General features: G+C 62.2%; 52 protein-coding genes, 1 tRNA gene and 1 pseudogene (2 of these 54 cut by a window edge). 28 read left to right on the forward strand and 26 right to left on the reverse strand.

The features are described 5' to 3' along the window. Positions 1–451: the 3' portion of a hypothetical protein gene (locus tag ACWTU8_RS17290; RefSeq protein ID WP_455849128.1), read on the forward strand. Its footprint begins 569 nt before the window's first position; only the last 451 of its 1020 coding nucleotides appear in the window; its start codon lies off the left edge, out of view; it ends in the stop codon at positions 449–451. A gap of 47 nt (positions 452–498) precedes the next feature. Here the strand turns inward: ACWTU8_RS17290 and ACWTU8_RS17295 are convergent, their stop codons facing one another. The 3 genes from ACWTU8_RS17295 to ACWTU8_RS17305 all read right to left on the reverse strand — a co-directional run bounded on the left by ACWTU8_RS17295 (position 499) and on the right by ACWTU8_RS17305 (position 3414). Further along, positions 499–846 (reverse strand): DUF1491 family protein, encoded by a 348-nt coding sequence (locus ACWTU8_RS17295; RefSeq protein ID WP_095519690.1) that lies wholly within the window; start codon positions 844–846, stop codon positions 499–501. Positions 847–935: 89 nt separating this feature from the next. Next, positions 936–1703, reverse strand: coding sequence for a peptidoglycan-binding domain-containing protein (locus ACWTU8_RS17300; RefSeq protein WP_455849129.1), 768 nt, complete (start codon positions 1701–1703; stop codon positions 936–938). Beyond that, a complete protein-coding gene (locus tag ACWTU8_RS17305; RefSeq protein ID WP_455849130.1) occupies positions 1678–3414 on the reverse strand; it encodes an ATP-binding protein in 1737 nt (578 codons plus the stop codon). Before ACWTU8_RS17305 ends, ACWTU8_RS17300 begins: the two co-directional genes overlap by 26 nt. 532 nt (positions 3415–3946) lie before the next feature. Here ACWTU8_RS17305 and ACWTU8_RS17310 point away from each other — a divergent pair. Both ACWTU8_RS17310 and ACWTU8_RS17315 read left to right on the forward strand, forming a co-directional pair. Then, on the forward strand, positions 3947–4315 hold the full coding sequence (locus tag ACWTU8_RS17310; RefSeq protein ID WP_065010478.1) for a DUF5330 domain-containing protein: 369 nt from the start codon (positions 3947–3949) through the stop codon (positions 4313–4315). Between the two features lie 113 nt (positions 4316–4428). Beyond that, positions 4429–4857, forward strand: a complete 429-nt coding sequence (locus ACWTU8_RS17315; RefSeq protein ID WP_065010477.1) for a SufE family protein — start codon at positions 4429–4431, stop codon at positions 4855–4857. Between the two features lie 145 nt (positions 4858–5002). On the opposite strand, the gene ACWTU8_RS17320 is transcribed toward ACWTU8_RS17315, so the two are convergent. Together ACWTU8_RS17320 and ACWTU8_RS17325 are read right to left on the reverse strand one after the other, a co-directional pair. Then, positions 5003–5428 carry a MucR family transcriptional regulator gene (locus tag ACWTU8_RS17320; RefSeq protein WP_029354623.1) on the reverse strand — a complete coding sequence of 142 codons (426 nt, stop codon included), beginning with the start codon at positions 5426–5428 and terminating at the stop codon, positions 5003–5005. Positions 5429–5856: 428 nt separating this feature from the next. Then, positions 5857–6225 carry an SH3 domain-containing protein gene (locus tag ACWTU8_RS17325; protein WP_455849131.1) on the reverse strand — a complete coding sequence of 123 codons (369 nt, stop codon included), beginning with the start codon at positions 6223–6225 and terminating at the stop codon, positions 5857–5859. Between the two features lie 119 nt (positions 6226–6344). On the opposite strand from ACWTU8_RS17325, the gene ACWTU8_RS17330 reads away from it, so the two are divergent. Then, positions 6345–8489 carry a S9 family peptidase gene (locus ACWTU8_RS17330; RefSeq protein WP_455849132.1) on the forward strand — a complete coding sequence of 715 codons (2145 nt, stop codon included), beginning with the start codon at positions 6345–6347 and terminating at the stop codon, positions 8487–8489. A 161-nt stretch (positions 8490–8650) separates the two neighbouring features. Further along, on the forward strand, positions 8651–9034 hold the full coding sequence (locus ACWTU8_RS17335) for an SET domain-containing protein (RefSeq protein WP_029354629.1): 384 nt from the start codon (positions 8651–8653) through the stop codon (positions 9032–9034). Positions 9035–9062: 28 nt separating this feature from the next. On the opposite strand, the gene ACWTU8_RS17340 is transcribed toward ACWTU8_RS17335, so the two are convergent. The 4 genes from ACWTU8_RS17340 to ACWTU8_RS17355 form a co-directional block, all read right to left on the reverse strand. Continuing rightward, complete coding sequence (locus ACWTU8_RS17340) at positions 9063–10013, reverse strand: c-type cytochrome (RefSeq protein WP_455849133.1); 951 nt, start codon at positions 10011–10013, stop codon at positions 9063–9065. A gap of 9 nt (positions 10014–10022) precedes the next feature. After that, positions 10023–10466 carry a c-type cytochrome gene (locus tag ACWTU8_RS17345; protein ID WP_065010411.1) on the reverse strand — a complete coding sequence of 148 codons (444 nt, stop codon included), beginning with the start codon at positions 10464–10466 and terminating at the stop codon, positions 10023–10025. A 203-nt stretch (positions 10467–10669) separates the two neighbouring features. Then, the gene (locus ACWTU8_RS17350) at positions 10670–11266 is read right to left on the reverse strand and encodes a superoxide dismutase (RefSeq protein ID WP_029354634.1); all 597 of its coding nucleotides are present in this window, start codon (positions 11264–11266) and stop codon (positions 10670–10672) included. 105 nt (positions 11267–11371) lie between these two features. Continuing rightward, on the reverse strand, positions 11372–12250 hold the full coding sequence (locus ACWTU8_RS17355) for a branched-chain amino acid aminotransferase (protein ID WP_127211997.1): 879 nt from the start codon (positions 12248–12250) through the stop codon (positions 11372–11374). Positions 12251–12404: 154 nt separating this feature from the next. On the opposite strand from ACWTU8_RS17355, the gene ACWTU8_RS17360 reads away from it, so the two are divergent. Both ACWTU8_RS17360 and ACWTU8_RS17365 read left to right on the forward strand, forming a co-directional pair. Then, positions 12405–13067: a haloacid dehalogenase type II gene (locus ACWTU8_RS17360; RefSeq protein WP_455849605.1), complete on the forward strand. Its 663-nt coding sequence runs from the start codon at positions 12405–12407 to the stop codon at positions 13065–13067. A gap of 535 nt (positions 13068–13602) precedes the next feature. Continuing rightward, positions 13603–14427, forward strand: coding sequence for a L,D-transpeptidase (locus ACWTU8_RS17365; RefSeq protein ID WP_287338023.1), 825 nt, complete (start codon positions 13603–13605; stop codon positions 14425–14427). A 93-nt stretch (positions 14428–14520) separates the two neighbouring features. On the opposite strand, the gene ACWTU8_RS17370 is transcribed toward ACWTU8_RS17365, so the two are convergent. Further along, positions 14521–16065, reverse strand: a complete 1545-nt coding sequence (locus ACWTU8_RS17370) for a helicase HerA-like C-terminal domain-containing protein (protein WP_455849134.1) — start codon at positions 16063–16065, stop codon at positions 14521–14523. 258 nt (positions 16066–16323) lie between these two features. Here ACWTU8_RS17370 and ACWTU8_RS17375 point away from each other — a divergent pair, with 258 nt between their 5' ends. The 3 genes and pseudogenes from ACWTU8_RS17375 to ACWTU8_RS17385 all read left to right on the forward strand — a co-directional run. Beyond that, positions 16324–17766: a methylmalonyl-CoA mutase subunit beta gene (locus ACWTU8_RS17375; RefSeq protein ID WP_455849135.1), complete on the forward strand. Its 1443-nt coding sequence runs from the start codon at positions 16324–16326 to the stop codon at positions 17764–17766. After that, positions 17763–19886, forward strand: coding sequence for a methylmalonyl-CoA mutase (scpA, locus tag ACWTU8_RS17380; protein WP_455849136.1), 2124 nt, complete (start codon positions 17763–17765; stop codon positions 19884–19886). The genes ACWTU8_RS17375 and scpA overlap by 4 nt, the downstream gene beginning before the upstream one ends. Before the next feature lie 11 nt (positions 19887–19897). Beyond that, positions 19898–20152: pseudogene (locus ACWTU8_RS17385) on the forward strand (type II toxin-antitoxin system death-on-curing family toxin); the annotation flags it as partial. Here ACWTU8_RS17385 and greA read toward each other — a convergent pair. After that, positions 20149–20622: a transcription elongation factor GreA gene (gene greA / locus ACWTU8_RS17390; RefSeq protein ID WP_455849137.1), complete on the reverse strand. Its 474-nt coding sequence runs from the start codon at positions 20620–20622 to the stop codon at positions 20149–20151. The pseudogene ACWTU8_RS17385 and the gene greA overlap by 4 nt on opposite strands. 118 nt (positions 20623–20740) lie before the next feature. Here greA and ACWTU8_RS17395 point away from each other — a divergent pair, with 118 nt between their 5' ends. Next, positions 20741–22117: a TIGR03808 family TAT-translocated repetitive protein gene (locus ACWTU8_RS17395; protein WP_455849138.1), complete on the forward strand. Its 1377-nt coding sequence runs from the start codon at positions 20741–20743 to the stop codon at positions 22115–22117. Here ACWTU8_RS17395 and ACWTU8_RS17400 read toward each other — a convergent pair. Then, on the reverse strand, positions 22114–23130 hold the full coding sequence (locus ACWTU8_RS17400; protein ID WP_455849139.1) for an asparaginase: 1017 nt from the start codon (positions 23128–23130) through the stop codon (positions 22114–22116). The genes ACWTU8_RS17395 and ACWTU8_RS17400 overlap by 4 nt on opposite strands. Before the next feature lie 223 nt (positions 23131–23353). Continuing rightward, on the reverse strand, positions 23354–24520 hold the full coding sequence (locus tag ACWTU8_RS17405; protein WP_455849140.1) for an acetyl-CoA acetyltransferase: 1167 nt from the start codon (positions 24518–24520) through the stop codon (positions 23354–23356). Positions 24521–24743: 223 nt separating this feature from the next. Here ACWTU8_RS17405 and betI point away from each other — a divergent pair, with 223 nt between their 5' ends. The 5 genes from betI to betB all read left to right on the forward strand — a co-directional run bounded on the left by betI (position 24744) and on the right by betB (position 31030). Next, complete coding sequence (betI, locus tag ACWTU8_RS17410; RefSeq protein ID WP_455849141.1) at positions 24744–25334, forward strand: choline-binding transcriptional repressor BetI; 591 nt, start codon at positions 24744–24746, stop codon at positions 25332–25334. Next, the gene (gene betC, locus ACWTU8_RS17415) at positions 25331–26860 is read left to right on the forward strand and encodes a choline-sulfatase (RefSeq protein ID WP_455849142.1); all 1530 of its coding nucleotides are present in this window, start codon (positions 25331–25333) and stop codon (positions 26858–26860) included. The genes betI and betC overlap by 4 nt, the downstream gene beginning before the upstream one ends. Further along, positions 26857–27858 carry a threonine/serine dehydratase gene (locus tag ACWTU8_RS17420; RefSeq protein ID WP_287330621.1) on the forward strand — a complete coding sequence of 334 codons (1002 nt, stop codon included), beginning with the start codon at positions 26857–26859 and terminating at the stop codon, positions 27856–27858. The genes betC and ACWTU8_RS17420 overlap by 4 nt, the downstream gene beginning before the upstream one ends. Next, the gene (gene betA / locus ACWTU8_RS17425) at positions 27851–29503 is read left to right on the forward strand and encodes a choline dehydrogenase (RefSeq protein WP_455849143.1); all 1653 of its coding nucleotides are present in this window, start codon (positions 27851–27853) and stop codon (positions 29501–29503) included. The genes ACWTU8_RS17420 and betA overlap by 8 nt, the downstream gene beginning before the upstream one ends. Positions 29504–29566: 63 nt before the next feature. Then, positions 29567–31030, forward strand: coding sequence for a betaine-aldehyde dehydrogenase (betB, locus tag ACWTU8_RS17430; RefSeq protein WP_455849144.1), 1464 nt, complete (start codon positions 29567–29569; stop codon positions 31028–31030). Positions 31031–31039: 9 nt separating this feature from the next. Here betB and ACWTU8_RS17435 read toward each other — a convergent pair whose 3' ends face one another. Next, the gene (locus ACWTU8_RS17435) at positions 31040–31951 is read right to left on the reverse strand and encodes a LysR family transcriptional regulator (protein ID WP_065010398.1); all 912 of its coding nucleotides are present in this window, start codon (positions 31949–31951) and stop codon (positions 31040–31042) included. A gap of 99 nt (positions 31952–32050) precedes the next feature. On the opposite strand from ACWTU8_RS17435, the gene ACWTU8_RS17440 reads away from it, so the two are divergent. After that, on the forward strand, positions 32051–32938 hold the full coding sequence (locus tag ACWTU8_RS17440) for an NmrA/HSCARG family protein (protein ID WP_455849145.1): 888 nt from the start codon (positions 32051–32053) through the stop codon (positions 32936–32938). 117 nt (positions 32939–33055) lie between these two features. Here ACWTU8_RS17440 and ACWTU8_RS17445 read toward each other — a convergent pair whose 3' ends face one another. Further along, positions 33056–34576: a phosphomannomutase/phosphoglucomutase gene (locus tag ACWTU8_RS17445; RefSeq protein WP_455849146.1), complete on the reverse strand. Its 1521-nt coding sequence runs from the start codon at positions 34574–34576 to the stop codon at positions 33056–33058. A gap of 203 nt (positions 34577–34779) precedes the next feature. Here ACWTU8_RS17445 and ACWTU8_RS17450 point away from each other — a divergent pair. Next, a tRNA-Pro gene (locus ACWTU8_RS17450) sits at positions 34780–34856 on the forward strand. A gap of 111 nt (positions 34857–34967) precedes the next feature. On the opposite strand, the gene ACWTU8_RS17455 is transcribed toward ACWTU8_RS17450, so the two are convergent. After that, positions 34968–35804: a universal stress protein gene (locus tag ACWTU8_RS17455; protein ID WP_455849147.1), complete on the reverse strand. Its 837-nt coding sequence runs from the start codon at positions 35802–35804 to the stop codon at positions 34968–34970. Between the two features lie 382 nt (positions 35805–36186). On the opposite strand from ACWTU8_RS17455, the gene ACWTU8_RS17460 reads away from it, so the two are divergent. The 3 genes from ACWTU8_RS17460 (at position 36187) to ACWTU8_RS17470 (ending at position 38841) form a co-directional block, all read left to right on the forward strand. Further along, on the forward strand, positions 36187–37749 hold the full coding sequence (locus ACWTU8_RS17460) for a bifunctional aminoglycoside phosphotransferase/ATP-binding protein (protein WP_455849148.1): 1563 nt from the start codon (positions 36187–36189) through the stop codon (positions 37747–37749). Between the two features lie 31 nt (positions 37750–37780). After that, positions 37781–38230 carry a thioredoxin TrxC gene (gene trxC, locus ACWTU8_RS17465; protein ID WP_455849149.1) on the forward strand — a complete coding sequence of 150 codons (450 nt, stop codon included), beginning with the start codon at positions 37781–37783 and terminating at the stop codon, positions 38228–38230. A gap of 122 nt (positions 38231–38352) precedes the next feature. Continuing rightward, positions 38353–38841: a nucleoside deaminase gene (locus tag ACWTU8_RS17470; protein WP_455849606.1), complete on the forward strand. Its 489-nt coding sequence runs from the start codon at positions 38353–38355 to the stop codon at positions 38839–38841. A 32-nt stretch (positions 38842–38873) separates the two neighbouring features. On the opposite strand, the gene ACWTU8_RS17475 is transcribed toward ACWTU8_RS17470, so the two are convergent. The 7 genes from ACWTU8_RS17475 to ACWTU8_RS17505 form a co-directional block, all read right to left on the reverse strand. Beyond that, positions 38874–39839, reverse strand: coding sequence for an ABC transporter ATP-binding protein (locus ACWTU8_RS17475; protein ID WP_455849150.1), 966 nt, complete (start codon positions 39837–39839; stop codon positions 38874–38876). A 2-nt stretch (positions 39840–39841) separates the two neighbouring features. Beyond that, on the reverse strand, positions 39842–40849 hold the full coding sequence (locus ACWTU8_RS17480; protein WP_455849151.1) for an ABC transporter ATP-binding protein: 1008 nt from the start codon (positions 40847–40849) through the stop codon (positions 39842–39844). Between the two features lie 2 nt (positions 40850–40851). Then, complete coding sequence (locus tag ACWTU8_RS17485) at positions 40852–41769, reverse strand: dihydrodipicolinate synthase family protein (protein WP_455849152.1); 918 nt, start codon at positions 41767–41769, stop codon at positions 40852–40854. 17 nt (positions 41770–41786) lie between these two features. Further along, positions 41787–42689 (reverse strand): ABC transporter permease, encoded by a 903-nt coding sequence (locus ACWTU8_RS17490; protein WP_455849153.1) that lies wholly within the window; start codon positions 42687–42689, stop codon positions 41787–41789. Further along, entirely contained in the window at positions 42689–43648 is a 960-nt protein-coding gene (locus tag ACWTU8_RS17495) for an ABC transporter permease (protein ID WP_455849154.1), read from the reverse strand. Before ACWTU8_RS17495 ends, ACWTU8_RS17490 begins: the two co-directional genes overlap by 1 nt. 79 nt (positions 43649–43727) lie before the next feature. Further along, the gene (locus tag ACWTU8_RS17500; protein ID WP_455849155.1) at positions 43728–45308 is read right to left on the reverse strand and encodes an ABC transporter substrate-binding protein; all 1581 of its coding nucleotides are present in this window, start codon (positions 45306–45308) and stop codon (positions 43728–43730) included. 40 nt (positions 45309–45348) lie between these two features. Next, positions 45349–46062 (reverse strand): FadR/GntR family transcriptional regulator, encoded by a 714-nt coding sequence (locus ACWTU8_RS17505; RefSeq protein ID WP_127209099.1) that lies wholly within the window; start codon positions 46060–46062, stop codon positions 45349–45351. 146 nt (positions 46063–46208) lie between these two features. On the opposite strand from ACWTU8_RS17505, the gene ACWTU8_RS17510 reads away from it, so the two are divergent. The 4 genes from ACWTU8_RS17510 to ACWTU8_RS17525 all read left to right on the forward strand — a co-directional run bounded on the left by ACWTU8_RS17510 (position 46209) and on the right by ACWTU8_RS17525 (position 49987). Next, complete coding sequence (locus ACWTU8_RS17510) at positions 46209–47180, forward strand: Gfo/Idh/MocA family protein (protein ID WP_455849156.1); 972 nt, start codon at positions 46209–46211, stop codon at positions 47178–47180. 5 nt (positions 47181–47185) lie between these two features. Continuing rightward, positions 47186–48172, forward strand: a complete 987-nt coding sequence (locus tag ACWTU8_RS17515) for a Gfo/Idh/MocA family protein (protein ID WP_455849157.1) — start codon at positions 47186–47188, stop codon at positions 48170–48172. Then, entirely contained in the window at positions 48162–49115 is a 954-nt protein-coding gene (locus ACWTU8_RS17520; RefSeq protein ID WP_455849158.1) for a dihydrodipicolinate synthase family protein, read from the forward strand. The genes ACWTU8_RS17515 and ACWTU8_RS17520 overlap by 11 nt, the downstream gene beginning before the upstream one ends. A gap of 101 nt (positions 49116–49216) precedes the next feature. Further along, the gene (locus tag ACWTU8_RS17525; RefSeq protein ID WP_455849159.1) at positions 49217–49987 is read left to right on the forward strand and encodes a TIGR01458 family HAD-type hydrolase; all 771 of its coding nucleotides are present in this window, start codon (positions 49217–49219) and stop codon (positions 49985–49987) included. 37 nt (positions 49988–50024) lie between these two features. On the opposite strand, the gene ACWTU8_RS17530 is transcribed toward ACWTU8_RS17525, so the two are convergent. Continuing rightward, on the reverse strand, positions 50025–51557 hold the full coding sequence (locus tag ACWTU8_RS17530) for an FAD-dependent oxidoreductase (protein ID WP_455849160.1): 1533 nt from the start codon (positions 51555–51557) through the stop codon (positions 50025–50027). Between the two features lie 278 nt (positions 51558–51835). On the opposite strand from ACWTU8_RS17530, the gene ACWTU8_RS17535 reads away from it, so the two are divergent. Both ACWTU8_RS17535 and ACWTU8_RS17540 read left to right on the forward strand, forming a co-directional pair. Further along, positions 51836–52804: an SDR family oxidoreductase gene (locus ACWTU8_RS17535; protein ID WP_455849161.1), complete on the forward strand. Its 969-nt coding sequence runs from the start codon at positions 51836–51838 to the stop codon at positions 52802–52804. 88 nt (positions 52805–52892) lie between these two features. Next, a complete protein-coding gene (locus ACWTU8_RS17540; protein WP_455849162.1) occupies positions 52893–54605 on the forward strand; it encodes an HAD-IIB family hydrolase in 1713 nt (570 codons plus the stop codon). Positions 54606–54866: 261 nt separating this feature from the next. Here ACWTU8_RS17540 and ACWTU8_RS17545 read toward each other — a convergent pair whose 3' ends face one another. Together ACWTU8_RS17545 and ACWTU8_RS17550 are read right to left on the reverse strand one after the other, a co-directional pair. Beyond that, positions 54867–55253: a TIGR02588 family protein gene (locus ACWTU8_RS17545; protein ID WP_455849607.1), complete on the reverse strand. Its 387-nt coding sequence runs from the start codon at positions 55251–55253 to the stop codon at positions 54867–54869. Positions 55254–55309: 56 nt separating this feature from the next. Further along, the gene (locus tag ACWTU8_RS17550; protein ID WP_455849608.1) at positions 55310–56098 is read right to left on the reverse strand and encodes a TIGR02587 family membrane protein; all 789 of its coding nucleotides are present in this window, start codon (positions 56096–56098) and stop codon (positions 55310–55312) included. Positions 56099–56352: 254 nt separating this feature from the next. On the opposite strand from ACWTU8_RS17550, the gene ACWTU8_RS17555 reads away from it, so the two are divergent. Further along, on the forward strand, positions 56353–56790 hold the 5' portion of the coding sequence (locus ACWTU8_RS17555) for a PPC domain-containing DNA-binding protein (protein WP_455849163.1). It continues 6 nt past the right edge of the window; 438 of the gene's 444 nt are visible here — the first part of the coding sequence; it begins with the start codon at positions 56353–56355; its stop codon lies off the right edge, out of view.

Raw genomic sequence — 56790 nt, forward strand, 5'->3', positions numbered from 1 at the left:
GAGCGGCGGCGCGACCGTCAATCCGTTCGCCGGCGCTGAAACCTATGTCAAACTGCGCGAGACGGCGCTGACCGGAAACGCCGCATTCTTCCAGACAGCACTGGCCGACGCGCTCGAAGTCGATTTTTCAACGGCGCGGGCGCTCACCGCAAACCAGAACTACACGTCGCTGCTGGCCGCCCTGCGCGCGCTTGATTTCGGCGAAGAGAGGGCGTTCCTGATCACCGCCGCCGTCTATCCCACAGAGTTTCCGCATCCGCAGGCCATCCGCATCTTTCTCGACCGCTACCGACTGCTGCATCGCGACGCTGCGCTGGACAGGCTACGCGGCTGGAAGGCGGAGATACTGTCGAAGGCCATTCGCAATGCCGGACCCATCTCGGCAAACGCCGACATCCGTAAAGCGGACAGCGATAATGCTGCCGCCAGGCCTAAGGCGCGTCACGTCTGAAAGAGATTCAAGCGAACGCTTTAAGCCTTTGTTTTCATCCCTAATCGTTAGAGCGACTTGACGGAAATAAACTCCTCGACGGGAGCAGCGCCGGCCTCGATCTCGACCACCCAGATGTCGGGATCGAATTTCTTCTCCCTTTCCAGTCGCGCGTCAAAGACGGCGGCATCGTCGCCGGCGCCGAGCAGACTGAAGAAACGGTCGTCGGGTTTCGCTGAATCGTAGCTCGTCTGCGGCGCCGGTCCAAACAAAGCAACCTCGCCCAGGCGGCCACGCGCCAGCACGAAGACGGCGCCGGCCTCAGTTGCGCCGCGCTTGACCACGGCGGCGAATCCGCCGGCGCCGAAAACCCGGCGCAATAGGGCCGACACCCACAGATCGGTGGTTACGCGCATTACAAAACTCCGGACGAGATCCGGATGCTGTTTAGCGAGGTTATCGCCGATCCGCGAGCGATCGCTTCGACTATTACTAGGCCAAAGCCTCAGTTGGTCAGGCCGATCTCGCGCATCTTGACGTAGACGACCTCGTCGGGCTCGCCGGTCTCCGGCAGCCCGAACAGCGACTGGAACTCCTTGATCGCTGCCTTGGTGCGGGCCCCGACCACGCCATCGAGCTGCATGTCGTCATTGCCGAATGCCTTCAGCCCGGCCTGGATTTTGATGATGCGGGCATCGGGTGCCTGCGCCGGCGCATCTGCCGGCGCCGAAGCGGAGACGGGAATTGCGGCCATGTCGTCCGGACGAGGTGCCGGATGCGGCACGACCGTCGAGGCGGTTGGCGTGGCGCCCAGTTGATCGAGCAGAACGCTGTCGATCTCGCCGGAAGCGTTGAGCCCGACTTTCTGCTGATAGGCTTGTATGGCCTTACGCGTGTTGAGGCCGGAAATGCCGTCGACGGTACCGGAATAAAAGTCCAGATCCTTCAATATGCCCTGGATCTGCTCGACGACCGGATCGCTCTTGATCGGAGCCGAGCCCGGCCGCACGATGTTGATGGTGGTTTCGGGTTCCTCGGCGCCGGCTCGAGGAAAGCCCTCGATGCTCCTGGTCGCGAAAAACGCGCCGGCATGAGGAAAAGGCTGATACCACAGGGCATTCGCCGAGACGTAGAACAGCGTCACCAGGAAGGCGGTCGAACCGCCGACCAGAACCGGATTGCGCGAGATCAGGCTGCCGACGGCGACCGCGCTACCTTGGAAGGCATTGCCACGGCGCTTGACCGCCTTAGGCTGTTTTGCGGAGCGAGCCATGCCTGTCCCCCTTCGTCTCCGCCTTGGCTGCAGGCATCGGCAGCACGCCGGGCTTGTCGGTCGAACGTCCCTTCGGTCCGTTCACCGGCAAGCTGATCGTGACCGTGGTGCCCTCGCCCGGCATGCTTTCGATCGACATCGTGCCCTCGTGCAGCGCCACAAGGCCCTTCACCAGCGACAGGCCGAGCCCGGTTCCCTCGAAGCGGCGCGTATAGTCGTTCTGGATCTGCATGAACGGCTTGCCGAGATTGGCAAAGTCTTCCTCGGCGATGCCGATACCGGTGTCCCTGACCCAGAAATGCAGTCGCGAGCCGATCCGCTTGGCGCCGACGACGACATCGCCGCCATCGGGCGTGAACTTGATGGCATTGGAGACTAGGTTGATGAGTATCTGCTGCACGGCACGACGATCAGCGTTTATCTCGCCTGCATCCGGTGCGATCTGAGCCTGCAGATCGATGTTCTTTGCCTCTGCCTGCAGCCGCATCATCGACTGGCACATTTCGACGGCTTCCACGAAACGGAACGGTTCCGGCTCGGTTGCGTAGGCGCCGGCTTCGATCCTCGACACGTCGAGTATCGAGGTGACGACGGCAAGCAAATGCTGGCCGGACTCCTTGACCAGACCGACATATTCCTTCTGGCGCGGATCCTTGAAGGTGCCGAACATCTCATGCAGCAGCATGTCGGAAAAACCGATGATGGCGTTCAACGGCGTGCGAAGCTCGTGGCTGACGACCGCCAGAAACCGTCCCTTCGCCACTTCGGCAGACGCGGCCGCCTCTTTCGCAGCGGCAAGCTCTTCGCGCAAGCCGGCGAGTTCGTCGTTTTCGCGCAGGACGAGCGTGAAGACATCCTCATGTTCCGCCCGCATCAGCTCAAGGGAAAACGGCCGGTAGTTGTCCGCCGTCGGGCCATGGCCGTTTTGCGGCAGCCGGACGCGAAGATCGAGCCGGCGCGCCGACGCGCCGTCGCGCATGTCGGCCAGGGCGCTGAGGTACGCGACGCGATCGGACAGATGGATACGGTCGAACAGGCCGGTTCCGAACAGCAGTTCCGGCTGCAGCTTCAGGATCGTGCGCGCCTTTGCCGACGCATCCAGAACCTCGCCATGCCTGCCGGCCCGCAGGACAACGGCGTCGATGATGTTCTCGAGCCGGTCATCGGTCGCCGGATCTAGCTGCGCGCCGGCCGGGCTGCCAAGTGCTGCGACGCGGGGAACCAAGGTGAGCGCCCAAGCCAGCGGCAGCAGCCAGTGCCAAGCAGCGGTTTCCGCCGGGCCGAACGGGAAAACAGAACCGGCAAAAGCCTGCAGCAGGATAGCGACAAATGCGGATGCGGCACCCCAGAGTGCTGCGCGACGAGACGCGCCGATCCACCAGGCTTCGAACGGCAGCGCCACGACAAGCATGGCGACCGGCGAGGCCATCCCCCCCGCCGCGGCAATGACACCGGCAAGAGCAAGACTGCCCATCACCAGGGCGACCTGGCCGGCGAACGCCATCTTGCCCGATGCTGCCACCAGCAAGGCAGCAAACCAGCAGAGGCCGAATGTCGCAAAGATCGCAGCCATGGTCACGGCCACGCCCATGCCCGAGGTAACCAGCGTGACTGCTGCACCTGCGGCAAAGAACGGAGCGGCCAGCATGACACCGATAAACCGCCCCTGGCACCGGCGGTCGTTCTTTCCGAGGATCGACGGATGAACCATACGTTCGCAACCGGCTGCCATCGCGCCGGGCAACTCAACGTATCTGGCCCTTATCGAACTCAACTCAACGCACTCGCACCTGGTCGTGAACAGCCCTGCTTCGCAGGTTGCTTTTGTTGATCTGAAACTCGCATCCAGCGTTTAAGGAATGGATAAGGCGGGACCGATCAATGCCCAGCCTGAGGGAAATATTGGGAGGCTGGCGCGGCAAAACCTTGGCAATTGCGGCCATAGTAAATGGAGCGTTATCCGGGCGGAGCGCCCTTTCGCCTCTGACAGTCGCCACCGGCACGCCGCGCTTCCGGGAAATAACTATGGAAAACAGGCAGATGGATGGTTAACGTTAAGTGAAGAAAATCGGCTGGATTTGAGACAAATCCATTGAAAAATACTTCGTTTCGAGTTTGCCTTAAATTTGAGGAAAATTTTCGCTGACCGGGCAAGCCGTCCTTCGCGCATCTGTGCCACTATCGTACCCACAAAGAGGTCATGCCGCACGAATGCATTATCCGGCACAGATGAGGGCATACAGATGGGCTTTCTGATCAGAATGGCTTTCTGGTTTTCGCTGGTGCTTCTGGCACTGCCGCTGAATGTCGGCTCTGACGAGACAGGCCACCAAAGCGTCGGGCCGATCCAGGCGTTGTTTGCGGCACGCGAAGCGGTCGGCGATATTGCCGGCATATGCGAGCGAAAGCCCGACGTCTGCGAGACCGGCAAGTCCGCAATGCACACGATCACCGCCCGGGCCAAGGAGACCGCCAAGATCGCGGCCGCCATGCTGGACGACAAGACCGCCGAACCCGACACGGCGACAATGACCGGCAGCGTGCCGGAAGACATCGTCTTACCGGCGAAAGTCCACTTGCCCGCGAAAGTCGAGTTGCCGGCGAAAAACTGAGATATTTTCCAGCGCATCTGTCACTGCACCGCAGGCCGTCCACACCTCGACGCCTATGGTGTTTTTCGTCTTTTTCCGTGACGCGGCGTCGCCGGATGACTATATCCGAGGTGATGACCACGACGATCCAAACGATCCGCGACGACTTCTCCCTGCTTGACGAGTGGGAAGACCGCTACCGCTATGTGATCGAACTGGGCGAGGCCCTGCCGCCATTTCCCGATGAGGAACGCAACGCCGCCAACAAGGTGCCCGGCTGCGTCAGCCAGGTCTGGCTGACAACCGAATATGGACCGGGTCCCGATCCAGTCGTCACCTTCGCCGGTGATTCGGACGCCCATATCGTGCGCGGCCTCGTCGCTATCATGCTGGCGCTGTTTTCCAGACGACCGGCCAGCGAGATCCAGAAAACCGACGCGGAAGCCACGCTTAAGGCACTTGGCCTCGACGAACACCTGTCGCCGCAACGCGCCAATGGTCTTCGTTCCATGGTCAAGCGCATTAAGCGCGACGCCGAGGCGGCGTTGAGGCAGACCGCCTGATTAGACAACAGCGCGCGATTGCCCCGCACGGCGGTGAGCCCCGCACCTCGGGCAAGGCGTATCGATTGCTCCAGCGATGCCTCCAAAGCAAAACGGCGCCCGGAGGCGCCGTTCATCGTTCAACCCACGTTGGGAAGAGCCGATATCAGCGTCCCTTGCGCTTGCGGCCGAGACCCATCTTCTTGGCGAGCTGGGAGCGGGCGGCAGCATAGTTGGGAGCCACCATCGGATAGCTTGCGTCCAGGCCCCATTTTTCACGATACTCGTCGGGCGTCAGACCGTAGTGGGTCATCAAATGGCGCTTCAGCGACTTGAACTTCTTGCCGTCTTCAAGACAGACGATGTAGTCGTCATGGACGGAGCGTTTCGGGTTTACTGCCGGCTTCTGCTTGTCGGCAGGAGGTTGTTCACTGGTCCCGCCCACGCGCCCGAGGGCGGCATGAACATCGGCGATGAGGCTCGGCAGCTCGCCGACCGGCACCGGATTGTTGCTGACATAGGCGGCCACGACGTCGGCCGTCAACTCGATCAGCGCATCACTATTTCTGGAAGGTGTTTCGATAATATCCATGGCTTCATGACCCCAACGAGAGTTGTTTCTATCTGCGCCCTATTTTTGACAGGTCGGGCATCGCGCGAAATTTTTGCAGGAAAGAGCCTCTGCGATTCGCGTCACAACATCCTAATGAGCCAGTGAACCAAGTAAGTCAATTCGCTTCTTGCGCTGTATTCATCGATGTTAATAAAATATTCCACGATCAGCTTCAACCTTTCGTGCACTCTGTAATTTTGCGATATTTTCTGGTCCGACCAGCAACGGCTGACGCCCCGTCTGGCTGCCGTTACATCCTCGACGGCCAGTAAAAAGTTCTCAATGCTTGGCTATGCTTGGTTGTGGCGCAGGCTATCTGGTTGTTTTCAGAATCTGCAAAACCATAGGTTGCGATTTGCTGTTTGCAAACAAGCCAGAAATCAGCGCCGCGGACCAGCGCCGATCCATCAATGTGGGGTAATGTATTTTCCGTAGACCCAGCCGGTGACGAAATTGCCGTTGTGTCCCGGATCATGCCAGACTTCGCACCAGCGATAGCGGATCTTCTGTTCCTGCTTCCAAACCGGCTGCTTGGCGAGGTCGAGCAGGTTTATGCCGCCGGTGCATTTCCCGGTCATCTGCAAAACGGCACCGTTGGGATAGGCGGCCTGCTTCTGGGATGACCCCGCCGGGTACTTGCGCACGTTGAGCGTGTCGCCAAACGGAACGTTGGTCACTTGCCAAGCTGCGAACACGGTTGCATGAGATTGGCCGGTAAAGGCCAAAACTGTCGAAGCCGCGACGAAAGCCGCGGCAGCGCGAAAACGGAATTTCATTTTTCTCTCTCCTCCGGCTCATCTTCTGGAGCCCAGCGCAAAACATATATTCCGGCTCTTGAACCTGCGCTGATCGGCGTGTTCATTCTCCATTCAAATAACTTCCACAGCGAGACGCAATGACCCGAACCCCAGCATTTCCGACTGTCAGCCCGCCACAACCCGAGAAGCGGCCGGTCTTCGATCTGCATCATGGAGTAACCCGGACGGACGACTATGCCTGGCTGAGAGCCGACAATTGGCAAGAGATGTTCAGGGATCCGTCCCTGCTCGACGCCCAAATCCGCGCCCATCTCGAAGCCGAAAACGCCTATCAGGCGGCGTTGATGGCCGACACCGCCCAGTTGCGGAAGCAGCTTTTCAAGGAGATGAAGGGCCGCATCAAGGAAGACGATTCTTCCGTGCCGATGAAGGATGGGCCGTACGCCTATGGCTCATCTTTCAAGCTTGGCGGCGAGCAGCCGCGTTATTTCCGCACGCCGCGCGATGGCGGTGACCAGCAGATCCTGCTCGACGGCGATCTCGAGGCCGAAGGCAAGGCCTATTTCCGCCTCGGCGGTGTCGACCATTCGACCGACCACCGCAAGCTTCTCTGGGCCTTCGACGACAAGGGTTCCGAATTCTACACGCTTCGCGTCCGCGATCTCGCCGACGGCAAGGAGTTGCCGGATAGGATCCCGGCTACCGGTGGCGGCGGCGTATGGAATGCTGACAATGACGGATTTTTCTACACCCGCCTCGATCCCAACCACCGTCCTTCCAAGGTGCTGTTCCATGCCCTTGGCGACAGTCCTGAGAACGACCGGCTGATCTACGAAGAAACCGATCCGGGCTTCTTCATGAATGTCGGCGGCACGCGCTCCAACGAGTGGATCATGGTCGGCATCAACGACCACGAGACCTCGGAATATCGCATCATGAGCGCCAGCGAGCCGTTCGCCGAACCGAAGCTAGTTTCGGCGCGCGAGACCGGGCTGCAATACGACCTCGAAGAAGGCGGCGATATCTTCTTCATTCTCACCAACGCCGACGGCGCCAAGGATTTCAAGATCATGACTGCGCCGGCGAGCGACCCGGTGCGCGCCAACTGGCAGGAACTGGTGCCGCACGAAGCGGGCCGGCTGATCCTTTCGGTGATCGGCTTCAAGGACCATATGGTCAGGCTTGAGCGCAAGGAAGGCCTGCCGCGCATCGTCGTGCATGACCGCAAGAGCGGCGAGGAACACCTCATCTCCTTTGACGAGGAAGCCTTCTCGCTCGGCCTGTCGGGATCCTATGAATACGACACCGAGATCATGCGCTTTTCCTACTCGTCCATGACAACGCCGGCGCAGATCTTCGACTACAACATGCGGACCCGCGAGCGCGTGCTGCTGAAGACGCAGGAAGTTCCGTCCGGTCACGACCCGGACCATTATGTGACACGGCGGCTGATGGCGCCCGCCGCCGACGGCGAACTGGTGCCGATCTCGCTCATCCACCATCGCGACACGCCGCTCGACGGATCAGCGCCTTGCCTGCTTTACGGCTACGGCTCCTACGGCATCACAGTCCCGGCCGCCTTTAACACCAATTTGTTTTCGCTGGTCGACCGCGGCTTCGTCTACGCGATTGCCCATGTCCGCGGCGGCAAAGACAAGGGCTATGGCTGGTATGATGACGGCAAGCGGACGCACAAGATGAACACGTTCACCGATTTTGTCGCGGTCGCCCACCACCTCGTCGCCGAACGCTATACGCAACATGACCGCATCGTCGCACAGGGCGGCTCGGCCGGCGGCCTGCTGATGGGCGCGATTGCCAACATGGCGCCGGAATGCTTCGGCGGCATTGTCGCCGAGGTTCCGTTCGTCGACGTGCTCACCACCATGCTCGACGCGACCTTGCCGCTGACGCCGCCGGAATGGCCCGAATGGGGCAATCCGATCGCTTCGGAGGAGGACTACCGAACGATCGCCGCCTACTCCCCCTATGACAATGTCGCCGCGCTCGACTATCCGCCGATTCTGGCGCTTGCCGGTCTCACCGACCCGCGTGTCACCTATTGGGAGCCGGCCAAGTGGGTGGCGCGGCTGCGCGACCGCAAGACCGGCGACAATCCGGTGCTGTTCAAGATCAACATGGACTCCGGCCATGCCGGCGCATCCGGCCGGTTTTCCAGGCTCGAGGAAATCGCCTTCACCTACGCGTTTGCGCTGAAGGTGGCGGGGAAGGCCGACCTTGCCAGCGGCACCCACCGTTTGGACGCGCAAAGGGCGCTGTAGGAGCTTGATCTTGCGCACGATCCCCTGCGGAAAATCGATTCCAATTTCAGGTCACGGCCTGGCTGATTTTCCGCTCGCAATTGCGATGGCCGCGCGCTACCCAATGCGCGGCTTTTCGCGGCCGCGCCACCAAAATCATCCAGTCACGCCAAAGGTCTGCCATGTTGCTCGTCGACGTCTATCTCGACAAATCGCGTATCCAGGGCATCGGAGTCTTTGCCAAGAACCACATTCCCCGTGGCACTCTGGTTTGGAAGCTCGATCCCAATTACGACCGGCGCATTCCCGTCGAGACCTATGAGCGCGAAACCGGGCCGATCAAAGCCTATCTCGATCGCTATTCCTATCCCGACCGGCGCGACCCGAACTACATCGTCTTCGAAGCCGACGACGCACGCTACATGAACCATGCCGATGACCCGAATTGCGACGTCTCCTCGCCCGAGGAGACGTATGCGTCGCGCGACATCGCGCCCGGCGAGGAAATGACCTGCAACTACAATCATTTCTTCGAAGCCGGCTTCGATTTCCTCGGCGACCGCTGACGCGCCGCCATCCCGTTCGGTTTTCGCGTCAGCTCGAAGGCTGCTTGCGCGCCGGATAGCCATTGGGATGCGGCGGTATGGCCTTCAGATAGGCTGATATCGCCGCCCGGTCCTCGGGCGTCAGTTGGGCCATGTTTCTCTGCACGTCGACCATGGCGCCACCGACGGTGTCGAAATCCGGCGTGAAGCCGGTCTCGAGAAAGTTGGCGATGTCAGCCTCCAACCAGTCACCAAGCCCGCCTTCACCCGAAGTAATGTTCGGCACGATGCCGCTGCCTTCGGCAGCAGTGGCTCCGGCCAGCCACTCGCTCTTCCTGGTGCCGCCAGCAAAATCACGCGGCGTGTGGCATTCGCCGCAATGGCCCGGCCCTTCGACCAGGTAGCGGCCGGCCATCACCGGATCCGGCGTGCCCTCGGGGAAGGAAACCACTGGCTGGTCATTCAAATAGAGACGTTTCCACAGCCCGATACCGCGACGGATGTTGAACGGGAATCCCAGCGAATTGGCCGGCGCCTTGCCGGCGACCGCCGGAAGCGTTTTCATGAAGGCATGGAGATCGGCAATGTCGGCCGGCTTCATGCGCGCGTAGGATGCATAAGGAAACGCCGGATAGAAATGCTCGCCGCTCGGCGACACTCCCTTCATCATGGCGTTGGCGAGGTCTTCGACCGACCAAGCGCCGATACCGTCCTTGGCATCCTGCGAAATGTTCGGTGGCACGAAGGTGCCGAACGGCGTCTTGAGTTCGAGACCGCCTGCAAGTTGAAGGCGGGCATCGCCTTGTGAACCTGGCTTCGCATGGCACGATGTGCAGCCTCCGGCATAAAAAATGCGCTTGCCCCTGGCGGCATCGCCGGGGCCGAGCTGCGCCAGGGTCTCAGTGTCGAGCCTGACCGGCGCCGACAGGACCCAGCCGGCGACAGCGCCGGCGGCGCCCAGAACGAGGGCGGCGCCGACGAGTTTTTTCAGCAGGCGCATCGCCCGCGATCAGCCCTTCTTTATCCTGTATGTCTGGTGGCAGGTGCCACAATCGCCGCCTATGGTGTTGAATCCCGCCTTCAAGGCATCGACGTCGGCCGGGGCGGCGGCCGCCGCAGCCTTGACGTCGGCGAGATATTTTTCCTCAATCGCCTTGAAGCCGGCCATATCCTCCCAAATCTTGGGGGCAGCGGTGGTGTCGCCGGTTTCGCTGCCAGCCGGGAAAAGGGTCTCGACGTTTGCATGGAATTTCTCGGCGTTGGCCTGCAGCGCCTTCAACGCCACCAGCACGGCCGCGGCGTCATAGGCGGCCTCGCCCTTGACCACTTTCGACAATTGGCCGGCGATCTTTCCGCGTTCCTTCATCAGGGCCTGGCGCTCCTGGATCGGATCGGCGAATGCCGCCGAACCGGCGAAGGCGAGCGTCGAGATGGCGAGGATAAGCTTTCTCATTCAATTGGCTCCATGGTGAAGACGTTTCGGATGAAGGTCGGCACTGATCGGTAACGGCAAAATTGGCTTAAAAATTCCGGAAATTCGCCTCACGCTTGTGTGAATTTTTTGCGACAGTCGTTCTGTGCTGGAAAAGGGCGGCCGATCTTGAGCCAAAAGAAAAGCCCCGGTTTTACCGGGGCTTTTCTGCAACTCAGTTAGGCCTACGCCTTTTCGTAGAGCTCGAGGACATGGTCCCAGTTGATGAGACTGTCGACGAAGGCTTCGAGATATTTCGGCCGGGCGTTGCGATAGTCGATGTAATAGGAGTGCTCCCAGACATCGACGCCCAGGATCGGCGTCGCGCCATGGACCAGCGGATTCTCGCCGTTCGGCGTCTTCGAGATCGCCAGCTTGCCGTCCTTGACCGAAACCCAGGCCCAGCCTGAACCGAACTGGGTGGTTCCGGCGGCGATGAAGTCGGCCTTGAACTTGTCGTAGCCGCCGAGGTCGCTGTCGAACGCCTTTTGCAGCGCGCCCGGCAATTTGTTGCCGCCGCCGCCCTTCTTCATCCACTTCCAGAAATGGATGTGGTTGTAATGCTGGCCGGCATTGTTGAAGAGCCCGGGGTTCTTGCCGAAGGACTGTTTCACAACCTCTTCGACCGACAAATCGCCGAGCCCGGCTTCGGCAGCCAGCTTGTTGCCGTTGTCGACATAGGCCTTGTGGTGCTTGTCATGGTGATACTCCAGCGTCTCCTTCGACATGTAAGGCTGCAAGGCCTCGTAGTCATAGGGCAAGGCAGGCAGTTCAAAAGCCATCGGTCGTACTCCTCGTGGAAAAATCCGGTGCGATACCGGACTAACATAGGTCTGGATTGATATGGAGCAACTCCGGAATGAAGCGCCGGTTCGCTTTTTCGCCAGTCAGCCGGTCGAAGTCGAATGGGCCCAATCCCAGTAGAGTTCGCGCGCCTTCTTGGCTACAGGCCCAGGCTGGAGATTGCGATCCTCGATGCGGGTGACCGGCACGACTTTTGAATGGTTTCCCGTCGAGAATATCTCGTCTGCTTCGAGGAAGTCACGCACCGACAGCGTCTTCTCGGTGGTCTTGAACCCATACTCGCCAAGCAGCGTCATCGTCCGCGAGCGGGTGATGCCGGACAGGAACGTGCCGTTCGGCGCCGGCGTCAGGACATGGCCGTCCTTAACCAGGAAAATGTTCGAGGTTCCGGTCTCGGCGACATTGCCCAGCATGTCGAGCACCAGGGCATTGTCGAAGCCGCGCATCTTGGCTTCGAGGATGGCACGACCATTGTTGGGATAGAGGCAGCCGGCCTTGGCGTTGGTCGGCATGGTTTCGATGGTCGGGCGCCGGAACGGCGAGACGGTGACCGAAAAGCCCGCCGGCGAGATCATTGGCGATTCGTAGAGGCAAAGGCAGAAACGGGTCGAGGCCGGATCTGCCGGCACGCCCATATAGCCGCCATGCTCGGCCCAGTACATCGGCCTTATATACACCGCCGTCTTGCCGTCGAATTTCTTTAGCCCGTCCCAGGTCAGCCCGACCATCTTTTCGGCGCTCATGGATGGTTTGAGACCAAGCGCGATCGCCGATGCGTTCACCCTCGCGGCGTGGCGGTCGAGATCTGGGGCAACGCCCTCGAACCAGCGGGCGCCGTCGAACACGCTGGTGCCGAGCCACATGGCATGGCTGCGCGGCCCCAGGATGGCGACGTTGCCTTCATACCAGTCGCCGTCCACGAAGGTCCATGTCGCGGATTGCGCCGCAGTTGCCAGTGTCATCGCTTGTTTCCGTTACAGACTTGTCCTGTCTCGCTATTGGAAGATGCTTTGGCGTCTGCCGTCAACGGGGTTTGCTGAGATTTGTTGAGGCCAGCGGTATGTGAATTGCGATCTGTGCTTGCGCCTCGCCTTGCGTCGCCGCAAAACTGTCACCATGCACCATGCGGCTTACGTTTTCGACGCCTACGGCACGCTGTTCGATGTCCATGCCGCCGTGCGCCGTCATGCCGACCAGATCGGGCCGGACGGCCAGCTCCTGTCGGAGATCTGGCGCGCCAAGCAGCTTGAATATTCCTGGGTCAGGACGCTGATGGGCGCCTACACCGATTTCTGGCAACTCACCGAGCAGGCGCTCGATTTCGCTCTGCGCAAGGTTCCCTCCGCGGACAAGGGGCTCAGGGCCAACTTGCTCGACGCCTATTGGCGGCTGGACTGCTATCCGGAGGTGCCGGCCGTGCTCAAGGCGCTCAAGGCGTCGGGCGCAAAGCTGGCGATCCTTTCCAACGGCTCGCCTGAAATGCTGGAGGCGGCGGTCAAATCGGCCGCGCTCGACCAGGTTCTGGACGACATCTATTCCGTCGATGCCGTCAAGCGGTTCAAGGCCGATCCGTCGGTCTACGACATGGTCACTACAGGCTGGCGCCTCTATCCGGGTGCGGTATCGTTTCAGTCATCCAACCGCTGGGACATCGCCGGCGCCACCAAGTTCGGCTTCCGGACAGTCTGGATCAACCGTTCCAACCAGCCCGAGGAATACCGGGACTTTCCGCCGGCCCTGATCCTGCCCTCGCTCGAAGGCCTGCTGGCCGGAGGCTAGCCCGCAATTCTCACACTCCATGTCGCCTGCGTTGCTCTTTCGGCGCGGCAGATACGGTGTCGGCCTGCGAAAAGCGTATAGAGACCTGCGGTTGAGCAGCGCCACACCGTATCTGCCCGCCGAAGAGCAACCCGAAGGGCCGGTTGAAGAAGCCACAGGCTGTGTCGCGGCGCTTGCCCGATGGGACTGCATCGCTCTGCGCGCGGCTCCTACCCTGCCGGCTTCTTGAACCGGCGCAGGCCACATCGAGTGTGAGAATTGCGGGCTAGCGCATGACCCCAAAATCGGGTTCGATTTGCAAAGGATCATGCGCAAAGTAAAAGTCCTACAGCGTCCTTTACGCGTCCAAATGGGCGCACAGCGCTGTAGGCCTGTTGCCTCGGCGCAACAGGGGTGGACCCGTCACAGCTTTGCCTTTGTTTGTCCTCCGTCAGGCCAGAATCGGAACCGCCTATCGCGCCAGGCATTGGTAGGGCTGGCGCCGTACTGATCGGCATATTCATGTTTTGTTTCGATTTGAGACTAGAAGGCAACCATGTTCACAACCGAAATCGAATCTTATCGCCTGAGCCGTCGCGGCTTTCTCAACGCCGCTGCGCTCGGTGCCGCCTCGATTGCGGTTTCCGCCTGCACCACGGTGGGAGGGCAGCCGGTCGAGCCGCCGCCGCTAACTAATGTCGAGCCGCCGCTCCTGGATTATGCAACAATGTACGCTCCGGTCAGCGACGGTGGGTTCGAGCTCCCGGGCATACCGTACGAGAAAATCGACGAGCAATTTCTGCGTCAGATCGTTCCCGATCCGACCGGCCAACCGCCCGGCACCATCATCGTCGATACGGCCGGCCACCACCTCTATCTCGTGCGTCCGGGCGGACAAGCTATCCGTTATGGTGTCGGGCTGGGTCGCGCCGGTTTCGAATGGTCTGGCGACGCCGTCGTCCAGTGGAAGCAGAAGTGGCCGAAATGGACCCCGCCGGCCGAAATGATTGCCCGCCAGCCCGAGCTCGCGAAATACAGCGCCGAAAATGGCGGCATGCCCGGCGGGCTCACCAACCCGCTCGGAGCGCGGGCGCTGTATCTCTTCGAGGGCAACGAGGACACGCTTTACCGCCTGCACGGCTCGCCGGAGTGGTATTCCATAGGGAAATCGGTGTCATCTGGCTGCGTTCGCTTGATAAATCAGGACATTATCGACCTTTATGACCGTGTGCCCAACAAGACGCCGGTGATCGTTACCGCCGGTGTCGGTCAGGAGCTGGTTGCCACGGCAGACCGCAAAGCCATTCCAATCGATGCGGGCGTCCCGGATGGATCCATCCTGCTCGGCCCGGCAAGGTCGATCTCGGACTCGATCTTCTGAGCTGATTGAAAGCGCTGGAGCGGCCGGCGTACCTCTGAACCCGATGCTCTTGTGCTTGAGCATCGGATATTCTCAAACCGGGGTCCAATACCGTCAGCGCCCTCTTGCCAGACTGCCGAGGATACCCCTCACAATCGCCCGGCCCACGGACGACCCGACCGAGCGAACCACCGATTTGATCGCCGCCTCCGCCACCGTCTGGCGATTGGACGATCGCGGTGCCGGTGCCCGCCTGCCGCCGGTGGGTTGGGGGGCGGAATCGTCATTGCCGAAGCCTGGGATAGTCCAGCGTGAGCGGCCGCTCTCCTGCTGCTGCGCCTCTGCGTCGAGAGCGTCCTTGGCTTTTTTCTGCAGCATCTCGAAAGCCGATTCACGATCGATGGTTTGGTCGTATTGCCCGCTAACCGGGCTCTCAGTGATCAGCTTGCGGCGCTCGTCAGGCGTGATCGGGCCAAGGCGTGAAGACGGCGGGCGAACCAGCGTACGCTGGACCATGGACGGAACACCTTTGGCTTCCAGAGTCGAGACCAGCGCCTCTCCGGTGCCGAGCTGCGTGATCACGGTTGCACAGTCGAAGTCGGGATTTGGCCTGAAGGTCTCGGCGGCGGTTCTCACGGCCTTCTGCTCCCGCGGCGTGTAGGCGCGCAAGGCGTGCTGCACCCGGTTGCCGAGCTGGGCCAGAACCGTTTCGGGGATATCCAGCGGATTCTGGGTGACGAAGTAAACGCCGACGCCCTTCGAACGGATCAGGCGGACCACCTGTTCGACGCGGTCGATCAGCACCTTCGGCGCATCATCGAACAGAAGGTGCGCCTCGTCGAAGAAGAAGACCAGCTTCGGCTTGTCGGGATCGCCGACTTCGGGCAGCTCCTCGAACAGTTCCGACATCAGCCACAAAAGGAATGTCGCATAGAGCCGGGGATTCATCATCAGCTTGTCGGCAGCCAGCACGCTGATGGCGCCGCGGCCGTCGCGGGTGGTGCGCATGATGTCGGCGATCCGTAGTGCCGGCTCGCCAAAGAAATTCGTCGCTCCCTGCTGCTCCAGAACCAGCAGCGTGCGCTGGATCGCGCCGACCGAGGGCTTGGTCACGTTGCCGTAGCGAGCGCCGATTTCTTCGGCGCGTTCTGCGATGTTGGCGAGAAGCGCTTGCAGGTCCTTCAGGTCCAGCAGCAACAGGCCTTCCTCGTCGGCGATGCGGAAGGCGATGTTCATGATGCCTTCCTGCGCCTCGGAGAGGTTCATCAGGCGCGACAGAAGCAGAGGCCCCATTTCCGAGACGGTGGCGCGGATCGGATGGCCCTGCTCGCCGAACAAGTCCCAGAAGATGACCGGAAATTCCTGGAAATCATAGGGATCGAGCTTGACCTGCTCCGCACGCTTGACCAGAAAATCCTGTGGCGTGCCCATCATGGCGATACCGGACAGGTCGCCTTTGATGTCGGCGCAGAAGACCGGCACGCCGGCATTGGAGAAACCTTCCGCCAAAATCTGCAAGCTCACGGTCTTGCCAGTACCGGTCGCACCGGTGACCAGGCCGTGACGATTGCCATACTGAAGCAGCAGATTTTCGGCGCGCTGGTAGCTGTCGTCGGGCTTTCGGCTGGCCCCTATGAAAATACTGGTGTCGTCAGCCATGTGTCCGGTCTCCGCAAACCTGAAGTGTTGAAGCCCTGGTCTATTGAAAGTAGCGGGGCTCGCCGCAGGTATAATGACGCCATTGCGCAGCGACAATGGCCATGGTCGAAATTGAGTTTTTGGAGCTTGCGGATTTTGCGCATGTTTGGCAATCGGTTGACGGTTCATTGTCGCAGGACGCGTGTTGCATTGTGATATGGGACGGGGAACCGTAGACTGACGTTCCAGGCCTATCGGCCGAGAAGACGAGGAGAGCGGATGGGCGCCGGTGCCTTGAACCACGATGCCGAACTTCCGAACCCTGACCGGCAGCGGTGGCTGGGCCTTGCGGAAAAAGCCTTGGCCGGCGGATCCTTCGAGGAAAAGCTCGTATCCCATACGGACGATGGCATCCGCATCGAACCGCTCTACGACCGTTCGGTCACCGCAGAGCCTCTGGCGCGGGCAAATCCCAGTTCGCCGTGGATCGTCAGCCAGCGTATCGATGATCCGGATATCGGCCGCGCCAAAGCCCAGGCCCTGGAAGACGTCGCACAGGGCGCCACCGGATTGTCGCTTGTTTTCGAAGGCGCGCCGAATGCGTTCGGCTACGGCCTGCCGAGGACTGCCGAGGCGCTGGAGACCGTGCTCGACGGCGTGCCGCTCAACCGCATCCAGGTTCGCATCGACGCGCATCCCTGGAGCCGCGCCGTGGCCGACTGGCTGGTTGCGTTCTTGAGCAAGCGCCGGTCAGACCCGGCAAAGCTCAACCTGTCCTTCGGTATCGATCCGGCGGCGATCTTTGCCGGAACCGGCCGGTTGCGCATGTCGATCGAGGCCCTGCAGGCGTCGATGCCGCAGTCCCTGGCGCATTTTTTCTCGATGGGCGTGCCCGGGGTCCTGCTGGAGGCAGACGGACGCGTCTTCCACAATGCCGGCGCCACCGAAGCGCAGGAGCTGGGCACCATGATGGCTTCGGCGGTCTCCTATCTCAGGATGTTCGAGGAGGCGCGCCAGCCGCTTGTCTATGCGGCGCCCCATATCGGCTTCGCGCTCAGCGTCGACCAGGACCAGTTCGTGTCGATGGCCAAGGTCAGGGCCCTGCGCAGGCTGTGGGCGCGGGTCCAGGAGGCATGTTCGATCGCCGCGTCCACCGCCAACATCCATGCCGAGACCTCCTTCCGCATGATGACTTCGGCGGACCCGGAGACAAACATCCTGCGCACCACGATCGCCGCTTTTGCCGCGGCAGCCGGCGGGGCGGATTCGATCTCCAGCCTGCCGCATACGATCGCGCATGGCCTGCCGACGGGCTTTGCCCGCCGTGTCGCCCGCAATACGCAACTGATCATGGCCAACGAAAGCCATATCGATCATGTCGCCGACCCTGCTTGCGGTTCGGGCGCCGTTGAAGCGCTGACCGCCGAACTCGGCGAAGCGGCGTGGGAAGAATTCCAGCGGATCGAAGCGGAAGGCGGCGTGCTGTCCAGCCTGCAGCAAGGACACATCCAGAAACGAGTTCAGGCGGCCTCCGCCCGCCGCAATGCTGCCTATCAAGCGGGCGAGCGGGCCATCATCGGCACGACGCTTCACCCTTCGAAGACCGAACGTCCGGTCGAAACGCTGGCGGCGGAGCGGCGGCCTGCCGTCACCGAGGGGGTGGCGGTGTGCGAGCCGCTGTTTCCGATCCGCCTCGATCAATCGATCGGAGCAGCGCCATGATCCCGGACTTTAGCCAAATCGGCTGGTCGGCGCCGCGCCGGGCGCCGATCGAGGTAAAGGGCCAGCGGATGACCCCGGAAGGACTGGCCATCAAGCATCTGTACAACCAGGGCGACCTCAAGGGGTTGCCGCATCTCGACACTTATCCGGGCCTGCCGCCATTCGTGCGCGGCCCCTACCCGACCATGTATGTCCAGCAGCCCTGGACGATCAGGCAATATGCCGGCTTCTCGACGGCGGAAGAGTCGAACGCCTTTTACCGGCGCAACCTTGCAGCCGGCCAGAAGGGACTGTCGGTCGCTTTCGACCTCGCGACCCATCGCGGCTACGACAGCGATCATCCGCGTGTTGCCGGTGATGTCGGCATGGCGGGCGTCGCCATAGATTCCATCCTCGACATGCGCCAGCTCTTCGACGGCATCCCGCTTGACGAGATGACGGTGTCGATGACCATGAACGGCGCGGTGCTGCCGATCATGGCGCTCTACATCGTGGCGGCGGAAGAACAGGGCGTTGCGCAGAAGGACCTCGCCGGAACCATTCAGAACGACATTCTGAAAGAGTTCATGGTGCGCAACACCTACATCTATCCGCCAAAGCCTTCGATGCGGATCGTGTCCGACATCTTCTCCTACACGTCGCAGCACATGCCGAAGTTCAATTCGATTTCGATCTCCGGCTATCACATGCAGGAAGCAGGGGCGACCGCCGACCTCGAGCTCGCCTACACGATCGCCGACGGCATCGAATATGCCCGCGCCGGTGTCGCGGCGGGTCTCGATATCGACCGTTTCGCGCCGCGCCTTTCCTTCTTCTGGGCGATCGGCATGAACTTCTTCATGGAGGTCGCCAAGCTGAGGGCAGCCCGCCTTTTGTGGTCGACCCTGATGCTGAAGAACTTCTTGCCGAAGGACGAGCGCTCGCTGTCGCTGCGAGCCCATTGCCAGACTTCGGGCTGGTCGCTGACGGCGCAGGATCCTTACAACAACATCATCCGCACCATGATCGAGGCGATGGCGGCGACGCAGGGTCATACGCAATCGCTGCACACCAACTCCTTCGACGAGGCGATGGCGCTGCCGACCGACTATTCGGCCCGCATCGCCCGCAACACACAGCTCATCCTGCAAAAGGAATCCGGCACCACCCGCATCATCGACCCGTGGGGAGGCTCTGCCTATCTCGAACGGCTGACGCATGATCTGGCGGCGCGCGCGCTTGCCCATATCGAAGAGGTCGAGAGCCTGGGCGGCATGGCCGTCGCAACCGAAAAAAACATACCGAAGCTGCGCATCGAAGAGGCTGCCGCGCGCACGCAGGCGCGGATCGATTCCGGCGAGCAGATACTGGTCGGCGTCAACGCCCATCGTCCCGAGACGGATATCAAAGTCGACGTGCTGAAGATCGACAATGCCGAAGTCAGAGCCCGGCAATTGTCGAAACTGCAACGGCTGAAAGGCACGCGCGATGTCGGCGCCGTCGAGAGCGCACTGAGTGCGCTGAGCCGGGCCGCGGAGAGCGGCGAAAATCTGCTGGAGTTCGCCATTCGCGCCGCGCGCGCCAACGCCACGGTCGGCGAGATTTCGCTGGCTCTGGAAAACGTTTTCGGCCGTCATGTTGCCTCGGTCCAGACGATCTCCGGCGTCTATCGCAAGGCGCTCGGCGACAATCCCGTGGTCGACCGCCTGCAGGACAAGATCGTGGCATTCGAGGAGAAGTCCGGCGGCAAGCCGCGCATTCTCGTCGCCAAGATGGGACAGGACGGCCACGATCGCGGCCAGAAGGTCATCGCCACGGCCTTTGCCGATCTCGGCTTCGACGTCACCGTTGGGCCGATGTTCCAGACGCCGGAGGAGATCGCCAGGCTCGCGGTCGAGCACGACGTGCATATCATCGGCGCCTCGTCGCTAGCGGCAGGACATTTGACGCTCATTCCCGAACTCAAGGACGCGCTGAAGAAGCTCGGCCGCGACGATATGCTGATCGTCGCGGGCGGCGTCATCCCGCCGCAGGATTACGATGCGGTACGTCAGGCAGGTGCCACCGAAATCTACCCGCCTGGCACAGTCATTCCGGAAGCGGCGGATCGGCTGATGGACCGGCTGCTGCAGGTCGGCTAACACCGGAGGGGGAGATCTATGGCGAACCCGACTTCTGCGAGCTGGCATCCGCTTATCTTTTCGGCATCGCCAAGAATCCATTCGTCGACGGCAACAAGCGCACCGCTTTTGCCGCAGCCGATCTTTTTCTTTATTTCAATGGGCTAAGCATCGAAGCCGAGCAGGCGGACATCATTCAACTGGTCATGATGGTCGCGGCCGGCGAGATCGACGAGGCTGGCGCGGCAGCGTTCTTCCGCGACCATGTCGTCAAGGTCGAGGCCTAACTGGCAGTCAGCTTCACAATCTCCCATTCCTTGCCGTTCACCACGGCAATTTCGCCGACCTTCTTGCCGAACAAGGCCAGGGCCATCGGTGAAACATGGGAAATTGTGCCCTTGCTCGGATCGGCCTCATCCTCGCCGACAATCTTCCAGTGTACCTTCCTGCCGTCATCGCCTTCCAGCGTGACGCCCATGCCGAAGCGAACCAGATTGCTGCCCGATTCCGGCACGGACAGCTCGGCGCTTTCACGCCGCGCGGTCCAGTAGCGCAGGTCGCGCGAAATGAGCGCGATACGCTCGCGGTCGGCCCTCTTTTCCGCTCTGGCCAGATCATCACGCAGGGCCGCCAGTTCGGCGTCGATCAGCGCCAGGCCGCGTTGCGTCACCAGATTGCGGTGCTGACTGATCGGCCGCTCGCCGATGCCGGCGATGGCGTTTTCGCTATCCTCTTCGCGCGTGAAGGCTCTGCTCATCAGTCGAGCTTATGCCTCGCGCGGCGACTTCACAAGCTATTGCCGGCAAACCGGATCGGCCGATCCGGTCTGGCACGATTCCTGCGGCGCGACGGCCGAACGCAGGGGATCTGTGCCGATGTTGAACAGACGAAAATTTCTCGCACGAACCGCCGGCTTTGCCGTCCTGGGCCTCTCGCTCGGCAAGGCAGCTGCGGGCAGCCTGCCCGGAATCGACAATGCCTCGATGCGCGGCTCGATCAACGCTGCCGACCTCGGCGTGCGGCCTGGCGCGCTTGACGACCAGAGCAAGGCCTTCGCCAGGCTGCTGCGCGACGCAAACGACCGCGACATGCCGGTGTTCCTGCCGCCGGGAACCTATGTCGTGTCCAACCTGTCGCTGCCCAGCCGCGTCAGGCTTTCCGGCGTGCCGGGCGCATCGCGGATTGTCTATGGCGGCAACGGCCATCTGCTCATGGCCGAACAGGCCGGGCACATCGAATTCACCGGGCTGGTGTTCGACGGCACCAACCGCTGGATGGGCGATTACGCGCAAGGCCTGCTCGACCTCCGCCGCGTCGCTCACCTCGTCATCGACAATTGCCGGATATCAGGCAGCGGCAAGAGCGGCCTAGCGCTCGAGCACGCTTCGGGCCGCATCGAGCGCTCGGAAATATCGGGCGCGGCCGACGCGGGAATCTTTTCGGTCGAAGCCGCCGGCCTGGAGATATCAGGCAACACCGTGTCCGACTGCGCCAATGGCGGTATCCTGGTGCACCGCTGGCAAGCGGCCGAGGACGGCACCATCGTCAGCGGCAACCGCGTGGAACGCATTCAGGCGCGTAGCGGGGGAACCGGCCAGAACGGCAATGGCATCAACGCGTTCCGCGCCGGCAACGTCGTCATCTCGGGCAATATCGTCTCGGACTGCGCGTTTTCGGCGATCCGCGCCAACACCGCCAGCAATCTGCATATCACCGGCAACACCTGTTCGCGGTCGGGCGAAACGGCGCTCTATTCCGAATTCTCCTTCGAGGGAGCGATCGTCAGCAACAACATCGTCGATGGCGCCGCCAACGGCATCTCCATCGTCAATTTCAACGAGGGCGGCCGCATGGGCGTGTGTTCCGGAAACATCGTCCGCAACCTCTCGACCAGCGGCCCCTACCCTGCAGATGCGCCCGGTTTCGGCGTCGGCATCAGCGTTGAGGCGGATACCACGGTCTCCGGCAACATCGTCGAGAATGCGCCGCTCTACGGCATGCACATCGGCTGGGGGCCGTTCATGCGCAATGTGGTCGCTACCGCGAACATCATTCGCCAGGCCGGAACCGGCATCGCCGTCACCGTGGTCGAGGGCGCCGGGACGGCGGTCGTCTCCGACAATGTCATCGACGGCGCCCAAAACGGCGCGATCGTCGGCCACCGCTGGGCCGAGCCGGTGACCGGCGACCTCGCCTCATCAGGCAATGCCAGCTATGCGCATCTGACCATCGAGCGCAATCATGTGAGCTAAAGCCGTTGCCAGCTCAATGCGGCCGTGGGGCGGAGTGCGCCGACTTTGGCGCCGATCCGGCTTTCGATGGGCGGATGTGCCTGTTCGATCAGTTTCGCCGCCAGCGCCTTGTCGGCGTGCAAAAGCCTGGCAATGCATGCCGCGACCATGACTTCAGCGGCGCGGCCAGCGCCATCATCGCATTTGAGCGCAATGCCGAGGCCAAGCTCAGGAAGTGCCGCGCAATAGACGCCTTCAGCCCCTCCCTTCACAAAAATCCGGCCGGGTGCGGCCTCCATCAGTGCAACATCAGCCCTGCCTGTGCCGGCGACCAGAAAGGGCTCGGCCATGCAGGCGGAAAGCAGCCGCTTTGCGGCCTTGGCGCGCACGGGTTCAAAGCCGACACCGGTCGCCATGCGGGCAAAGCCGAGCGCGAAGCTGCGTAGCGGCACGGCATAGGTCGGGATCGAGCAGCCGTCAGTGCCGCAATGATCGACATCATGGGCAGCACCGGTCACCGCTTGCATTGCGTCGCGCACCATCTCCTGCGAGGCATGGCCTGATTTGACATAGCCGCGATGGGCGATGCCGGCGTGGACGCAGGTGCAGAGAAAGCCCGCATGCTTGCCAGAACAATTGTTGTGCAGTGCGTTTGGCGCCTTGCCGGCACGGGCGAGCGCAACTGTCGCCGCATGGCTGGACGGCCAATGGGCGCCGCATTCCAGCGCGGTCTCGTCCAGCCCGGCCTTCGCCAGCATCGCCCACGCAAGTTCGACATGCGCCGGCTCGCCGGAATGCGAAGCGCAGGCAAGCGCCAATTCGCGGTTGCCGAAACCGTACGCATCGGCCGCGCCGCTTTCGACCAGCGGCAGCGCCTGGATCGCCTTGACCGCCGAGCGCGGAAACACCGGGCGAGCCGTATCGCCGATTTCCCAGACCGGCTTTCCGTCGGCCTCGAAGACCGCAATAGCGCCACGATGCGCGCTCTCGACCACGGCGCCGCGCAAAACTTCGACCAGAACCGGATTTGTCATGAATTCCCCGCTAGAGCGCGATGCGTAACTTTGGCATACCGCTCTATCTCTTTGTTTTAGCCCCATTTCTGCGACGCCAAGTGATTCCACTTGGCTGCAAAATGCTCTAGCGCATGACCTCGAAAATCGGAATCAATTTTCGAAAAGGATCATGCGTAAATCAAAGTGTTACAGCGTCCTTTGCGCGCCGGAAGGGCGCGCGGCGCTGTAAGGCGTGCCGCTTTTATCTGATCCGATCGAGAATGGAAACGTAGTTGGCGACCGCGGCACCGCCCATGTTGAAGATGCCGCCGAGCTTGGCCCCCGGCACCTGGATGCCGCCGGCTTCGCCGACGAGCTGCATGGCGCTCAGCACGTGCATCGAGACGCCGGTGGCACCGATCGGATGCCCCTTGGCCTTCAGCCCGCCGGACGGATTGACCGGCAGGCGGCCGTCCTTCGCCGTCTCGCCGTCCAGCGCCAATTTTGCGCCCTCGCCCGGTTTCGCCAGGCCCATCGCCTCATACTCGATCAGCTCGGCGATTGTGAAACAGTCATGCGTCTCGACGAAAGATAGATCATCGAGCGTCACACCGGCCTTCTTCAGCGCCTGGTTCCATGCATGCTCGCAGCCTTCGAACGCCAGGATGTCGCGCTTCGACATCGGCAGGAAATCCTGCACATGCTCGTTGGCGCGGAAGGCAACGGCGCGGTGCATCTTCAACGCCGTCGCCGTGTCGGCAAGGACCAGAGCTGCGGCGCCGTCCGAAACCAGCGAGCAGTCGGTGCGTTTCAGAGGGCCAGCGACGAAGGGGTTCTTCTCACTCTCGTGCCGGCAGAACTCATAGCCGAAATCCTTGCGCATCTGCGCATAGGGATTGTCGACGCCGTTCTTGTGGTTCTTGGCGGCGATCATCGCCAGCGCGTCCGACTGGTCGCCATAGCGTTGGAAATAGGCTTGGGCGATCTTGCCGAACACGCCGGCGAAGCCTGCCGGCGTGTCGCCCTCCTCGGGCAGATACGAAGCCTTGAGAAGGTTCTTGCCGATTTCTGCGCCTGATGTCGTCGTCATCTGCTCGGCGCCGACCACCAGCACGATACGGGCGGCATTGGCGTCGATGGCGTGGATGCCTTGCCTGACCGCCGCCGAACCGGTGGCGCAGGCGTTCTCGACGCGCGTCGTCGGCTTGAAGCGCAGCCGGTCGTCGGCCTGCAGGACCAGGCTTGCGGTGAAATCCTGTGCGGAAAAGCCGGCATTGAAGTGGCCAAGCACGATCTCGTCGACCTCGTCCGGACCGATGCCGGCATGATCGAGCGCCTCGCTAGCCACCTTGGTGATCAGGCCCTCCAGCGTCTCGCCTTCGAGCTTGCCGAAGCGCGAATGCGCCCAGCCGACGATGCATGCTGTCATAGCTATCTCCATCCCGCGGGCCGGGCTACGCGACGTCGCGGCGCGCCAAAGCATTGTTCAAGCATGAACCGTTCCTGCGACTTCGTGAAGGGGCCAGAACCACACAATCGCTTGATCTTGATATCTGGTCACGGCACCTGACTTTTGCCACCAATTCAGCCCGGATTTTTGTTGATTGATCCGTCAATAAAAAATAACCTTGTCGCCACAGGCCGGAGCAAAGATGCCGAAAATTGGAATGGAGCCGTTGCGCCGCAAGGCGCTCATCGACGCGACGATCTCGGCGATCGGCGAGCGCGGCTCGCTTGATGTGACCATGTCGGAAATCGCCGGGCGCGCCGGGGTGTCCTCTGCGCTTGCCCATCACTATTTCGGCGCCAAGGACGAACTTTTGCTGGCAACGATGCGGCACATCCTGGCCGAGCTGACCGCCGATATGCGACGCGCGCTTCGATCGGCCAGCACGGCGCGCGAGCGCGTTTCGGCGGTGGTCGCCGTCAATTTCTCTGACATCCAGTTCCGCCCGGAAACGATCGCCGCCTGGCTCGCCTTCTATGTGGAGGCGCAGAAATCGTCAGCGCTGCGCCGGCTGCTCAAGGTCTATGCGCGGCGCCTGCATTCCAATCTGTTGAGCGGGCTGACCGGCATCCTGCCGAGAAGCGAAGCCGACCGGGTCGCCGAGGCGACAGCGGCGCTGATCGACGGGCTCTATATCAGGCGCGCGCTGAAGGACGGCGTGCCCAATGCCGTGACCGCGATCGCACTGATCGAGGACTATCTCGAAACGAAACTCAGCCGGCGGAGCGCACAGTGACGTCCAAGCGACCCAATTTCCTGATCGTCATGGTCGATCAGCTCAACGGCACATTGTTCCCGGATGGGCCGGCGGACTTCCTGCACGTGCCGCATTTGAAGGCATTGGCCGCCCGCTCGGCACGCTTTGCCAACAACTACACCGCCTCGCCGCTCTGCGCGCCGGGCCGCGCCTCGTTCATGAGCGGGCAGTTACCATCGCGCACCGGAGTCTACGACAATGCCGCCGAATTCGTCTCGTCGATCCCGACCTTCGCCCATCACCTGCGGGCAGCCGGTTACTACACCTGCCTGTCGGGCAAGATGCATTTCGTCGGGCCGGACCAGTTGCATGGTTTCGAGGAGCGGCTGACCACCGACATCTATCCCGCCGATTTCGGCTGGACACCGGACTATCGCAAGCCCGGCGAGCGTATCGACTGGTGGTATCATAATCTCGGTTCGGTGAAAGGCGCCGGCGTCGCCGAGACCACCAACCAGATGGAGTATGACGACGAGGTGGTGTTCCTCGCCACGCAGAAAGTCTATCAGCTTTCGCGCGAACAGGACGATGCGAACCATCGGCCCTGGTGCCTCACCGTTTCGCTCTCGCACCCGCACGATCCCTATGTCGCGCGCAAGCAGTATTGGGATCTCTACGAACATTGCCAGGCGCTGGATCCGGAAACGGGGTTCATCGCACATGACGAGCAGGACACGCATTCACAACGTCTGTACCGCGCCAGCGACTACCCCTCGTTCGAGATCACCCCTGAGCAGATCCGCCGCGCGCGGCGCGGCTATTTCGCCAACATCTCCTATGTCGACGACAAACTCGACGAGCTTCTGGACGTTCTCAAGCGAACACGCATGCTCGACGATACCATCATCCTGTTCTGCTCGGACCACGGCGACATGCTCGGCGAACGCGGCCTGTGGTTCAAGATGAGCTTCTTCGAAGGCTCGGTGCGGGTGCCGCTGATGATCGCCGGCAAGGGCGTACCAGCAGGACTGATCAAGGCCCCGGTTTCCAATCTCGATGTGGCACCGACGCTTTGCGACCTCGCCGGCATCGACATCGGGGCGATCGCGCCGTGGACCGACGGCCAGTCGTTGCTGCCGCTCACCGTGGGCAGGCAGCGCACCGCGCCTGTGTTGATCGAGTATGCAGCGGAAGGCTCCTGTGCGCCCTTGGTGGCGATCCGCGACGGCAGATACAAGTTCGTCCATTGCGAGCTTGACCCGCCGCAACTGTTCGACCTCGAATCTGACCCGCTCGAGCGGGATAACCTCGCCGCCGATCAGGCCCATGCTGCGTTGGTGGCGACGTTCATGGACAAGGTGCGGGCGCGCTGGGACATGGCCGGCTTCGACGCTGCCGTGCGCGAAAGCCAGGCGCGCCGCTGGATCGTCTACCCGGCGCTGCGCAACGGCGCCTATTACCCGTGGGATTTCCAGCCGCTGCAGAAGGCATCTGAGCGCTACATGCGCAATCACATGAACCTCGACAATCTCGAAGAGAGCAAAAGGTATCCGCGAGGCGAATGATGACACCCCTTGTGCCCTCCCTCGATCATCTCAGGCAGGCCTATGCCGTCACCGCCAAGGCGACGCAGGTCACGCCATTGCTGGAATCGGCGGCGCTCGCCAGGGAGACCGGAGCTGCCCGTGTCTTCGTCAAGCCGGAATCGCTCCAATGGGCGGGATCGTTCAAGGTGCGCGGCGCCTATTGGCGGCTGAAGCGGCTGTCGCCCGATGAAGCCAGGAAGGGCGTCGTCGCCTATTCCTCCGGCAATTTCGCGCAAGGACTGGCCGCCGCCGGCCAGGCGCTGGGCATTCCGGTCACCATCGTCATGCCGATCGACGCGCCGGCCGCCAAGCGCGACGCAACGGCCGGCTATGGCGCGCGCGTGGTGCTGACCGACCATGGCGAACGCGCGCGTGAGGAGGTTGCCGCCGCCAAGGCGCGCGAGATCGCCGAGACCGAGGGGCTGGCGCTGCTGCATCCGTTCGACGACCCCGAGATCGTCGCCGGCCAGGCTGGTGCGGGGCTGGAGGCGCTCGAGCAACTCGATGCCAGGAATGCCAGCGCCGATCTGCTGTTCTGCGCGGTCGGCGGCGGCGGGCTGATCGGCGGCGTTTCGCTGGCTTTCCACTATCTGTCGCCGGCGACCGAGATCATCGGCGTCGAGCCGGAAGGTTTCAACGGCATGGGCGCGTCGCTGGCGAATGGCGCCATCGAGACCATGCCGATCGGGCCGAAATCGATCTGCGACGGGCTGATGGCGCGAAAGCCCGGCGACGCGCCGTTCGCAGCGGTCAGGACCGCGGGCGTTCGCGGCATCACCGTCGACGACCAATCGGTGCGCTGTGCGATGCGGATCGCCTTCGAGCGGATGAAGCTGGTGCTGGAACCTTCGGGCGCTGCATCGCTGGCGGCGCTGCTCGGCGGCAAGGTGGATGTGAGCGGCAAGACGGTGCTCGTGGTGGCAACCGGCGGCAATGTCTCGCTCACCGATTTCATGGCGCATATGAACCATGCTTGAGGCGGATTTCGTCATCATCGGCGCCGGCTCGGCCGGCTCGGCCATGGCCTACCGGCTGTCGGAAGACGGCAAATATTCGGTGATCGTGATCGAATTTGGCGGCAGCGACATCGGGCCGCTGATCCAGATGCCGTCGGCGCTGTCGATCCCGCTCAACATGAGCCTCTACGACTGGGGTTTTGCCAGCGAGCCGGAGCCGCATCTCGGCGGCCGCGTGCTGGCGACGCCGCGCGGCAAGGTCATCGGCGGCTCGTCCTCGATCAACGGCATGGTCTATGTGCGCGGCCACGCCCGCGACTTCGACCACTGGGCCGAACAGGGCGCGGCCGGCTGGGGATTTGCCGACGTGCTCCCCTACTTCAAGCGCATGGAGGACGCCAACGGCGGTGAGAATGGCTGGCGCGGCCACGGTGGCCCGCTGACCGTGCAGCGCGGCTCAAGGACGAATCCACTCTACGGCGCCTTCGTCGAGGCAGGCCGTCAGGCCGGCTTCGAGCTGACCGACGACTACAACGGCGCGAAGCAGGAAGGCTTTGGGCCGATGGAACAGACCATTCGCGGCGGCCGCCGCTGGTCGGCGGCGAGCGCCTATCTCAGGCCGGCGCTCAGGCGGAAAAACGTCAGCCTGGTCAAGGGTTTCGGCCGGCGGGTGATCATCGAGAATCAACGCGCCACCGGAGTCGAGATCGAAACGCGCAAACGGATTCAGGTGGTCAAGGCGCGACGTGAAGTGATCGTTGCCGCCTCCTCGATCAATTCGCCCAAGATCCTGATGCTGTCCGGCATCGGCCCGGCCGAACATCTCAGGGAATACGGCATTCAGGTAATCGCCGACCGGCCCGGCGTCGGTCGCAACCTGCAGGACCATATGGAGCTCTACATCCAGCAGGAATCGACGCAGCCGATCACGCTGAATTCGGTGCTGAATCCCTTCTCCAAGGCAATGATCGGCGCGCAATGGCTGTTCTTCAAGTCGGGTCTCGGCGCAACCAACCATTTCGAGGCGGCCGCCTTCGTGCGCTCGCGCGCCGGCGTCGACTATCCCGATATCCAGTATCATTTCATCCCAGCGGCGGTCCGCTACGACGGCAGGGCGGCGGCGAAGGCGCACGGTTTCCAGGCGCATGTCGGGCCAATGCGATCGAAGTCGCGCGGTTCTGTCACGCTGCGCTCGCCAGATCCCAAGTCGAAGCCGGTGATCCGCTTCAACTACATGTCGCATCCGGACGACTGGACCGAGTTCCGCCACTGCATCCGGCTGACGCGCGAGATCTTCGGCCAGTCGGCATTCGACCCTTATCGCGGCAAGGAGATCTCGCCGGGCTCGCACGTTCAGTCAGACGACGATCTCGACGCCTTTATCCGCGATCACGCCGAAAGCGCCTATCACCCTTGCGGCACCTGCAAGATGGGCCGCAAGGATGATCCGATGAGCGTCGTCGATCCGGAATGCCGTGTCATCGGCGTCGAGGGGCTGCGGGTCGCCGATTCCTCGATCTTCCCGCGCGTCACCAACGGCAATCTCAACGCACCGTCAATCATGACCGGCGAGAAGGCCGCCGACCACATTCTTGGCCGCACGCCGCAGGCGCCGTCCAACCAGGAACCATGGATCAATCCGCGCTGGCAGGTGTCGGACAGATAGGGGATGATCCGGCGGACTGTCCGCCCGCCAGCCCCCGGCGAAAGACAATTTGGAGAAGCTCCCATGCGCGCCCAGCCAAAGGCATCGCACTATGTCAACGGACGCTACATCGACGACGAGCAAGGTGCGCCGCTGCCGGTGATCTATCCGGCAACCGGCGAGACCATCGCGATGCTGCGTTCGGCGACGCCGAACGTGCTGGAACTCGCGATCGAAGCCGCGCGTGCAGCACAACCGGCCTGGGCGCGGCTGAAGCCGGTCGAGCGCGGGCGCATCCTGCGCCGCGCTGCCGACATATTGCGTGCGCGCAACGCCGACCTGGCGCGCATCGAGACGCTGGATACCGGTAAGGCAATCCAGGAGACGCTGGTGGCGGATGCGCCATCGGCAGCCGACTGCCTCGAATATTTCGGCGGCGCGGTCGCTGCTTATAATGGCGAGTCCTTCGATCTCGGCGGACCCTTTGCCTATACAAGGCGCGAGGCCCTCGGCGTCTGCGTCGGTATCGGCGCCTGGAACTACCCGATCCAGATCGCCGGCTGGAAATCGGCACCCGCGCTCGCTATGGGCAACGCCATGGTGTTCAAGCCGTCGGAGAACACGCCGCTGTCGGCGCTGGCGCTCGCCGAAATCTATACCGAAGCTGGGCTGCCCGACGGGCTGTTCAATGTCGTGCAAGGCTACGGCGATGTCGGCGCCGGCCTCGTCGGGCACGATGTCGTCGCCAAGGTCTCGGTGACCGGTTCGGTGCCGACCGGCCGCAAGGTGCTGTCGCTCGCCGGCTCGAAGATGAAGCATGCCACCATGGAGCTCGGCGGCAAGTCGCCGCTGATCGTCTTCGACGACGCCGATCTCGAAAACGCCATTGGCGGCGCCATGCTCGGCAATTTCTATTCGACCGGCCAGATCTGCTCCAACGGCACGCGGGTCTTCGTGCAGAAGGGTATCCACGACCGTTTCGTCGAACGGCTAGTCGAGCGGACCAAGAAGATCCGTATCGGTGATCCGCTCGACCAGGAGACGCAGATGGGGCCGCTTGTCTCCAAGGACCAGCACGAAAAGGTCATCGGCTATATCGAAGCCGGCAAGCAGGATGGCGCCGTGCTCGCCTGCGGCGGCAACGTGCCCTCGCTGCAGGGTTTCCAAGGCGGCTTCTTCGTCGAGCCGACGGTCTTCACCGGCGTCAGCGACACGATGCGCATCGCCCGCGAGGAGATTTTCGGGCCTGTGATGAGCGTGCTGAAATTCGACGATGAGGACGAGGTGATCGATCGCGCCAACGACACCGAATTCGGCCTTGCCGCCGGCGTGTTCACGCGCGACTTGCGACGCGCCTACCGCGTCATCGCCGAGCTGCAGGCCGGCACCTGCTGGATCAACGCCTACAATCTGACCCCCGTCGAAATCCCGTTCGGCGGCTTCAAGCAGTCCGGTATCGGCCGCGAAAATTCGCTGGCGGCGCTGGCGCTCTATTCGCAGCTGAAGTCGGTCTATGTCGAGATCGGCGATGTGGCGAGCCCGTACTGAGGCTCGCGGCTACTGCTGGTCAGCCGCTGTATTTGCCCGACTGGAAATCCGGTCGGATGCAAGCACGATGAATGCCTTGACGAGGGGCGAAAGATGCCGGCTGCTCGGATATAGAACATGCAGCCCGCCGACCGGCGTCGTGTAGTCCCGGAGAACGCGGCTCAGCCGCCCTCCGTTGATGAGGGGCTCGGCGATGCTGTGCGGCAATTGGGCGATGCCGAAGCCTGCGAGCGTGGCCGCAACGACCGCCTGCATTTCATTAGCGGCGAAGCGCCCGGCCACCGTGACCGTTTCCTGACCGTGTGGCCCGTCCAGCACCCAATGGGTGCCCGAGGTCGAAGGGCCTGCGATGACGCACTGGTGGTGTGCGAGATCCGCCAGGCATTCCGGCATCCCGCGCCTTGCGAGATAGTCCGGGCTGGCGCAGAGCAGCCTGTGCGTGGAGCCGAGCTTGCGGGCGATCAGCGTCGAATCCTGAAGAACCCCGGTGCGGAAAGCGAGGTCTATGCCGTCCTCGACCAGGTTGAGCTTGTCGTCAGTCAGGCGAAGTTCGACTTTGGTCTTCGGATACATTGCCAGAAAGTCGACCACAGCAGCTGTGAGGAAATGACCCCCGAAGCCAACGGGCGCCGAGATGCGAATTGTGCCCGATGGCTCCGCCCTCGCTTCCGCGAGGCGCAGATTTGCTTCCTCGATCGTCCGCAGGGCCTGGCTGCTCTGCTCGTAATAGAGACGCCCGGCATCCGTCACGTTGAGGCTGCGCGTCGTGCGCTGCAGCAGGCGAACCCCAACCTCACGCTCGAGCGCGGCAACGCGTCGACTGACTGTCGTCTTGGGCATGGCAAGCAGCCGCGCAGCAGCGGTGAAGCTGCCAGCTTCGACGACGCGAGCGAACACCACGATATCATTAAGATCGAGCATTGTATCCTTGCATGGCACAAAGTTTTCCAATTGTAGGCAATTATGCATCAATGTGACAAACCCTAATTTTGCTCCATCGGAAAAAGAAGGAGCAAACACATGACCACCAAACGAAGCGTTCTGGTGACCGGTGCCACAGGCCAGCAAGGCGGCGCAGTTGCGCGTGCCTTGCTGTCGAGTGGGCACCGCGTCAAGGCACTAACGCGCAGGCCGGACAGCGATGCTGCGCGGCAATTGGCGTCGGCAGGCGTCGAGATCGTGGCCAGCGATCTTGGCGATACGGCCTCCGTTGTGAAGGCAGCAAAAGACGTCGATACCATGTTCCTGATGGGCAACGGCTACGAGGCTGGCATAGCACAGGAAACCCGCCAGGGGATCCTTGCCGCCGACGCGGCGAAGGCTGCCGGCGTCGGGCATTTGATCTATTCATCCGTTGCCGACGCCGACAAGAACACCGGCATTCCGCATTTCGAGAGCAAATATCTTGTCGAGCAACATGTCGCCGGGCTCGGCATCCCCTACACGATCAGCGCGCCGGTTGCCTTCATGGAGAATATCGTCGCGCCGTGGTCGATCGGCACGCTCATCCAAGGCACGCATGCCTTTGCGATGCCTGCCAAACGTGTCCTCCAGCTGGTCGCACTTGCCGATATCGGAGCCTTCGTTGCCGCCCTGGTCGAGCGGCGCGAGCGCGTGTTCGGCAAGCGCTTCGATTTCGCCGGGAGCGAATTGTCCGGCGAAGACCAGGCCAAGATCCTTTCGGAGTCCATCGGCCGCCCGATCAACTATCAGGCAATTCCAATCGCGGTGGCCCGCCAACAAAGCGAAGATACGGCGCTGATGTTCGAGTGGTTCGACCGCGTCGGCTATGACGTCGATATCGCGGCTTTACACCGAGATTTCCCGGAGGTCCGCTGGCACAGTTTTGCCGACTGGGCGCGGGAGTTCGACTGGCGTGCCCTTGAGCGGGCTTATTCCGCTGCCTGAGTTCCTGTAGAGATCATCGGCCGATGAAAACCTGGGGGAGCGGACCAGCTGCAACCGGAAACCCGTGATCCGCTTCCCCATCGTGGCCTTTCTCGCGCCGCGATGAAATGAGAGAACCTAGAACGTCTGGTTGTAGGCGCCGACCTCAGGGCTGCGGCGCAGCACCGCATCGACGCCTTCGAACATCTGCCGGCGCCGCTCGGAAGACACCGGGCTCTCCACCACCACGACCAGCTCCGGCTTGTTCGACGACGCCCGTACCAGGCCCCAGGTGCCGTCCTCGGCAACGACGCGAATGCCATTGACGGTGATCAGATCGGCGATCTTCTGGCCGGCGAAGACAGTGCCATCCTGCTTCATTGCCTGAAAGTCGGAAACGACTCGCTCGACCACGCCGTATTTCAGCTCGTCGGCGCAGTGCGGCGACATGGTCGGCGTGCCGAAGGTCAGCGGCAGGGCGCGATAGAGATCGGCCATGCTGCTGGTCGGGCTGCGATCCAGCATCTGGCAGATGGCGATAGCCGTGATGAGACCATCGTCATAGCCGCGCCCGATCGGCGGATTGAAGAAGAAATGACCGGATTTCTCGAACCCGGCGATGGCGCCGAGCTCGGCCACGCGCCGTTTTATATAGGAGTGGCCGGTCTTCCAATAGTCGGTGACGGCGCCATCGGCACGCAGGGCGGCGTCGGTGTTGAACAATCCGGTCGACTTGACGTCGACGACGAAGGTCGAGCCGGGATGCAGTCGCGCGATGTCGCGGGCGAGCATGACGCCGACCTTGTCGGCGAAGATCTCGTTGCCTTCATTGTCGACCACGCCGCAGCGGTCGCCATCGCCGTCGAAGCCAAGCCCGACGTCGGCTCCCGTTTCCAGCACCTTGTCGCGGATGGCGTGCAGCATCTTCATGTCTTCGGGATTTGGATTATAGTTCGGAAACGTATGATCGAGCTCGACATCGAGCGGAATCACCTCGCAGCCGATCCGTTCCAGCGCTTCAGGTGCAAAGGCGCCGGCGGTGCCGTTGCCGCAGGCGGCGACCACCTTGAGCTTTCTCGCTATGCGCTTGTCCCGGGTCAGGTCGTCCAAATAGGTTTTGCGGAAATCCGCAACGAAGTCATAGGAGCCGTCGCCGACAAGGTCGAAGTCGCCGGCAAGGACGATCGTCTTCAATGCGCTCATTTCCTCCGGACCGAAGGTCAAGGGGCGCGCCGCCCCCATCTTGACGCCGCTCCAGCCGTTTTCGTTGTGAGAAGCGGTGACCATGGCGACGGACGGCGTATCGAGCGCGAACTGGGCGAAATAGGCCATCGGCGACAGCGCCAGCCCGATATCCTTAACTCGCGCGCCGGCGGCCATCAGCCCGGAAACCAGCGCCAGCTTGATCGCAAGCGAATAGGAGCGGAAATCATGACCGGTCACGATGTCCGGGCCGGCGCCCAGGCGCCGGATCAGCGTGCCGAGCCCCATGCCCAGCGCCTGGACACCGATCAGGTTAAGCTCAGGCGGCTCCGCCGAGCCAGGATGGCCGAACCACCAGCGCGCATCATACTCACGAAAGCCGGACGCCTTGATCAGCGCCGAGGTTTCAAACTCGAAGGTGTTGGGACGGGCTTCGCTAACGATCTTCAGGGGCAAGACAGCACCTCCAAGCGGCTGGAATCAGAGTGGTTTCAACGCAGGTGGCCGATGCCTATAGCACGAGCCCTTAAGCCGTGTTTATCCCCGGGGAAACTGAAACTTGTATGACGTAAGGCGAAAGCGGAAGAAATGCGGCAGAAGCGCTGCCATTGGCGCTTGCAGGAACGAAGTGCGGCGGCTATAAGCCCGCGGTCTGGTCACGGAGTGTAGCGCAGCCTGGTAGCGCACATCGTTCGGGACGATGGGGTCGCAGGTTCAAATCCTGCCACTCCGACCAGAAAAAACAAGCACTTAGTTTTTTCCCGAAGCCGCCTCCTACCTGAAACTCACTCGCAAGCCCAAACCTTCTGCGCGTTTTCGGGCTTGACCTTGCCGTATTGGCCGGCGGCTAACGCGCCATAAGGATCGGCATCGACGGGTCTTCAAGCATCGAGATGGTGACGCCGCCGAAGATGCGCTCGCGCAACCGGGAATGACCATAGGCGCCCATCACCATCAGATCGGCGGCGATGTCGACCGCGTGCCTGCGAAGCACGTCGGCGACTGAATGATCCAAGCTGGGCAGCCGGTCGACCGTGACATTCACGCCATGCCGCGCGAGACAGGCAGCGGCGTCGGCTCCGGGTTCGGCCCCGTGGCGGTATTGGTCCTCCACCGGATCGACCATGACAAGGCGCACCTCTTCGGCACCTGGCAGCATGTTGAGAGATTCGCGGACGGCACGCGATGACTCCAGACGAGCGTCCCATGCAATCAGCACGCGTTTCGGCTTCAGTGTCGGCCGCGACCCCTCGGGGATGAGCAGCAAGGGCTTTCCTGAAGAAAACAACGCGCCTTCGATCGCTTTGCTTTTCAGCGTTTCATTGGCAAGCAACTCCGGTCCAATAACCGTAATGTCGGCGTAGCGGGCACGGCGACCAATGGTGTCGTCGGCCCAGCCGGCTTCCGGATATTCGTTGGAGACATCGGCCGAAAGCACCCTGCCGGCGAGAAAAGCCGACACGGCGGCGGATCGCTTCTTCAACAGATTCTCGTCGGCCTGACGCTCCTCGAGCCAGCCTTCCGAAACGACTGCGGCATACTCTCCGACCGGTGGCGGCGCAGCTACGGCAACGACCAGAACCGCAAGATGGGCACCGATTTCATTGCACAGGTCGGCGGCGAGCCTGAGATCGTCGTCGCCCTTGTCCGGCCCCGTAACGGTAAGTATCGTCCTGAAAGCCATGGCTGCTCCCGATCTTGCCTCAAAGTCCAATCGTCGTTGCAACAACAGCGAGACGGCTCGGCGCGTTCCTAGCGCTGAGACAAGAACGTCGCCGCGCATCATTTTGATCCGAATCAACATGCCCACCTGCCGGACGCTAACAGGCTTCAGGCCGCTACGTCGTGCCGGAACATGGCGATCGCGATATGCCGTTGTGGGGCCGCCAATGTCTTCCGAAGGACGCCAACAAATCCGGCCGAACGCCGGAGAAGTCGCACTAGGGAACGCATCCGTGACTTGGCTGGTTATATCCACACGCTGCAGCAGGAAGGGCCCGATGGCGCGGAATTTCAGCGACCGCGTCCGTCGGATTCCAGAGTGGATACAAACAAAGAGGCATCCGATGATCGTCGAAGATCAGGAATCCGTGGTCGCGATGTTGATGGACCCTGCCGCATATGGCGAGACTGGGCGGGTCGAGGCGATCGAAACCCATATCTCGCGTATCTTCCTGGTTGGCCAGCGCGCCTACAAGATCAAGCGAGCTGTAAAGCTGCCCTATGTCGACTTCTCGACCCCGGTGCTGCGGCTCGCCGCTTGCGAGAAGGAGGTGGAGCTTAACTCCAAGACCGCGCCCGGCCTCTATCTGGGTGTGCGGCGCGTCACGCGAGAGGCCGACGGCAAGCTCGCCTTCGACGGGAGCGGCGAACTGGTCGATGCGACGATCGAAATGGTCCGCTTCGACCAGTCGAAGCTGCTCGATCGAATGGCAGTCGGTGGCGAACTGACGCCTGCGCTGATGACGGCGGTCGCGCGCATGATCGTGCGCTATCATCGCGGCGCGCCGGAGGTCCACAAGGGCAGCGGATCCTCGAACCTGGCAGGCGTGCTCGCCATCAACGAAGCCGGCTTTGCCACCAGCCATGTTTTCGACGAAGCCGAGATCAACGCATTCACCGGGATTTTCAGCACCGCCCTTGCCCGTCATCGCGAACTGCTCGACCGGCGGGAAGCGGCAGGCAAGATCCGGCGATGCCACGGCGATCTGCATCTGCGCAACATCTGTCTCTTCGACGGAGAGCCCCGCCTCTTCGATTGCATCGAATTCAATGACCAGATCGCCAGCATCGATGTGCTCTACGATCTGGCCTTCCTGCTGATGGACCTCTGGCATCGCGGCTTTCCGGAACTCGCCAACCTGGTGATGAACCGCTACCTCGACGAGGCAAACGACGAGGACGGCTTCATTCTCCTGCCGTTTTTCATGGCAGTGCGGGCCGCAGTGCGCGCGCACGTCACCGCAACCCAGATCGAGGAGGGCAGTGCCGATTCCGGCGGGCTGATTGCCGAGGCGAGATCCTATTTCGAGCTTGCCCGAACACTTCTCCAGGCAAGGCCTCCTCGGCTGATCGCTATCGGCGGCTTGAGTGGTTCCGGCAAGACGGCCGTTGCCGAGGCACTCGCCGCGCATGTCGGCGCGCCGCCCGGCGCGCGCATTGTCGAAAGCGACCGCATCCGCAAAGCGATGCACGGGGTGCCGGCTGAGACGAAGCTGCCGGACAGGGCTTATCGACCGGAGGTGTCCGACCGCGTCTACCGCGAAATGGCATGGCGCGCCGGCTTGATTCTTTCCGAAGGCGGTTCGGTGATCGCCGATGCCGTGTTCGACAGGCCGACTGATCGCAACCGCATCGAGAAGGCGGCAAATGGCGGAGACGTTGCTTTCGCCGGATTCTGGCTGGAAGCGGATCCGCTTGTTCTTTGGCGACGAGTAAGCGAGCGCCGGGGTGGTCCTTCCGACGCCACCATCGATATCCTTTCACGGCAATTGCAGCGAAATGCCACCCCGTCCACCTGGCGCAAGGTCGACGCCGATCGAAAGCTCGCCGATATCGCAGCAGAGCTGGCGCGCGTTTCGGACGCGGCCGCTCCTGCGCTGGGTACTGCACTCAAGACAGCATCGTGACGGCGACGCGCATAAAGATGGGTGAATGGGCATGACGCAGGAAAAACTGGTGGTTTGCGGCAAGTGCGGCGGGGTCAATCGCCTGCCGCCGGGACGGGATGCCGGGGACGCGAAATGCGGAAAGTGCGGCTCTAAACTGTTCTCGGGTCACCCGGCAGACGTCGACGCACAGAGCTTCGATCGCCAGGTCAACCGAAGCAGTCTCCCCGTTGTCGTCGACATCTGGGCACCGTGGTGCGGCCCCTGCAAGATGATGGCGCCGGCCTATGAAGCAGCAGCAAACGAACTGGAGCCCCACGTTCGCCTGATCAAGCTCAATTCCGACAATGAGCAGGCCGTTTCAGCCAGGCTCGGCATTCGCAGCATCCCGACCATGATCCTCTTCAATGGCGGCCAGGAAGTTGCGCGCACATCCGGCGCCATGACGGCGGGGCAGATCGTCAGGTGGATTCGCGATCACCTGCCGACGGCCGCGGCCTGAAAGTCGGCACGCTGTCGATGATCGCCGTGGCGGCATCAGCAAGCGAGCGCAGAAAGCCATATGACTTGAGTCGCCGGATTGTCCGGCACTATGATCAAAGGGCACTGCCGGAGGATCTGCCGATGCCACAACGCCCCTATGATGAGCGCCTGCTCCGTCAGGCGTTCGAAGTCGCGCGCAAGGCCCGCGATGCTGGCGAACATCCCTTTGGTTCGCTCCTCGCTGACAAAGACGGCAATGTGTTGCGCGAGCAACTCAACGGTTACAAATCCGGAGGGGGCGACCGCACCGCTCATGCCGAAAGGCTGCTGGCCTCGTGGGCGGGGATGAATTTCAGTCTCGAAAAGCTGGCCTCCTGCACACTCTACACTTCGGCCGAACCTTGCGCGATGTGCTCCGGGACAATCTATTGGGCGGGTATCGGACGCGTCGTGTTCGGGCTGGCTGAGCATGACCTGAAGGCACTGACGGGTGCACACGTCGAGAATCCCACACTCGACCTGCCCTGCACGGTCGTTTTCGAAGCTGGGCAGCGTCCGACTGAAGTCGTCGGCCCGCTGCTTGCCGATGAAGCGGCGCAACTCCAGGCCGATTTCTGGAAAGACAAGTAGCTCAATTGCCGCGCGCGGCAAACGAGTGAGTGCTAGGCGATGTCGTCGCGAATGCAGGCCTTCAGATGGCCATCGGACGTTGCCCGCAGCGGTGGGACAATGCCAGCACAAGCGTCCAGGGCAACCGGGCAACGGGTTCGGAAAACACACCCGGTTGGCGGATTTGCGGGGCTTGGAATGTCGCCCTTCAGCACCTGCCGGCCTTGCTTGACCAGTGGGTCGAGCGATGGAATGGCCGAGAGCAGCGCGCGCGTATAGGGGTGCTGCGGCCGCGCATAGAGCGCGGCCGCCGGCGCAACTTCCATGATGCGGCCGAGATAGAGAACGATCACCGTGTCGCAGATATATTCGACGACGGCCAGGTCATGCGAAATGAACAGCATGGTCAGACCGAGCCGGACCTGCAGGTCGCGCAGAAGATTTATGATTTGCGCCTGAATGGAGACATCGAGGGCAGAGACCGGCTCGTCGGCGACGATGAATTCGGGTTCGAGCGTAATCGCCCGTGCGATGCCGATGCGCTGACGCTGCCCGCCCGAAAATTCGTGGGCGTAGCGATCATAGGCATCGACTGGCAACTCGACCGCAGCAAGTGCCTTCTCCGCCCTCGCCCGCCGCTCGCGCCTGTTGCCGATGCTCTGAATATCGAGGCCTTCGGTCAGGATCTGGCCGATGGTCATGCGCGGCGACAGGCTGGCGAACGGATCCTGGAAAATATACTGCATCTTTCGGCGCTGGCGAGCCAGCGGCCCGGCGCTCAGCTTGGTGATATCGATGCCGTCAAAGCTTATTTCGCCGGATGTCGGCTCGATGAGACGCAGCACCGAGCGGCCGATCGTGGTCTTGCCCGATCCGGATTCACCGACGAGGCCGACCACCTGGCCGCGCGCAATATCGAAGGAAATATCTTCCAGCGCCCTGACGGCGGGACCGCGCGAGAACGCCGTCGGCGCAAAATGCTTGGTCAGATTCCTGACCGAAAGGAAGGGGGCATTCATCGTCAGAGATCCTTCCAACGCAAACAACGGCTGTGCTGGGTCGACGTCGCCGCGAACAATGGCGGCACCGCGGCGCGGCAGGCGTCGACAGCCATGGCGCAACGCGGCGCGAAGGAGCAGCCCTTAGGCAGCAAGGCCAGCGACGGAACATTGCCGGCGATGGTCGGAAGCGGCGTTCCTGCTGCCTTCAGCGTGGTGGCCTGGCCAAGCCGTGGCACCGAACGCATCAGCCCCGCGGTGTAGGGATGACGCGGACGGGTGAACACCTCGCTCACCGGACCCGATTCCACGATGCGCCCGGCATACATCACCGCGACCCGGTCGGCGATCTCGGCAACGACGCCGAGATTGTGCGTGACGAACAGAATGCCCATGCCGCGTTGCGCCTGCAGCTCGGCCAGCAGGTCGAGAATCTGGGCCTGGATGGTGACGTCCAGCGCGGTGGTCGGCTCGTCTGCGATCAGCAAGGTCGGATTGCAGGACAAGGCCATGGCGATGGTGGCGCGCTGGCGCATTCCTCCCGACAGCTCATGCGGGTATTGCCGCGCCCGCCGATCGGGATCGGGAATGCCGACCTGAGCCAGCAGCCGCACGGCGTCGGCGGCCGCATCACGATGTGACTTGCCGAGATGGATTCGGATCGGCTCGGCGATCTGTTCGCCGATGGTGTAGACCGGATTGAGGCTGGTCATCGGCTCCTGAAAGACCATGCCGATATCGTTGCCGCGCACCTTGCGCAGCGACTCAGGATCGAGGCCGGTCAGCTCGGTGACTGTGCCATCCCTGCGCCGCAGCGCGATCGATCCCTCGGCGATGTGTCCGATCTTCTTCGGCAGCAGGCCGATGATCGACAGGCTGGTGACGGACTTGCCCGATCCGGACTCGCCGACGAGCGCGACCGTCTCACCCGAACCTATCACCAGATCGACGTCCTGCACGGCCGCGATGTCGCGTCCGGCGATACGGAACACCGCCCGCAGACCGGAAATCGAGAGAATCGGGGCGTCCACGGTCAGCGCAGCAACCCGACGTCGCGAAGGACAATTTCGACCTTTGCGGTTTCCTCCTCGTTCAAGCTGCGTTGCGGCCGCGCCATGGTGTTGGAGGCGATGATGCCGAGGCTCTTCATCGCGGTCTTGAAGGCGCCGACGCCGGCCGAGCCGGCGCTTGTCCTGCCGAGCGAGATCCAGACGATCTCGAACAGCTTCAACAGCCGCTCCTGCTCCAGGCGGGCTTCGGCGTGCTGACCCGCCTGCACCAGGTTCCACAGCTTGACGTAGCCGTGCGGGTCGACATTGGCGAGGCCCGGCACGACACCATGCGCGCCCATGGCAAGCACGCTGTCGACCAGGATCTCGGATCCGGTCATGCCGAAGAAATTCGGATCGTCGGCCATATCCTTGAGCACATAACGCAGGTTGCCGTCATCGCCGCTGGAATCCTTGATGCCGGCGATAGCGCCCTCGCTAGCAAGGGCAACGGTGGTCTTACGCTCCAGCTTGACATGCACGCAGACCGGAATGTCGTAGGCGATGATGGGAATGTCGACCGCGTCCTTGATATAGCGGAAGTGGTCGCCGATCTCGGGCTGGCTGGTGCGGGCATAAAACGGCGCGGTGACGACGACGGCGTCAGCGCCGGCCGATCTGGCGATCCGGGCGTGGTTGATGACACGATCGGTTGTCGGGTCGATGACCCCGGCGAAGATCGGAACGCGGCCGTTGTTGACGCTGACCGCGTGCTCGATGATGGCCCTGCGGCCGGGCTCGTCATGGAAGACCACCTCGCTGGTCGAGCCGAGCACGAACAGCCCGTGTACGCCGCCGTCGAGCAGGTTTTCGATCGTCCGGGTGAACGACGGGAAATCGACACTGAAATCGGCATTGAGCGGGGTGACGACGGGTGGCACGACACCAGTAAACAGGGGCATTTTTGAAAACCTTTGGGTCAGTTGATATCGGAACGAGGGTCGAATGCATCGCGCAGGCCATCGCCGATGAAGTTGATGGCCAGGACGGTGAGCACAAGCACGGCGCCGGGAAACATCCATTGCCAGGGATATTGTTCGAGCACCACGGTGGAGCGGGCGAGATTGAGCATGTTGCCCCAGCTGGCTTCGGGCGGCGCGATGCCGAGGCCGAGAAAGGAGAGACCGGCTTCGAGCAGAATGGCGTTGGCGATCTGCAGCGTGGCGTAGACGACAAGAATATCGATGCAGTTGGGCAGGCCGTGACGGAACAGGAGATGCGGCAGCCCCGCCCCCATGCCGCGGGCGGCGACGACGAAGTCACGCTCGCGCAGCTCGAGCAGCCGGGCGCGCACCATGCGCGACAGCACCGGCCAGGAGAGCAGCGAGATCACCAGGATGGTCGGCGCAATGCCAGTGCCGGCTATCGAAGCGAGCACAAGCAGGAAGATCACCGGCGGCAGCGTCATTGCGAGGTCGACGAAGCGCATCACCGTGCCGTCGACAAGACGCCCGCCGAAGCTGGCGACGGCGCCGACGAGGAAGCCGATGACGATCGAGATGGCGACGGAGCAGACGGCGACCAGCAGCGAGATCCGGCCGCCTTGCATCAGCCGGGCCATGACGTCGCGGCCGACGCCGTCGCTGCCTAGCCAATGAATGGCGGACGGTCCCTTGTTGATCGCCCTGAGATCGATGGCATTGGGGCTGAACGGCCACCATAAATGATAGGTCGAAACCACCAGCAGGATGGGGACGACGATAAGCAGACCGGCGCGGGCCGCACGATTCTCAAAGAAACGGTCGAGCGCGCGGCGGAGCGGTCCTTTGGTTTGCGGCACGGCTGTCGGGTCGACGGTCGGATCTGGCGCGGTGATCGTCATCACGACACCTGAATGCGCGGGTCGACGACGGCATAGACGATGTCGGTCAGGAGATTGACCACAATGACGCAGATGCCGATCACCAGAGTGGCGCCCATGATCACCGGGTAATCCCTCGTGCCTACCGCGTTGACCAGCAGCAGCCCCATACCCGGCCAGTTGAACACGCTTTCGAGGAAGATGGCGCCGCCGATCGCGATGCCGACCGTCGAGCCGATCAGGGTGATAACAGGCAAAAGCGCATTGCGCGTCGCGTGCTTGATGATCACCCAGAATTCGCGCACTCCCTTGGCACGCGCGGTTCGCACATAATCCTGGTTGAGCACTTCCAGCAGCGACGCGCGCATGTAGCGCATGATCAGCGCGGCGTGTCCAATGGACAGCAGGCAGGCGGGCAGGACGAGGTGCGCGAGTACGTCCGATACGGAAAAAGGTGCGCCGGCGGTCTGCATGCCGCCTGATGGCGCCCAGCGCAGCAGCACCGAGAAAAAGTACAGCCCGAGAAGTGCCGTCAGAAAAGCCGGGCTGGAGATGCCGACGAAAGCAACCACCGACAGGATGATGTCGGGCAGCGCGTTACGGCGGACGGCGGAGAAAATGCCGGCGGAAATGCCGAGCACGATGGCGATGGCCAGGCCCGTACCCATCAACAGCGCGGTTGGGCCGATGCGCTCCATGACCAGGGGCAGCACGGCAACGCCGCTGCGTTGGATCGAATAGCCGAAGTCGCCGCTGAGTGCTGCGCGAAGCCAGGCGAGGTATTGCACGGGAAGCGGCTGGTCGAGCCCAAGCCGGTCGCGCAGGACTTCGAGGTCGGAAGCAGACATCGGGCTGGACGGGTTGATATACGCGTCGATCGGATCGCCGGGCGCCAGTCGCAGAAGAATGAAGATGAGGACGCTCAAGGCGACCAGCATCAACAGTCCTGTAGCGCTGCGGCGGGCAATGAAACTCAGCATTGGCGGTCCGTGGTGATGATGAGAGGAGCCGGCATCAGGCCGGCTCCTTGCAAAGGCGGGCCTGGCCCGCCAAGCGCTTTTACTGGATATCCCAGCGTTCCGGGTGAGCCGCATAAGGACCGCCGGCCGGCGCCGGCGTCCAGACGAAGTCACGCAGCTTGTTGGAGGCGACGCCATAGCGGTTGGCCACCCATAATGTCGCCCAGGGCAGATCCTTGTTCATCACCTTGCAGACTTCCTGCCACGATTTATCGATCTTGGCCGGATCGGTCTGGCCGAGCGCAGCGTCCAATGCAGCGCTCAGATCGTCGAACTCGATGCGCATGGTGTTGAAGCCTGCCGGCGGAATCTGGGACTTGTTGAGACCAGGGCTGATGCCAGCCGGATTCGGACCGTTCTGCAGGCCGGCATAGACCATCGCAAATGCGTTCCAGTCCGGCGTGCCTTCCTTGTAGACGATGCCGTTATAGGTCGGCGTATCGACGACACGCGGCACCACATTGATCCCGACCTCAGCCAGCATCGACTGGATGGCGGCCATCACATTGGCCGCTTGCGGCGAGCCGTAATAGGTCAGCAAGGTGATGGGTTTGTCGCCGTTGATCTTGTCCCAGCCCGCCTCGGCAAGCAGAGCCTTGGCCTTTGCCGGATCGTACGCATAGGGTTCGAGGCCTTCGGGGAGCAGATGCGGCGCGACGTAGCCGCAGTTGGCCGGTTTGGCCGCGCCGCCATAGAGGCTCTCGATGATGGCATTGCGATCGATCGCGTACATGATCGCCTGGCGGACGCGAACATCCCTAAAGAGCTCGACCTTCTGGTTGAGGCCGATGTAGTTGACCACATAAGAAGCGCCCTCGATCACCTTGAAATTGCTGTCGCTCTTGAAGGATACCGCGTCGTCGGGCTCGACATAGGTGAACTGGATTTCGCCGGCGCGCAGCGCGGCAACGGCCGCCGCCGGGCTTTCGAAATACCGGTTGATGAGCACATCGACCTTCGGCTTGCCGCTGCGATAGTCGTCATCCGCGGCCAGCTCGACATATTGATCGCTGACATAGCGATTGAATTTGAAGGGGCCGGTGCCGACCGGCGTGGTGGACCACCAGGTGCTTGTGGCCAGCGTTTCTGGCGGCATCCCGGCCAGAGCATGCTCCGGCAGGATCATCACCTGCGAGAGAATGGACAGAAAGGAGCCGTTGGGCTTCGACAATTTGACGAGCACGGTGCGATCGTCCGGCGCGTCGACCGACGCGATGTCGCCGAGACGCGCTGCAAACAAGCTGCCGGAGGCTTTGTTCCTTGCTAGTTCAAGCGTAAACTTGACATCCTTGGATGTGAACGGCTTGCCGTCGTGCCAGGTCTCTTGGACAAGGTTGAACGTATAGGTCAGTTGGTCGTCGCCGACCGTGTAGTCCTTGGCCAGATCGCCTTCGAGTTCGGTCAGTTCGGCGTTGTAGATCACCAGCGGTTCAAAATAGGTGCTGAGCCAGGTAAAGCCGCCGGTCGCAGCCAGCGGGTTGAAATTCTTGGGAAAGCCGCCGGGGCCGACGTCGAAGCCCCCGGTTATGGTCTTGGCGCCCTGCGCCTGGACGCTGGTGGCCACGCCGCCGAGCAGCAGTCCGGTGATGGCCAGATGACGAGCGATAGTCTTGATGCGCATGGTTTCCTCCCTTGGCATTGTCAGGTAGTTCGGCGTTGGGTCAGGTGGTTCGGTTTTTGGCGATGACTTGCTGAATCCCCCTGTAGTGGTCGTCGAGGCGCTGACGCGCCCGGTCGACATCCTTGGCGGCGACGGCCTCGACGATCTCGTGATGGTCGCGCCATGTCGCCAGCGGTGTCGGATTGTCGAGGCTGGTGAAATTCGAGGCCTTGTTGAACGCCACCCAAAAAATGTCGATCAGCGCGCTCAGCATGTGATTGTTCTGGCAGCGGAACAGCAGCTGGTGGAATTGCTGGTCCTCTTCGGCAAAGCTCTCCTGGCGCTCGGCGCGCCGCCGCATGCTTTCGGTCAGCTGGCGCAGCGCCGTGATGTCTTCGGCGCTGATCATCTCGATGGTCTTGGCGATGAGGCCGGTTTCAAGGACGCGGCGGATCTCGCGCAGCTCCTCCACGTCGCGCAACGAATCCTGCAGGCCATATGCCAAATTATCCAGCAAAGGCTTGAACGAGAATTCCTTGACGAACACGCCGATGCCGCGACGCGTCTCCAAAATACCGATCGACTCCAGCGCTTTGATCGCTTCCCGCACCGAGTTGCGGCCGACGCCGAGCCGCTGCGCCAGGAAGGTCTCCGGAGGCAAGGGATCGCCTGCCTTGAGCTTGTTGCTCTGGATATAGTTCCTGAGGCTCTCCTGCACGCTGACGTGAAGCAGCGGCGGTCGGGTCAGCGGTTCGATCGACTTGGGTTCCGACATGGATTTGGGTTCCGAGATCGATTTGGGTTCCGACATTTTGCTCCAAGCGCCGCCGCAATTGCGCCGATGGCGCGCCGCAAAGCGGTCGATGCTTGTAGCATAGCGACTTGTAGGATATCCTGCAAGCAGGAGGATACACCACTGAAATGAAGATTGTCCTGGCCGGCTCAAGCCATTGGCACGCCGAAATGCATCTCGACGCTGCACACTCATGTGACGCCGAAATAGCCGCCATTTGGGATGAGGACGCGGAGCATGCGCGCGCCTTCGCGACGCGTCATCATCTGCCGTTCATTGCGGATTTTGCGAAAATCCTCTCCAGCCCGCCGGACGTGATCCTGCTGATGGGACATCCTTCGACCGTACCGGCGCGGGCGCGGGCTGTCATCGAAGCTGGCATACCGCTGATCCTGGAGAAGCCGGCGGCGAGCAGCACCGGAGCGTTGACCGCGCTGCGAGACCTGGCGAGGCAGCACCAGGCCTTTGTCAGCGTTCCCCTGCCCAACCGCTTTGGACCGGCCGACACTGCCTTTGAACGGCTGCGCCGGCAAGGCCGTGCCGGTGCGGTTGCGCATTGCCAGTTCCGGCTGGTCAATGGCCCGCCGCAGCGCTATGCGGCCGAAGGTGTCGCCTGGGTCGTGGATCCGGCGATCGGTGGCGGTGGCGCGCTGAGGAACCTCGGCATACACGGCGTCGACGCCGCGCTCAGCCTGGCAACCGGCGGACTTCAGCTGAAAGCCGTTTCGATCGAGAACCGCATTCATCGCGCCGCGGTCGAGGACCATGCGCTGCTTATGCTGGAAGATGCTGCCGGAGCCTTGTTCGTCGTCGAGGCAGGATACACGTTCGCGTCGATGCGCCCCGGCGGCGATTTCGAATGGCGCATCTTCAGTGAGAATGCCACCCTCATTGACTATGGCGACCGCGCCATCTGTGCGACGCTCGACGATGGCGCTATCGTTGACTTGCCGATCGAATTGCCGGCGACGCGCTACCGCCTGTGCATGGGCGACACGCTCGACCGGCTGGCCCGAAAGGCGCCGCCGGCGACTTCAATCGATGACTATATTGCGGCGATGTCGCTTATCGACGCCGCGTATGAAAAGGCAGGACGATGACTGGGATGGGCATTATCGGAGCGGGCGATTTCGGTGCGGCCCATGCAAGGGCAATCAAAGAAGTGCACGGCCTGCAGCTCGTCGCATCGTGCCGCGGGAATAACGATGCCCTGGCCGGCTTCACCGGCGAACATGGTGGTCGCGGCTACACCGATTGGCGCAAGCTGCTGGATGACAAGGATGTCGACGCTGTCCTCATCGCCAGCCCTCACCACCTCCATGCCGAGATGGCGATCGGCGCAGCAGAGGCCGGCAAGCACATCATGCTCGAAAAGCCGATGGCGCCGACGGCAGCGGCCTGCGATGCGATCAATGCCGCCGTGGCCGCCGGTGGCGTCAAGCTGATGGTCGCCCATCTCATGCATTTCGCCCTGCCCTGCATGGCAGCCAGGCAGATGCTGGAGGAAGGAGCGCTCGGCCGGCCTCTCATCGGATCGAGCTGGATCATCAAGCTCTGGATGGAGCACAATCGCCGCGACTGGCATCTGCGCAAAGCAACCGGCGGCGGCATGCTGTTGACGGCCGGTATTCATGCGCTCGACCGCCTGGTCTGGCTGATGGATGACGATGTCGTTTCGGTGAGCGCCATGCTTGGCGCCAAGTTCCATGAACAGCAAGCCGATGACACCGCCATGCTCGGACTCCGCTTCGCCGGCGGCGGGCTCGGCCAGGTGCAGAGCGTTGGCTACCGCAATGGCGCGACCACCTACGCCATGGACCTGGTCTGCGAGCAGGGAACGCTGCGCATCGACATGGACCGCGGCACGATTCTGGGGCGCGATACGGTCTGGACCGACCTGCCCGGCTCGTTCGAGCCGAACTGGATGCACAACGCGCTGGTCCGCGAATGGACGGCGATGCGCGATGCCATTGCGGACGACAGTTCGGTGCCAATCTCCGGCGCCTATGGGCGCAAGATCATCGGCATCATCGAAGCCGCCTTTGCCTCGAACGAGACTCGGCGCGAGCACGAGATCGCCGGTGCGCGCTGAACCGGACGACCACCTGACCCACTTGCCCGCACATGCGCCGCGCGGTGTCTGGGGTGCAGTGATGCTGGCCATCGACGATCGCGGAGCGATCGATTGGGAGGCGACGGCAGAGACGATCGCGCGGCTCTGCGCATCGGGAGCCGACGGCATCTATTCCAACGGCACCGCCTGCGAATTCCACTGCCAGACCGAGCCCGAGTTCGACCGGCTTTGCGACCTGGTGGCCACGATAGCCGGCCGCGCGCGCCTGCCTTTCCAGATCGGCATCAGCCAGTCCAATCCGCGCGTCGCGCGCGAGCGGCTGATGCGGATGTCGGCGCTTCGCCCGGCGGCAGTGCAATTCACCTTGCCCGACTGGTGGCCGCCGAGCGACGGCGAGGTCATGCGTTTCGTCGGCGGTCTTGGCGAGACTGCGCCTGACATGCCACTGGTGCTTTACAATCCGCCGCACGCCAAGCGGCGCCTGACGCTCGAAGGTATCGCCAGGCTGCGCGCAGCCGTGCCGTCGCTGGTCGGCGCCAAGCTGCCGGGCGGCGGGACCAGTTGGTACGCCGACATGCACCGCGAACTGCCGGGATTTTCGGTCTTCGTGCCCGGCCATATGCTGGCGACGGGATTTGCCCATGGCGCCCACGGCAGCTATTCGAACATTGCCTGCCTCAGCCCGAAGGGCGCGGTGATGTGGTGGCGTATGATCCGCACCGACGCGGCAGCCGCTGCTGAGGTCGAGAAGCGCATCCAGGCCTTTCTCGCCACCCACGTTCTGCCTTTTCGCGCTCGCTACAATGTCAGCGATGCGGCACTCGACAAAGCGATGGCGGCGGCCGGCGGCTGGGCGCCGCTTGGCCCGCGACTGCTCTGGCCCTACAGCTCGGTTCCCGACGGGGAGATCGCGACGCTGGCCGAAGCTGCCCGCACGGCCTTCCCCGAATGGTGGCAGTGACCGTCGGTTAATCGAATGCGCCTGCCCGCCTGATCCAAAAGGAACAACCATGGCCTTGTTCCGGATTTGACGCATGGCGGACTCGTGGTCATGCTGGACCGATGACAAGGGGTGTACTGCTGGACCTCGCAGGCGTCATCTACGATAGCGAGACCGCAATACCAGGCGGGATCGACGCCCTCGCGCGTTTGCGCCAGGCCGGGTTGGCCATACGCTTCGTAAGCAATACCACGCGCTCGTCGAAACAGGGGGTTCTCGAACGTCTGGAGGCAATGGGACTCACCGTTACCAAGGCAGATGTTTTCACGCCGGCGCACGCTGCTCGCGAATGGCTGCTTCGCAATGGCTATGCGCCACACTTGTTGGTTCACCCTGGCCTTGCGCCGGAGTTTGACGAACTGCCGGATCGCGACAAGCGCGCCGTCATCGTCGGCGATGCCGGAGACGCCTTCACATATGCGGCGTTGAATGACGCGTTCCGCGAGCTGAGCGCGGGGGCCGAATTGCTGGCCCTTGCCACCAACCGGACGTTTCGAGATGCTGACGGCGGGCTCAGCCTCGATGCAGGGCCATTCGTCGCGGCATTGGAATTTGCCTCCCTGAAACGCGCAACCGTTCTCGGCAAGCCCTCGCCGGCATTCTTTCTGTCGGCGCTGGCAAGCATGGGCTGTCCGCCGGATCAGGCGATCATGGTTGGCGACGACGCCGAGGCCGATATAGCTGGCGCCCTGCGCGCCGGACTTTCGGCTGCATTGCTGGTGCGGACAGGCAAATACCGGCAGGGCGATGAGAAACGGTTTGATCCGCGCCCGACCGCAACCGTGGCCGATCTCGCGGCGGCAACCGATTGGATCATTGCGCGCCGAGACTGATTGCGCGGGCTGAACCGGCCGTACAGCGCCCGCCTTGCTAGGTCATCCGGCGCTCCATTTGCACCTCGGCCCCTAGACTTTCGATGTCGCGGAAGATCGAAGCGACAGCCAGCGTGCGCCCTTTGTGCTTGAAGCGGAGCAGGCAATCCTTGGCAATGATGTCTCCATCGACCTCGATCTCGTCCCATTGCGCGGCATGGCCGACGTAGTTGATGGGAACGTCGTAATGCTGGCTCCAGAAGAACGGCACGGCGACGAATTTCTCGCGATGGCCGAGCATGTTGAGGGCCGCGGTTCGCCCCTGCCTCTCTGCGACCACCCAATGCTCGACCCGAATGTTCTCGCCACTGTGCGGATCTGGCCACCGCGCAATGTCGCCGGCCGCGAAGATCCCTGGTGCGCTCGTCTCCAAAAAGGCGTTCACGACGACACCGCGGTCAAGGATGAGCCCCGCCGTTTCGGCAAGCCCTGTCCGCGGTCGCACGCCGATGCCGGCGACGACGAAATCCGCCGCCAACGTATCGCCACTGCTGAGTTTCACCCTGCTGCCGTCGATGCTACTTGCGGTGTCCTCGAGATGGAATACGACACCATTCTCCTCATGGATGGCGCGGATGAAGTCGCCCATTTGCGGACCCAGGACGCGTTCCATAGGCCGTTTTTCCGGCGCCACGACATGAACTTCGATATCGCGCGAGCGCAGGGCCGCGGCAACTTCTAGGCCAATGAAACTGGCGCCAAGCACGACGGCGCGGCGCGCGGTCGTGGCTCGCTCGATGATCGCCTTGCAATCTGCGAACGAGCGCAGCGTGTGAACGTGTGGCAGGTTGGCGCCGGGTATGGTCAGGCGAACCGGTTCGGCTCCGGTCGCAAGGAGTAGCCTATCGTAAGGAGTCCGGGCCCCGTCCGCGAGTACAACTTCGCCAGAACGTGCATCGATGCTGGCGACGTTCGCATTGAGGCGCAGGTCAATATCGTTTCTTGAGTAGAAGCTTTCTCCGCGGAGCGGGATCCAATCCTCCGGTGCTTTGCCGGCGAGGTAGTCCTTGGAAAGATTGGGCCGATCAACGGGCGGCGTTTCGTCGTTGCTGAGCATGACAATGCTGCCCTGATAGTGTTCGCGCCGCAGTTTCTCTGCCGCCGCGAAACCGGCCGCGCCGCCACCGACAATGACGATTTTCTGCGGAACCTGGCCGGAGCTTCCATTGCGCTGCTTCGGTGCCGTCCGTTTGCGCTTTTCTCCGACGAATATCCGATCATCGCGTTGTTCCACCGACCAGCAAGCGAGTGGATTAAAAGCAGGGGGGCGCAAGGCCTCGCCTGTACGCAAATCGAAGCACGCGTGATGCCAGGGACACCGGACGGTGTCTTCCACCACAAGACCGTCGGCGAGCGGCCCGCCATAATGTGTGCATGTCGCCCCTATGGCGAAGACCTCCGCCCCGCGGCGCACCAGCAGCACCTGCTCATCGCGGCAATGGCCGAGGAGCTTTCCACCATCGGGAAGGTCGGATAGCGCGATGCCCTCGACCAGATCCGGCCCGTTTGGTTTGGTATGGCCCTCAGCCATTTTCTTCTCCCCTGGCGCGATCCGGACAAAATAGCCTGTACGGCCGAGCGCGGGAAATCTTCAGGTCACCAGCTCGGAATACCATCTTCCAGGCTAGCGCGCCTTCAGGTTCTCGGACACCGCTTGTGCCCAACGTCCGGCCGCGTCATTCGTTGCCAGTTGGGCAGTACGCGCCGTCGATTTCCTTGCGTTTGGATTCGCTGCTGAAGGAATGACACCGTCGCGTAAACTTTTTCGCCGGACATGCGTTGTCCCTTTTCCAAGCTAAGGAGACAGCCATGCAGATGAAATCGGAAATCGCCGGCGAGGCCGCCAAGCAACGCCACATCCAGCGCGGCATCGATGCCAAGGACAAATCGAAGGACGGCAAGCAGCAAGGCGCCATGCAGGCCGGAGCACGCAAATATCCCGAGCCGCCCTTTCCTGAACAGCACCAGCCGAAGCCGGGGCACGAATGGGCCATTGAGCCGGCGCCGCTCTATGATGCGCCATTCTATATCGGATCAAAAAAACTAGATGGCAAAGTAGCCGTCATCACAGGCGGCGATTCAGGCATCGGCCGAGCCGTGGCCGTGCTCTATGCGCGCGAAGGCGCCGATGTGGCGATCGTCTATCTGTCCGAGGATAAGGACGCCGAAGAGACGAAGAGGGCCGTCGAAGCCGAAGGCCGGCGCTGCATGCTGGTCAAGGCCGACGTCAGCGAACGCGACCACTGCCACAACGCGGTGGCTGAGGTGGTAAAGGAATTTGGCCGGATCGACGTGCTGGTCAACAACGCCGCTTTCCAGATCCATTCCAGCGACTTCAGCGAGCTGACCGAAGAGCATTTCGACACGACGCTGAAGACCAACCTCTATGGTTATTTCCATATGGCGCAGGAGGCCGTGCCGCATATGAAGTCCGGTTCGGCGATCATCAACAGCGGCTCCGTAACCGGCATAGAGGGCTCGAAGCAACTGGTCGACTACTCAATGACCAAGGGCGGCATTCATGCCTTCACGCGCGCGCTCTCGGGCAACCTTATCGAAAAGGGAATTCGGGTGAACTGCGTGGCGCCGGGCCCCGTGTGGACGCCGCTCAACCCGTCTGACAAACAAGCCGGTGACGTTTCGAAGTTCGGCGCAGACACGCCGATGAAACGGCCCGCACAACCGGAGGAGATCGCGCCGGCCTATGTATTCCTCGCCTCACCGCATTGCTCGAGCTACATCACCGGCGAGATATTGCCGATCATCGGCGGCTACTGAATGCCTGTCGCCCGCTCAGCCCGATCGTCGTGCGACCTCTCGCCTGTGACGATGGTAGCGGCGATCTCAGATATGAAATGGTCGACAGATGTATTTCATTGCCTTGGCGACAGACTATGACGGCACGCTGGCGCACGATGGGATCGTAGCTGAAAAGACGCTTGCTGCTCTCGAACGGGTCAAGAAAAGTGGCCGCAAACTCATCCTCGTCACGGGCCGCGAGCTGCCCGATCTCAAGCGCGTTTTTCCCGAGCTCGGCGTGTTCGACAAGGTCGTCGCCGAAAATGGGGCGTTGATCTACACGCCTGCCAGCGAGGAAGAACGTGCGATCTCACCGGCACCGGCGCCCAAGTTCGTCGACAAGCTGAAGAAACACGGCGTCAAGCCGCTTTCAGTCGGACGGTCGATCGTTGCGACCTGGGAACCACACCAGGCAACAGTTCTTGAGGTCATCAAGGAACTCGGGCTGGAGCTGGAAATCATCTTCAACAAGGGCGCGGTGATGATCCTGCCCAGCGGCATCAACAAAGCAACCGGCCTGGCCGCCGCACTTGAGGACCTCAGGCTGTCGCCACACAATGTGGTCGGTATTGGCGATGCTGAAAACGATCATGCCTTCCTGCAGGCCTGCGGCTGCAGCGTCGCTGTCGACAATGCACTTGCGGCGGTCAAGGATACCGCGGACCTTGTAACGCGCGGCGCGCGTGGAAAAGGCGTCGAGGAGCTGATCGAAAAACTGGTAAAGCGCGATCGGGAATTTGTCCGAAAACGCCGTGACGGCATCCTTCTCGGCTCGGCCGGCGGCGACGAAGTCTATCTGACGCCGACCGACACGGTTCTGATCGCCGGAAGCTCCGGCATCGGCAAATCAACCTTGGCCACCGCGCTGACGGAACGCTTCGTCGAGAACGGCTTTCAGTTCTGCATTTTCGATCCGGAAGGCGACTATGATGGCCTCGAAGGCGCCGTCCGGATAGGCGATGGCTCGAGCGAACCGACAAAGGCACAAGTGCTCGACCTGATCGAGAAGCCGGACACCAGTGTGGTCGTCAATGGGCTGGCGTTGCGGGTCAATGAGCGACCGGACTTCTTTGCCGATCTGCTTCCCGGCCTTGGCAGTTTCCGCTTCCGTACAGCGAGGCCACACTGGCTAGTCATCGACGAGGCGCATCATCTTCTCCCCAAGAAGCGCGACGACACGCGCGCCGTCCTGTCGTTGGAATTACCTGGCACTGTCCTGATCACCGTTCATCCGGAAGCGATTTCGACCGATGCCCTGCGTCTGGTCACTGCCGTCATTGCGCTCGGTCCCAAGGCCAAGAATGTCATCAAGGCCTTTTGTCATGAGACGGATATCAAGCCGCCAAAGGATATTCCCTCGCCAAAAGGCGAGCGCGTGCTGTTCTGGCGGCCGCAAGCCCGCAAGAAAATTGCCATGGTCAAAGCGATCGAGCCGCGTCAGTCGCTCAAGCGTCACAGCCGCAAATATGCGGAAGGTCAACTCGACGAGGCCGGCAGCTTCTATTTCAGAGGTCCCGACAAGGCCATGAATCTTCGGGCCCACAACCTGATGATCTTCGCTCAGATTGCAGAAGGCATCGACGACGCGACCTGGGAGCATCACCTGCGTGCCGGCGACTATTCCGAATGGTTTCGCCATCAGATCAGGGACAAGGAGCTGGCGCGCGAAACCGCCGAGGCAGAAAAAGACGAAATGCTCTCGGCGCAGGAAAGCCGCAAGCACGTTCTGGATGCAGTACGTCGCCGTTATACGGCTCCTGCCACTGCCCCGGAGGAATAGGGAGCGAAGGGATCGGCCATGCACATCATTCTGGGAGGACAGGTCGGAACGAAACAGTGTTATCTCTGTATTTTCAATCCGTTACCGGAGCAAATTATACTATTAAATCCTCTGTTCTGATCGGCAGATCGCGGATAGGCCTGCCAGTCGCATGATAAACCGCGCTTGCGACTGTTCGCCAAAGCCCTTGACGCCGGCCCGGTTGACCTCGTGATCGGTGCTGAGTTCCACAGCCATTTCATCCATGGCGTTTTCGACTGGTCAGGGTTCACTGTATCCACTAGCAAAGAGGCGCAGGTCATAGGCCTCGGGATCTCGACGAAAGATCAACGCGCCCTTCCGTTGGGATTCCTGTGGGATATAGTCGAGCGTAGCGCTGCTCTCCTCGACGACCTCATCGCCATTGCGGAGTTCACCTTTGATCTCGACAGCAGCAACTGATTTCCCCGCCCTGTTTGCGGCGGCGAACTCGACCACATAGCCGCCCTCGGTGACCGCGACCGCGAGCGGCAGCACAACGATCCGGGCGGTCCCATCGCGCGTGCTCAAGCCATCGACGACAAGGTAGCTGAGCACGGCAAGCAGGGCTACCGAGCTTATCCCCGCCACAACCCACTCCGTGACCGAAGTCCCGGGTTTGCGTGTCATTCCTTTGTTGTCGGGCTGCTGCTTCTGTTGCTTGTCGCCTTTTGCGGGATTCTTTGTCACAGAATGAGCCTCGCAACCGCCGCCCCGAGCGCGCCAGGAAACGACAGAACCACGACTGCACTGAGTGTCTCCGAAAAGCCGGCGCCATCGGTCCTGCCGAAGGTCCACAGGATGTAAAGGTTCACAAGCATCACCAGGACATAGCCGACGATTGCATAGCGAAAGAAGATGCTGACGAATCCAGCGCCTGGCTCGGGACTGTGCGAGCCGCGGAATTCGAACTCATAGACGAAGGCGTGCATGAGAGCGAGGGTGACCACCACCAGAGCGATTTCCTGCCAGGGGTGCATCTTGTAAGCGATGAGGACGACCTCCTCCGTTGGTGCGATGTTCACCGATAGAAACAGAGCTCCGACCACCATCAGGAACAGCTCTCCGGTGTAGCCGGGCTCGGGAATGTCCTCCTCCTCCAACAGACTCGGGCCAAGCTGAGCGCGTGCCAAAGATGCTCCTAGACTGCCTGGGACAACCTGCACCGCTATTTTGCCAATCACCTCCCGTAGCGGCATTTCGACGGTCACGATGCCGAAAATAAAAAACACCGCAGCAGCCGCCACAGCGGCCACAAGTATCGCCACAAAAGCATCGGCGATGCGGTCGCGAAGGGCCACCGTCTGGCGAAAGCCTCCGTACTTGTGCAGCAGCACCAGCATTGGCAAAGTGACAGCGAGGAACAGGGCGAGCCGCAGTGGGTGAAGGTGAAATCCCAGCGCCCAAGCTTCCATGGTCATCAGCACCGGGACGGCGAAGATCAACGCTCCGGCAAAGGCACGCCCAAGACCAATCCAGAACTCACGCGGCGTTGGCACACGCCTGACGATGATTTCAGTTGGCGCCACGTCCGCTCCCTCAGAGGTAGCCTGCGGGGAACAATGTTTCCTGCGCGATCTTGTTCCGGACCACTGCATCTTCGATAGTCAGACGGCGCAGCGATGTTCAAACCCAGACCAAACCTGTTGGGAACTCGCGAGCCAGCTTTTCCGTTCGAACTCTCGATCGAAATACAACGCAAAGCCGACATGGTATCTGGAGTGAAATCATGAAATCGCAGCTCGTTGCCGAAAGCGCCGGACAAAGGACGTTCGTGGTGGTGCTTGACCCTGGCGAGGAAGCGTTCGCGGCGCTTACGTCTTTCGCGGTCGGGCAGAACATTGGCGGCGCCTCGCTGACCGCGCTCGGCGCCTTCGAAACGGCGACCGTCGGCTGGTTCGACGTTGGAGAAAAGACCTATCGGAAAATCCCGGTCCGGGAACAGTGCGAGGTGCTCAGCGCGATCGGCGATATCGCGATCGGCGACGACGGCAAGCCCAGCCTTCACGTCCACGCGGTGCTCGGGTTGAGCGATGGCAGCACGCGGGGCGGGCATCTGATCGAAGGCATCGTTCGGCCGACTCTTGAAGTCACAGTGGTGGAAGCGCCTGGGCATCTGCGCCGCAGGAAGCGCCCGGAACTCGGCATCGCCTTGATCGATCTGGAT

Source organism: Mesorhizobium sp. BHbdii (assembly GCF_053848045.1).

Bases quoted from the DNA above. Each gene is read 5' to 3' on its own strand.
- ACWTU8_RS17295 (WP_095519690.1), bottom strand. From the start codon at position 846: ATGCGCGTAACCACCGATCTGTGGGTGTCGGCCCTATTGCGCCGGGTT.
- ACWTU8_RS17300 (WP_455849129.1), bottom strand. From the start codon at position 1,703: ATGGCTCGCTCCGCAAAACAGCCTAAGGCGGTCAAGCGCCGTGGCAAT.
- ACWTU8_RS17305 (WP_455849130.1), bottom strand. From the start codon at position 3,414: ATGGTTCATCCGTCGATCCTCGGAAAGAACGACCGCCGGTGCCAGGGG.
- ACWTU8_RS17310 (WP_065010478.1), top strand. From the start codon at position 3,947: ATGGGCTTTCTGATCAGAATGGCTTTCTGGTTTTCGCTGGTGCTTCTG.
- ACWTU8_RS17315 (WP_065010477.1), top strand. From the start codon at position 4,429: ATGACCACGACGATCCAAACGATCCGCGACGACTTCTCCCTGCTTGAC.
- ACWTU8_RS17320 (WP_029354623.1), bottom strand. From the start codon at position 5,428: ATGGATATTATCGAAACACCTTCCAGAAATAGTGATGCGCTGATCGAG.
- ACWTU8_RS17325 (WP_455849131.1), bottom strand. From the start codon at position 6,225: ATGAAATTCCGTTTTCGCGCTGCCGCGGCTTTCGTCGCGGCTTCGACA.
- ACWTU8_RS17330 (WP_455849132.1), top strand. From the start codon at position 6,345: ATGACCCGAACCCCAGCATTTCCGACTGTCAGCCCGCCACAACCCGAG.
- ACWTU8_RS17335 (WP_029354629.1), top strand. From the start codon at position 8,651: ATGTTGCTCGTCGACGTCTATCTCGACAAATCGCGTATCCAGGGCATC.
- ACWTU8_RS17340 (WP_455849133.1), bottom strand. From the start codon at position 10,013: ATGCGCCTGCTGAAAAAACTCGTCGGCGCCGCCCTCGTTCTGGGCGCC.
- ACWTU8_RS17345 (WP_065010411.1), bottom strand. From the start codon at position 10,466: ATGAGAAAGCTTATCCTCGCCATCTCGACGCTCGCCTTCGCCGGTTCG.
- ACWTU8_RS17350 (WP_029354634.1), bottom strand. From the start codon at position 11,266: ATGGCTTTTGAACTGCCTGCCTTGCCCTATGACTACGAGGCCTTGCAG.
- ACWTU8_RS17355 (WP_127211997.1), bottom strand. From the start codon at position 12,250: ATGACACTGGCAACTGCGGCGCAATCCGCGACATGGACCTTCGTGGAC.
- ACWTU8_RS17360 (WP_455849605.1), top strand. From the start codon at position 12,405: ATGCACCATGCGGCTTACGTTTTCGACGCCTACGGCACGCTGTTCGAT.
- ACWTU8_RS17365 (WP_287338023.1), top strand. From the start codon at position 13,603: ATGTTCACAACCGAAATCGAATCTTATCGCCTGAGCCGTCGCGGCTTT.
- ACWTU8_RS17370 (WP_455849134.1), bottom strand. From the start codon at position 16,065: ATGGCTGACGACACCAGTATTTTCATAGGGGCCAGCCGAAAGCCCGAC.
- ACWTU8_RS17375 (WP_455849135.1), top strand. From the start codon at position 16,324: ATGGGCGCCGGTGCCTTGAACCACGATGCCGAACTTCCGAACCCTGAC.
- scpA (WP_455849136.1), top strand. From the start codon at position 17,763: ATGATCCCGGACTTTAGCCAAATCGGCTGGTCGGCGCCGCGCCGGGCG.
- greA (WP_455849137.1), bottom strand. From the start codon at position 20,622: ATGAGCAGAGCCTTCACGCGCGAAGAGGATAGCGAAAACGCCATCGCC.
- ACWTU8_RS17395 (WP_455849138.1), top strand. From the start codon at position 20,741: ATGTTGAACAGACGAAAATTTCTCGCACGAACCGCCGGCTTTGCCGTC.
- ACWTU8_RS17400 (WP_455849139.1), bottom strand. From the start codon at position 23,130: ATGACAAATCCGGTTCTGGTCGAAGTTTTGCGCGGCGCCGTGGTCGAG.
- ACWTU8_RS17405 (WP_455849140.1), bottom strand. From the start codon at position 24,520: ATGACAGCATGCATCGTCGGCTGGGCGCATTCGCGCTTCGGCAAGCTC.
- betI (WP_455849141.1), top strand. From the start codon at position 24,744: ATGCCGAAAATTGGAATGGAGCCGTTGCGCCGCAAGGCGCTCATCGAC.
- ACWTU8_RS17420 (WP_287330621.1), top strand. From the start codon at position 26,857: ATGATGACACCCCTTGTGCCCTCCCTCGATCATCTCAGGCAGGCCTAT.
- betA (WP_455849143.1), top strand. From the start codon at position 27,851: ATGCTTGAGGCGGATTTCGTCATCATCGGCGCCGGCTCGGCCGGCTCG.
- betB (WP_455849144.1), top strand. From the start codon at position 29,567: ATGCGCGCCCAGCCAAAGGCATCGCACTATGTCAACGGACGCTACATC.
- ACWTU8_RS17435 (WP_065010398.1), bottom strand. From the start codon at position 31,951: ATGCTCGATCTTAATGATATCGTGGTGTTCGCTCGCGTCGTCGAAGCT.
- ACWTU8_RS17440 (WP_455849145.1), top strand. From the start codon at position 32,051: ATGACCACCAAACGAAGCGTTCTGGTGACCGGTGCCACAGGCCAGCAA.
- ACWTU8_RS17455 (WP_455849147.1), bottom strand. From the start codon at position 35,804: ATGGCTTTCAGGACGATACTTACCGTTACGGGGCCGGACAAGGGCGAC.
- ACWTU8_RS17460 (WP_455849148.1), top strand. From the start codon at position 36,187: ATGATCGTCGAAGATCAGGAATCCGTGGTCGCGATGTTGATGGACCCT.
- trxC (WP_455849149.1), top strand. From the start codon at position 37,781: ATGACGCAGGAAAAACTGGTGGTTTGCGGCAAGTGCGGCGGGGTCAAT.
- ACWTU8_RS17470 (WP_455849606.1), top strand. From the start codon at position 38,353: ATGCCACAACGCCCCTATGATGAGCGCCTGCTCCGTCAGGCGTTCGAA.
- ACWTU8_RS17475 (WP_455849150.1), bottom strand. From the start codon at position 39,839: ATGAATGCCCCCTTCCTTTCGGTCAGGAATCTGACCAAGCATTTTGCG.
- ACWTU8_RS17485 (WP_455849152.1), bottom strand. From the start codon at position 41,769: ATGCCCCTGTTTACTGGTGTCGTGCCACCCGTCGTCACCCCGCTCAAT.
- ACWTU8_RS17490 (WP_455849153.1), bottom strand. From the start codon at position 42,689: ATGACGATCACCGCGCCAGATCCGACCGTCGACCCGACAGCCGTGCCG.
- ACWTU8_RS17495 (WP_455849154.1), bottom strand. From the start codon at position 43,648: ATGCTGAGTTTCATTGCCCGCCGCAGCGCTACAGGACTGTTGATGCTG.
- ACWTU8_RS17500 (WP_455849155.1), bottom strand. From the start codon at position 45,308: ATGCGCATCAAGACTATCGCTCGTCATCTGGCCATCACCGGACTGCTG.
- ACWTU8_RS17505 (WP_127209099.1), bottom strand. From the start codon at position 46,062: ATGTCGGAACCCAAGTCGATCGAACCGCTGACCCGACCGCCGCTGCTT.
- ACWTU8_RS17510 (WP_455849156.1), top strand. From the start codon at position 46,209: ATGAAGATTGTCCTGGCCGGCTCAAGCCATTGGCACGCCGAAATGCAT.
- ACWTU8_RS17515 (WP_455849157.1), top strand. From the start codon at position 47,186: ATGGGCATTATCGGAGCGGGCGATTTCGGTGCGGCCCATGCAAGGGCA.
- ACWTU8_RS17525 (WP_455849159.1), top strand. From the start codon at position 49,217: ATGACAAGGGGTGTACTGCTGGACCTCGCAGGCGTCATCTACGATAGC.
- ACWTU8_RS17530 (WP_455849160.1), bottom strand. From the start codon at position 51,557: ATGGCTGAGGGCCATACCAAACCAAACGGGCCGGATCTGGTCGAGGGC.
- ACWTU8_RS17535 (WP_455849161.1), top strand. From the start codon at position 51,836: ATGCAGATGAAATCGGAAATCGCCGGCGAGGCCGCCAAGCAACGCCAC.
- ACWTU8_RS17540 (WP_455849162.1), top strand. From the start codon at position 52,893: ATGTATTTCATTGCCTTGGCGACAGACTATGACGGCACGCTGGCGCAC.
- ACWTU8_RS17545 (WP_455849607.1), bottom strand. From the start codon at position 55,253: ATGACACGCAAACCCGGGACTTCGGTCACGGAGTGGGTTGTGGCGGGG.